Source organism: Cobetia sp. UIB-001 (assembly GCF_044789135.1).
Taxonomy (GTDB): Bacteria; Pseudomonadota; Gammaproteobacteria; order Pseudomonadales; family Halomonadaceae; genus Cobetia; species Cobetia amphilecti.
Genome location: NZ_CP058244.1, coordinates 344,720 through 400,591 on the forward strand (window position 1 = coordinate 344,720; position 55,872 = coordinate 400,591).

At 64.2% G+C, this 55,872-nt stretch carries 55 protein-coding genes (2 of these 55 only partly in view); 37 read left to right on the plus strand and 18 right to left on the minus strand.

The window, feature by feature from the left end; all coding sequences use genetic code 11:
• From rnr to HA399_RS01615, 10 genes are all read left to right on the plus strand, one after another.
• On the plus strand, positions 1-1,936 hold the 3' portion of the coding sequence (gene rnr / locus HA399_RS01570) for a ribonuclease R (RefSeq protein WP_404325806.1). It extends 770 nt beyond the left edge of the window; 1,936 of the gene's 2,706 nt are visible here — the last part of the coding sequence; the start codon falls outside the window, past its left edge; its stop codon occupies positions 1,934-1,936.
• Between the two features lie 164 nt (positions 1,937-2,100).
• A complete protein-coding gene (gene rlmB / locus HA399_RS01575) occupies positions 2,101-3,012 on the plus strand; it encodes a 23S rRNA (guanosine(2251)-2'-O)-methyltransferase RlmB (protein ID WP_353888910.1) in 912 nt (303 codons plus the stop codon).
• Between the two features lie 305 nt (positions 3,013-3,317).
• Positions 3,318-3,698 carry a 30S ribosomal protein S6 gene (gene rpsF / locus HA399_RS01580; RefSeq protein ID WP_043334756.1) on the plus strand — a complete coding sequence of 127 codons (381 nt, stop codon included), beginning with the start codon at positions 3,318-3,320 and terminating at the stop codon, positions 3,696-3,698.
• Positions 3,699-3,724: 26 nt separating this feature from the next.
• The gene (gene rpsR, locus HA399_RS01585) at positions 3,725-3,952 is read left to right on the plus strand and encodes a 30S ribosomal protein S18 (protein ID WP_024952281.1); all 228 of its coding nucleotides are present in this window, start codon (positions 3,725-3,727) and stop codon (positions 3,950-3,952) included.
• Positions 3,953-3,964: 12 nt separating this feature from the next.
• Positions 3,965-4,819: a hypothetical protein gene (locus HA399_RS01590; RefSeq protein ID WP_404326875.1), complete on the plus strand. Its 855-nt coding sequence runs from the start codon at positions 3,965-3,967 to the stop codon at positions 4,817-4,819.
• 12 nt (positions 4,820-4,831) lie between these two features.
• Entirely contained in the window at positions 4,832-5,278 is a 447-nt protein-coding gene (gene rplI, locus HA399_RS01595) for a 50S ribosomal protein L9 (RefSeq protein WP_043334754.1), read from the plus strand.
• Between the two features lie 286 nt (positions 5,279-5,564).
• Positions 5,565-6,953: a replicative DNA helicase gene (gene dnaB, locus HA399_RS01600; RefSeq protein ID WP_165873876.1), complete on the plus strand. Its 1,389-nt coding sequence runs from the start codon at positions 5,565-5,567 to the stop codon at positions 6,951-6,953.
• Between the two features lie 86 nt (positions 6,954-7,039).
• A complete protein-coding gene (locus HA399_RS01605; protein WP_043334752.1) occupies positions 7,040-7,327 on the plus strand; it encodes a hypothetical protein in 288 nt (95 codons plus the stop codon).
• A 196-nt stretch (positions 7,328-7,523) separates the two neighbouring features.
• Complete coding sequence (locus HA399_RS01610) at positions 7,524-9,410, plus strand: bifunctional diguanylate cyclase/phosphodiesterase (RefSeq protein ID WP_404325808.1); 1,887 nt, start codon at positions 7,524-7,526, stop codon at positions 9,408-9,410.
• Between the two features lie 215 nt (positions 9,411-9,625).
• A complete protein-coding gene (locus HA399_RS01615; protein WP_225347494.1) occupies positions 9,626-9,982 on the plus strand; it encodes a DUF6482 family protein in 357 nt (118 codons plus the stop codon).
• A gap of 16 nt (positions 9,983-9,998) precedes the next feature.
• On the opposite strand, the gene HA399_RS01620 is transcribed toward HA399_RS01615, so the two are convergent.
• Positions 9,999-10,385, minus strand: coding sequence for a DUF393 domain-containing protein (locus HA399_RS01620; protein WP_279839200.1), 387 nt, complete (start codon positions 10,383-10,385; stop codon positions 9,999-10,001).
• Complete coding sequence (locus HA399_RS01625; protein WP_404325811.1) at positions 10,382-12,058, minus strand: cryptochrome/photolyase family protein; 1,677 nt, start codon at positions 12,056-12,058, stop codon at positions 10,382-10,384. Before HA399_RS01625 ends, HA399_RS01620 begins: the two co-directional genes overlap by 4 nt.
• Positions 12,059-12,253: 195 nt before the next feature.
• Here HA399_RS01625 and hemH point away from each other — a divergent pair, with 195 nt between their 5' ends.
• A complete protein-coding gene (hemH, locus tag HA399_RS01630; protein ID WP_054555275.1) occupies positions 12,254-13,243 on the plus strand; it encodes a ferrochelatase in 990 nt (329 codons plus the stop codon).
• 187 nt (positions 13,244-13,430) lie between these two features.
• Here hemH and HA399_RS01635 read toward each other — a convergent pair whose 3' ends face one another.
• The 6 genes from HA399_RS01635 to HA399_RS01660 are packed head-to-tail and all read right to left on the minus strand — an operon-like array spanning position 13,431 to position 19,300.
• A complete protein-coding gene (locus tag HA399_RS01635; RefSeq protein ID WP_054555276.1) occupies positions 13,431-13,832 on the minus strand; it encodes a Na+/H+ antiporter subunit G in 402 nt (133 codons plus the stop codon).
• Positions 13,833-13,850: 18 nt separating this feature from the next.
• A complete protein-coding gene (locus HA399_RS01640; protein WP_043334744.1) occupies positions 13,851-14,120 on the minus strand; it encodes a K+/H+ antiporter subunit F in 270 nt (89 codons plus the stop codon).
• Positions 14,114-14,614: a Na+/H+ antiporter subunit E gene (locus HA399_RS01645; RefSeq protein WP_404325813.1), complete on the minus strand. Its 501-nt coding sequence runs from the start codon at positions 14,612-14,614 to the stop codon at positions 14,114-14,116. Before HA399_RS01645 ends, HA399_RS01640 begins: the two co-directional genes overlap by 7 nt.
• Positions 14,611-16,152, minus strand: a complete 1,542-nt coding sequence (locus HA399_RS01650; protein ID WP_404325814.1) for a monovalent cation/H+ antiporter subunit D — start codon at positions 16,150-16,152, stop codon at positions 14,611-14,613. The genes HA399_RS01645 and HA399_RS01650 overlap by 4 nt, the downstream gene beginning before the upstream one ends.
• Positions 16,152-16,508: a Na+/H+ antiporter subunit C gene (locus tag HA399_RS01655; protein WP_404325816.1), complete on the minus strand. Its 357-nt coding sequence runs from the start codon at positions 16,506-16,508 to the stop codon at positions 16,152-16,154. Before HA399_RS01655 ends, HA399_RS01650 begins: the two co-directional genes overlap by 1 nt.
• Positions 16,508-19,300 carry a monovalent cation/H+ antiporter subunit A gene (locus tag HA399_RS01660; RefSeq protein WP_043334738.1) on the minus strand — a complete coding sequence of 931 codons (2,793 nt, stop codon included), beginning with the start codon at positions 19,298-19,300 and terminating at the stop codon, positions 16,508-16,510. The genes HA399_RS01655 and HA399_RS01660 overlap by 1 nt, the downstream gene beginning before the upstream one ends.
• A 715-nt stretch (positions 19,301-20,015) precedes the next feature.
• Here HA399_RS01660 and HA399_RS01665 point away from each other — a divergent pair.
• Complete coding sequence (locus HA399_RS01665) at positions 20,016-21,704, plus strand: deoxyribodipyrimidine photo-lyase (RefSeq protein WP_404325817.1); 1,689 nt, start codon at positions 20,016-20,018, stop codon at positions 21,702-21,704.
• A gap of 109 nt (positions 21,705-21,813) precedes the next feature.
• Here HA399_RS01665 and HA399_RS01670 read toward each other — a convergent pair whose 3' ends face one another.
• Positions 21,814-22,539: a 16S rRNA (uracil(1498)-N(3))-methyltransferase gene (locus HA399_RS01670; protein WP_404325819.1), complete on the minus strand. Its 726-nt coding sequence runs from the start codon at positions 22,537-22,539 to the stop codon at positions 21,814-21,816.
• A 197-nt stretch (positions 22,540-22,736) separates the two neighbouring features.
• Here HA399_RS01670 and phaR point away from each other — a divergent pair, with 197 nt between their 5' ends.
• The 4 genes from phaR to HA399_RS01690 all read left to right on the plus strand — a co-directional run bounded on the left by phaR (position 22,737) and on the right by HA399_RS01690 (position 26,300).
• Positions 22,737-23,255, plus strand: a complete 519-nt coding sequence (gene phaR / locus HA399_RS01675) for a polyhydroxyalkanoate synthesis repressor PhaR (protein ID WP_043334733.1) — start codon at positions 22,737-22,739, stop codon at positions 23,253-23,255.
• Between the two features lie 165 nt (positions 23,256-23,420).
• The gene (gene purD / locus HA399_RS01680) at positions 23,421-24,713 is read left to right on the plus strand and encodes a phosphoribosylamine--glycine ligase (RefSeq protein ID WP_043334731.1); all 1,293 of its coding nucleotides are present in this window, start codon (positions 23,421-23,423) and stop codon (positions 24,711-24,713) included.
• A 259-nt stretch (positions 24,714-24,972) separates the two neighbouring features.
• Entirely contained in the window at positions 24,973-25,428 is a 456-nt protein-coding gene (locus HA399_RS01685; protein ID WP_052384717.1) for a thioesterase family protein, read from the plus strand.
• Positions 25,428-26,300: a phosphoribulokinase gene (locus HA399_RS01690; RefSeq protein WP_043334728.1), complete on the plus strand. Its 873-nt coding sequence runs from the start codon at positions 25,428-25,430 to the stop codon at positions 26,298-26,300. Before HA399_RS01685 ends, HA399_RS01690 begins: the two co-directional genes overlap by 1 nt.
• A gap of 34 nt (positions 26,301-26,334) precedes the next feature.
• Here HA399_RS01690 and HA399_RS01695 read toward each other — a convergent pair whose 3' ends face one another.
• The gene (locus HA399_RS01695; RefSeq protein WP_404325821.1) at positions 26,335-27,165 is read right to left on the minus strand and encodes an RIO1 family regulatory kinase/ATPase; all 831 of its coding nucleotides are present in this window, start codon (positions 27,163-27,165) and stop codon (positions 26,335-26,337) included.
• A gap of 221 nt (positions 27,166-27,386) precedes the next feature.
• Between HA399_RS01695 and HA399_RS01700 the strand changes: the two genes are divergently transcribed.
• Positions 27,387-27,728, plus strand: coding sequence for a histidine triad nucleotide-binding protein (locus HA399_RS01700; protein ID WP_043334727.1), 342 nt, complete (start codon positions 27,387-27,389; stop codon positions 27,726-27,728).
• Between the two features lie 260 nt (positions 27,729-27,988).
• The gene (gene coq7, locus HA399_RS01705; RefSeq protein ID WP_404326877.1) at positions 27,989-28,636 is read left to right on the plus strand and encodes a 2-polyprenyl-3-methyl-6-methoxy-1,4-benzoquinone monooxygenase; all 648 of its coding nucleotides are present in this window, start codon (positions 27,989-27,991) and stop codon (positions 28,634-28,636) included.
• Between the two features lie 180 nt (positions 28,637-28,816).
• On the opposite strand, the gene HA399_RS01710 is transcribed toward coq7, so the two are convergent.
• Positions 28,817-29,170 (minus strand): hypothetical protein, encoded by a 354-nt coding sequence (locus HA399_RS01710; RefSeq protein WP_052384715.1) that lies wholly within the window; start codon positions 29,168-29,170, stop codon positions 28,817-28,819.
• 336 nt (positions 29,171-29,506) lie between these two features.
• Positions 29,507-30,343: a hypothetical protein gene (locus tag HA399_RS01715; RefSeq protein WP_404325822.1), complete on the minus strand. Its 837-nt coding sequence runs from the start codon at positions 30,341-30,343 to the stop codon at positions 29,507-29,509.
• Between the two features lie 258 nt (positions 30,344-30,601).
• On the opposite strand from HA399_RS01715, the gene HA399_RS01720 reads away from it, so the two are divergent.
• The 6 genes from HA399_RS01720 to HA399_RS01745 all read left to right on the plus strand — a co-directional run bounded on the left by HA399_RS01720 (position 30,602) and on the right by HA399_RS01745 (position 35,379).
• Complete coding sequence (locus tag HA399_RS01720) at positions 30,602-31,099, plus strand: PepSY domain-containing protein (protein WP_404325824.1); 498 nt, start codon at positions 30,602-30,604, stop codon at positions 31,097-31,099.
• A gap of 152 nt (positions 31,100-31,251) precedes the next feature.
• Positions 31,252-31,950, plus strand: coding sequence for a winged helix-turn-helix domain-containing protein (locus tag HA399_RS01725; RefSeq protein WP_404325825.1), 699 nt, complete (start codon positions 31,252-31,254; stop codon positions 31,948-31,950).
• The gene (locus tag HA399_RS01730) at positions 31,947-33,311 is read left to right on the plus strand and encodes a HAMP domain-containing sensor histidine kinase (RefSeq protein ID WP_043334721.1); all 1,365 of its coding nucleotides are present in this window, start codon (positions 31,947-31,949) and stop codon (positions 33,309-33,311) included. The genes HA399_RS01725 and HA399_RS01730 overlap by 4 nt, the downstream gene beginning before the upstream one ends.
• A gap of 342 nt (positions 33,312-33,653) precedes the next feature.
• The gene (locus HA399_RS01735) at positions 33,654-34,319 is read left to right on the plus strand and encodes an ankyrin repeat domain-containing protein (RefSeq protein WP_107335604.1); all 666 of its coding nucleotides are present in this window, start codon (positions 33,654-33,656) and stop codon (positions 34,317-34,319) included.
• Between the two features lie 26 nt (positions 34,320-34,345).
• Positions 34,346-34,843: a hypothetical protein gene (locus HA399_RS01740; protein ID WP_404325828.1), complete on the plus strand. Its 498-nt coding sequence runs from the start codon at positions 34,346-34,348 to the stop codon at positions 34,841-34,843.
• Positions 34,840-35,379: a TIGR02281 family clan AA aspartic protease gene (locus HA399_RS01745; protein WP_404325829.1), complete on the plus strand. Its 540-nt coding sequence runs from the start codon at positions 34,840-34,842 to the stop codon at positions 35,377-35,379. The genes HA399_RS01740 and HA399_RS01745 overlap by 4 nt, the downstream gene beginning before the upstream one ends.
• 165 nt (positions 35,380-35,544) lie before the next feature.
• Here the strand turns inward: HA399_RS01745 and gnd are convergent, their stop codons facing one another.
• From gnd to HA399_RS01760, 3 genes are all read right to left on the minus strand, one after another.
• Positions 35,545-36,528 (minus strand): phosphogluconate dehydrogenase (NAD(+)-dependent, decarboxylating), encoded by a 984-nt coding sequence (gene gnd, locus HA399_RS01750; RefSeq protein WP_043334711.1) that lies wholly within the window; start codon positions 36,526-36,528, stop codon positions 35,545-35,547.
• A 168-nt stretch (positions 36,529-36,696) separates the two neighbouring features.
• A complete protein-coding gene (locus HA399_RS01755) occupies positions 36,697-37,950 on the minus strand; it encodes a ribonucleotide-diphosphate reductase subunit beta (RefSeq protein WP_043334709.1) in 1,254 nt (417 codons plus the stop codon).
• Positions 37,951-38,227: 277 nt separating this feature from the next.
• Positions 38,228-41,128, minus strand: coding sequence for a ribonucleoside-diphosphate reductase subunit alpha (locus HA399_RS01760; protein ID WP_043334707.1), 2,901 nt, complete (start codon positions 41,126-41,128; stop codon positions 38,228-38,230).
• A gap of 605 nt (positions 41,129-41,733) precedes the next feature.
• On the opposite strand from HA399_RS01760, the gene HA399_RS01765 reads away from it, so the two are divergent.
• The 4 genes from HA399_RS01765 (at position 41,734) to HA399_RS01780 (ending at position 44,998) form a co-directional block, all read left to right on the plus strand.
• Positions 41,734-42,438, plus strand: a complete 705-nt coding sequence (locus HA399_RS01765) for a response regulator (protein ID WP_394805763.1) — start codon at positions 41,734-41,736, stop codon at positions 42,436-42,438.
• Between the two features lie 3 nt (positions 42,439-42,441).
• Positions 42,442-44,103 carry an ATP-binding protein gene (locus HA399_RS01770; RefSeq protein WP_324691306.1) on the plus strand — a complete coding sequence of 554 codons (1,662 nt, stop codon included), beginning with the start codon at positions 42,442-42,444 and terminating at the stop codon, positions 44,101-44,103.
• Between the two features lie 24 nt (positions 44,104-44,127).
• Positions 44,128-44,577 (plus strand): lipocalin-like domain-containing protein, encoded by a 450-nt coding sequence (locus HA399_RS01775; protein ID WP_404325831.1) that lies wholly within the window; start codon positions 44,128-44,130, stop codon positions 44,575-44,577.
• Positions 44,578-44,791: 214 nt separating this feature from the next.
• Positions 44,792-44,998, plus strand: coding sequence for a cold-shock protein (locus HA399_RS01780; protein WP_043333698.1), 207 nt, complete (start codon positions 44,792-44,794; stop codon positions 44,996-44,998).
• 238 nt (positions 44,999-45,236) lie between these two features.
• On the opposite strand, the gene HA399_RS01785 is transcribed toward HA399_RS01780, so the two are convergent.
• Complete coding sequence (locus HA399_RS01785) at positions 45,237-46,148, minus strand: LysR family transcriptional regulator (protein WP_279834288.1); 912 nt, start codon at positions 46,146-46,148, stop codon at positions 45,237-45,239.
• 629 nt (positions 46,149-46,777) lie between these two features.
• Here HA399_RS01785 and HA399_RS01790 point away from each other — a divergent pair.
• Both HA399_RS01790 and HA399_RS01795 read left to right on the plus strand, forming a co-directional pair.
• Positions 46,778-47,758 (plus strand): MliC family protein, encoded by a 981-nt coding sequence (locus tag HA399_RS01790; protein WP_404325832.1) that lies wholly within the window; start codon positions 46,778-46,780, stop codon positions 47,756-47,758.
• 153 nt (positions 47,759-47,911) lie between these two features.
• Positions 47,912-48,541, plus strand: a complete 630-nt coding sequence (locus HA399_RS01795; RefSeq protein ID WP_043333701.1) for an FMN-dependent NADH-azoreductase — start codon at positions 47,912-47,914, stop codon at positions 48,539-48,541.
• A 110-nt stretch (positions 48,542-48,651) separates the two neighbouring features.
• Here HA399_RS01795 and HA399_RS01800 read toward each other — a convergent pair whose 3' ends face one another.
• Together HA399_RS01800 and HA399_RS01805 are read right to left on the minus strand one after the other, a co-directional pair.
• On the minus strand, positions 48,652-49,278 hold the full coding sequence (locus HA399_RS01800) for an IMPACT family protein (protein ID WP_404325833.1): 627 nt from the start codon (positions 49,276-49,278) through the stop codon (positions 48,652-48,654).
• 26 nt (positions 49,279-49,304) lie between these two features.
• Positions 49,305-49,781 carry a LexA family transcriptional regulator gene (locus tag HA399_RS01805; protein WP_043333703.1) on the minus strand — a complete coding sequence of 159 codons (477 nt, stop codon included), beginning with the start codon at positions 49,779-49,781 and terminating at the stop codon, positions 49,305-49,307.
• Between the two features lie 472 nt (positions 49,782-50,253).
• On the opposite strand from HA399_RS01805, the gene ccmA reads away from it, so the two are divergent.
• The 7 genes from ccmA to HA399_RS01840 form a co-directional block, all read left to right on the plus strand.
• The gene (ccmA, locus tag HA399_RS01810; RefSeq protein ID WP_404325835.1) at positions 50,254-51,009 is read left to right on the plus strand and encodes a cytochrome c biogenesis heme-transporting ATPase CcmA; all 756 of its coding nucleotides are present in this window, start codon (positions 50,254-50,256) and stop codon (positions 51,007-51,009) included.
• Positions 51,006-51,728 (plus strand): heme exporter protein CcmB, encoded by a 723-nt coding sequence (ccmB, locus tag HA399_RS01815; protein ID WP_404325837.1) that lies wholly within the window; start codon positions 51,006-51,008, stop codon positions 51,726-51,728. Before ccmA ends, ccmB begins: the two co-directional genes overlap by 4 nt.
• A 165-nt stretch (positions 51,729-51,893) precedes the next feature.
• Positions 51,894-52,661, plus strand: coding sequence for a heme ABC transporter permease (locus HA399_RS01820; protein ID WP_404326878.1), 768 nt, complete (start codon positions 51,894-51,896; stop codon positions 52,659-52,661).
• Positions 52,658-52,936, plus strand: coding sequence for a heme exporter protein CcmD (gene ccmD / locus HA399_RS01825; protein WP_404325838.1), 279 nt, complete (start codon positions 52,658-52,660; stop codon positions 52,934-52,936). The genes HA399_RS01820 and ccmD overlap by 4 nt, the downstream gene beginning before the upstream one ends.
• Before the next feature lie 81 nt (positions 52,937-53,017).
• Positions 53,018-53,548 (plus strand): cytochrome c maturation protein CcmE, encoded by a 531-nt coding sequence (gene ccmE / locus HA399_RS01830; protein WP_404325839.1) that lies wholly within the window; start codon positions 53,018-53,020, stop codon positions 53,546-53,548.
• A complete protein-coding gene (locus HA399_RS01835; RefSeq protein WP_404326880.1) occupies positions 53,548-55,548 on the plus strand; it encodes a heme lyase CcmF/NrfE family subunit in 2,001 nt (666 codons plus the stop codon). Before ccmE ends, HA399_RS01835 begins: the two co-directional genes overlap by 1 nt.
• On the plus strand, positions 55,545-55,872 hold the 5' portion of the coding sequence (locus tag HA399_RS01840; RefSeq protein WP_404325842.1) for a DsbE family thiol:disulfide interchange protein. The gene runs 251 nt beyond the window's last position; 328 of the gene's 579 nt are visible here — the first part of the coding sequence; it begins with the start codon at positions 55,545-55,547; its stop codon lies off the right edge, out of view. Before HA399_RS01835 ends, HA399_RS01840 begins: the two co-directional genes overlap by 4 nt.

Consider the following 55,872-nt stretch of genomic DNA (forward strand, 5'->3'; position numbering starts at 1 on the left):
CGAGGTGCTGGAAGAAGACAAGAAGGGCCGCATCGACCTGCGCGAGACGCCGCTGGTCACCATCGATGGCGAAGACGCGAAGGACTTCGATGACGCCGTCTGTGCCTGGCAGGACGACAATGGCAACTGGAAGCTGCTGGTCGCCATCGCCGACGTCTCCCACTACGTGCGTGGCGGCAGCCCGCTGGATCAGGAAGGCTATGTGCGCGGCAACTCGGTGTATTTCCCGGGTCAGGTCGTGCCGATGCTGCCGGAGCTGCTCTCCAACGGTCTGTGCTCGCTCAACCCGCATGTCGATCGTCTGACGCTGGTCTGTGAGCTGACCATCTCTGCCAGCAGTGGCGAGATGCTCGACTATCGCTTCTTCGAAGCCGTGATTCGCTCGCATGCTCGCCTGACCTACGAGAAGGTCGGCACCATGCTGACCGACCCGGAAAGTGAGGAAGGTCAGGCACTGTGCCAGCAGTACAATGAACTGCTGCCGTCGCTGCACAACCTGCACGCGCTGTACGGCGTGCTGCGCAAGGCGCGTGACAAGCGCGGTGCCATCGATTTCGAGACCACCGAAACGCAGATCCTGTTCAACGATGAGCGCAAGATCGAGCAGATCGTGCCGCGTACCCGCAACGACGCGCACAAGCTGATCGAGGAATGCATGCTGGCGGCCAACGTCGCGACGGCACGCTTCCTGGATGAGCACGATCTCCCGGCCCTCTATCGTGTCCACAAGCAGCCGGCACCGGAGCGCCTGAACAACCTGCGCGCCTTCCTGGGCGAGCTGGGTCTGACGCTGGAAGGTGGCGACGAGCCGGCACCCAAGGACTTCCAGGCATTGCGTGCCTCGATCGCCGAGCGCCCGGACCTCGACATCATCCAGACCGTGATGCTGCGCAGCATGACCCAGGCGGTCTACTCGCCGCAGAACGAAGGTCACTTCGGTCTGGCCTACGATGCCTACGCGCACTTCACCTCGCCGATCCGTCGTTATCCGGATCTGCTGGTGCACCGTGCGATTCGCTCCGTCATCCGTGGCCCGCGCAAGACCGACACCGTGCTGCGCGCCGAAGATGCCGTGACCGAACGCCCGACCAAGTGGTGCCCGTACACCTTCGAGCAGATGCTCGAGCTGGGTGAGCACTGCTCGATGACCGAGCGCCGCGCCGATGAGGCGACGCGTGATGTCAGCGACTGGCTCAAGTGCGAGTTCATGAAGGACAAGGTCGGGGAAGTGCTGGAAGGCACCGTCGCGGCGGTCACCCAGTTCGGCCTGTTCGTGCGTCTGGATGCCTACTACGTCGAAGGCCTGCTGCACATCTCCTCGCTGCCGTCCGACTACTATCACTACGAGGCCGAGAAGCATCGCCTCAAGGGTGAGCGTGCCGGCGTCAGCTATGGTCTTGGCGATGGCGTCACCGTCCAGGTGGCCCGTGTCGACATGGATGAGCGCAAGATCGACTTCATGCTCAGCGACCCGACGCCGCGTCCCAAGCGCAAGCCGCGCAAGGCGCGCAGCAGCGAGGGCGACAAGCCGGCAGCCGGCAAGAGCGGTTCCGCTGCCAGCAAGGAAGCCGCCGCCAAGGGGCGTCCCGGCAAGCGTGAGCGCGAACGCCTCAAGTCCCTGACCGAGGAAGTCAGTCAGGAAGGCAATGGCAACGCGGCTGCGGCCGAAAAGCCGGCAGGTGAGCGTCCGCCGCGCAAGCCGCGCGGTGAGCGCAGTGATCGCTCGGGCCGTGGAGAGCGCAAGGCCGCCGCTGGCAATGAGCAGCAGCCCACCGCAGAGGCGCCCGCTGCGGCGCGTCCAGCCGTGCCGAGTGGCCCGGAAGCCGCCGACAGCCCGTTCGCGCCGGTCGCGCCGATGGGTGCCGCAGGCAAGGACGACCCGTCGCGCAAGCGGGGTTCGCGCTCGCGCGGGCGTCGCGGTAACGGCCGTAGCTGATTTCGGCTCTGCTCCTCGCGCGTCACTGCATCAGCCCCGGCTCCGGTCGGGGCTGATGCGTTGGGCAGTCGTCAGGCTGCACGATTTCAAGGCTGTCGCGTCGGCGGCAGCTCAGTTTCCGTCAATGTGACAGGGCCCGTCGGGTCATCAGTCAGGAAGGCACAATGAGTCAGGACAAGGGGCGCAAGCCCGGCCGCGGCAAGCCCGCCGGCGAGCGTGCTAGCCACGCCAGAAGTGAGCAATCCCGAGGCGAGCGCAGCGGCGCTCAGCGTCATGAGCGTGGCGGGGCACGCAAGGGTGGCGCTCGCGCCGCCGCGCCGAAGATTCCCGGTGGCCTGGAAGCCGTCTATGGCGTGCACGCCGTTGAAGCCTTGCTGGCACGTGACCGCGCACCCAGCGAGCTGTGGGTGCAGGCGGGCGAGGCCGAGCTGCGCCTGAGCGAGATCATCGAGCAGGCGCGTGCCGCCGGCTCGCGCGTCACCCTCAAGGGGCGCGAGGAGCTGGATGCACTGGCCGTCGGCGGTGGCGCCCATCAGGGGCTGGTCGCGCTGTGCGCGCCGCTGGCCACCGAGAACGAGACCGGCCTCAAGCTGCGTCTCGATGGCTGGTCCCACGCAGAAGCTCCGCTGTTTCTGGTGCTGGACTCCGTCACGGATCCGCACAACCTCGGTGCCTGCCTGCGCAGTGCCGATGCCGCGGGCGCCCATGGTGTCATCGTGCCCAAGGACAAGTCGGCCTCACTGAACGCGACCGTGCGCAAGGTGGCCTGTGGGGCAGCGGAAGTGGTGCCGGTCTATCAGGTCACCAACCTGGTCCGCACGCTGGACGCCATGAAGGAAGCCGGTGTCTGGGTGCTGGGCACGGCGGGCGAAGCCGAATCCATGGCCTTCGAAGCCGATTTCACCGGCCCGGTCGCCATCGTGATGGGTGCCGAGGGCAAGGGCATGCGTCGCCTGACCCGCGAGCATTGCGACAGCCTGATCAAGCTGCCGATGGCGGGTAGCGTCTCCAGCCTCAATGTCTCGGTTGCCGCGGGCATCTGCCTGTTCGAGGCCGTGCGTCAGCGCCGCGGCTGAGGCAATTGTCGGCAGGGGATAGTCGGGAAGGGTAGAGGCAAGAGAGTGGCAAGAGAGACGGCCGGTGGAACGGGGCTGGCTGTCTTTCATGGGCCGCTTGCCAAGCCCTTGACTCCTCTCTACAATACTGCGGTTCTGTGAAGTGCAGTCTGCAGTGAATGCGCGGCATGGGGGCACCTGTCCTCGCCCGCGCGCGTCTTTCGTGGCCTTCGGGTCTGAATGGCACAACCGTAGTAATCACTCCACTCCTTGCTTCCCGGCCCGAGACGCGCCGTGGGGGCTGTCAAACCGAAAGGAGCCAAGCCATGCGTCACTACGAGATCGTGTTCATGGTCCACCCGGACCAGAGCGAACAGGTTCCGGCCATGATCGAGCGTTACACCTCCATCGTGACCGAAGCCGGCGGTACTGTGCATCGTCTGGAAGATTGGGGTCGCCGTCACCTGGCCTACCCGATCAACAAGATCCACAAGGCCCACTACGTGCTGATGAACGTCGAAACTACCGGTGAGGTGGTCGAAGAACTCGAAACCATCTTCCGTTTCAACGACGCCGTCATCCGTAACCTGGTTGTGCGTTCAAAGGAAGCGGCCATCGAGCCGTCTCCGATGATGAAGCCGGCTGAAGAGAAGCGTCCGCGTCGCGAAGACAAGCGTGACGAATCCGAAGCTCAAGACGCTAACTGATACCGCACCCCCAGGAGGTCATTGCAATGGCACGTTTTTTCCGTCGTCGCAAGTTCTGCCGCTTCACCGCTGAAGGCGTGAAGCAGATCGACTACAAGGACATCGAAGTCCTGAAGTCTTACATCACCGAGACCGGCAAGATCGTCCCGAGCCGTATCACTGGCACCAAGGCACGCTACCAGCGTCAGCTGGCGACTGCCATCAAGCGTGCTCGCTACCTGGCTCTGCTGCCGTACAGCGACAGCCACCAGTAAGGCGACACCATGATGCTGGCACTGGCACGCTGGGCCATGCGCGGCCCCCTGCAATGCATCGCGATTGCATTGCTGACGGGAATCGTGCCCTGGTTCTTCTGGTTCAGTGCCGCCATCAGTGCGCTGGTCACGCTTCGGCGTGGCCTTGCGCCTGCCGCACCCGTAGTCATCGCCGCCGCCGTTCCGGCCGGTTGGTGGTGGGTACAAGGCGATCCGGTGCCTCTGGCAACCGTATTGCTGGTCACCCTGATGGCAACCCTGTTGCGCGCTCGCGTGCGATGGGGTGAGGCGCTGATAGGCGCCAGCCTGACGGCGGCACTGATGGTGCAGTCCGGGATATTCCTGCCACCAGGCGGAGCCGGTCCACTGCTTGAGAGCATTCGCAAGAATGCCCCTGAGCTTGACGCACGCTTGAACGACTTTGCCGCTCAAGGTGTGCCGACTGAACAGCTCGCAGGGCTGGTCATCGGTGGTATTACCGGGTTGGTGGTCCTGCTGGCCGCCACGGGCTGTCTGGCCCTGGCGCGCAGTTGGCAGTCCGGGCTCTACAATCCGGGTGGGTTTCGCAGCGAATTCCATGCCTTTCGGCTGAGTTTGCCCGAAATCCTGATACTGGCAGCCTGCGGGATCATTGGCGTACTGCTCAATGTCCCTGCAGTGCTCCTGCTGATCTGGATACCGCTGCTGGTGGCGGGCATAGCCCTGGTACATGGTTACATCGGGTTAAAGGGGATGAGCGGGTTATGGCTCGTCGGCGTCTATTTCATGATGCTGACCACCTGGCCCACGATTCTGATTTTGCTGCTGTTGGCGCTTGTGGACGCCTTTGCGGATTTTCGCGCACGTCTCGCCGGCAGTCATCGATAAGAGGTTTACGAGATGCAAGTCATTCTGCTCGACAAGATTGGCAAGCTGGGCAACCTGGGTGACCAGGTTTCCGTCAAGGCTGGCTTCGGTCGCAACTACCTGCTGCCGTACGGCCTGGCAGTTCCGGCCACTGCTGAAAACCAGGCAGCTTTCGAAGCTCAGCGCGCTGAGCTGGAAGCACAGGTTGCAGAGCGCAAGACCGAAGCTGAAGCGCGTGCCGCTCAGCTGAACGAAATCGAACTGTCCCTGGTCGCCAAAGCTGGCGAAGAAGGCAAGCTGTTCGGTTCCATCGGTCCGCGTGATCTGGCCGAAGCTATCGCCCAGTCTGGCATCGACATCGCCAAGAGCGAAGTCCGCATGCCGGAAGGCCCGCTGCGCAACACTGGCGAATACGACATCGTGCTGCAGCTGCACGCTGAAGTGACTGCCACTGTCCGTGTGGTCGTGGTCGGCGAGTAATCGCTGATTTGCAGTGGCTGGCCGGTGATCCGGTGTAGCGACTGCTGCGGTACCCAAGCCGCCTTTGCATCCTCGATGCGAAGGCGGTTTTTTCATGGGCGCGATTTGTCGTCGGCGTGGCATTTGCCTGGTCGCCGGCGAGGCGATGACGCACAAAATCCGGTAGAATGCCTGCCCCCGTCAGGAAGAGTCTTCGGCGTGGGCGCGGCGGTTGGCAGGCTTGCGTCAATGCGTGAAACTAGAAGCCCCCGCGGGCATGTCAGTCATCAGCAGGAGTCAGCCAGGCATGAGCGAGATTCAGGATCAGGATCGCGAGACGGCAGCGCTCAAGGTGCCGCCCAATTCGCTGGAGGCCGAGCAGTCGGTGCTTGGCGGCTTGATGCTGGACAACAGCGCCTGGGATACCGTCTCCGAGCGGCTGGTGGCCGACGACTTCTATCGCTATGAGCATCGTCTCATCTACAACGCCATGTCTCAGCTGGTCGGCGGCAGCCGCCCGCTGGATGTGGTGACGCTGTCCGAGCTGCTGGAAAGTCGTGACCAGCTCGAGTCTGTCGGCGGGCTGGCGACCCTCGCCGAGCTTGCGCGCAATACGCCCTCGGCCAGCAACATCAAGGCCTATGCCGACATCGTTCGCGAGCGCGCCACGCTGCGCAAGCTCATCCAGGCGGCCAACCAGATCGCCGAGAGCTCCTTCAGCCCGCAGGGCCGTGATGCCGATGAGCTGGTCAACGAGGCCGAGCGCCTGGTGTTCCAGATCAGCGAGTCGCGGCCCAAGAGCGGCGGCCCCAAGGGCATGAGTCAGCTGCTGACCGGCGCGGTGGACCGCATCGATGAGCTGTTCAACCTCAAGGGCCAGATGACGGGCCTGTCGACCGGCTTCCGTGATCTCGATGACATGACCTCCGGCCTGCAGCCGTCTGATCTGGTGATCATTGCCGGGCGTCCCTCGATGGGCAAGACCACCTTCGCCATGAACCTGGTCGAGCATGCCGTGGTCTCCGGGGACAAGCCGGTCGCCGTGTTCTCGATGGAGATGCCCGCCGAATCGCTGATGTTGCGCATGATCTCCTCGCTGGGCCGCATCGACCAGACCAAGGTGCGTACCGGCCAGCTGGAAGACGAGGACTGGCCGCGTCTGACCTCGGCGGTCAACCTGCTCAAGGACAAGCAGCTGTTCGTCGATGACACCGCGGCGCTGTCGCCCAACGAGATGCGCTCGCGCTGTCGACGCATGGCGCGTGAGCACGGCGGCATCGGCCTGATCATGATCGATTACCTTCAGCTGATGCAGGTGCCGGGACTTTCCGAGAACCGTACCGCCGAGATCTCCGAGATCTCGCGCTCGCTGAAGGGCCTGGCCAAGGAATTCGCCTGCCCGGTCGTGGCGCTCTCGCAGCTGAACCGCTCGCTTGAGCAGCGCCCCAACAAGCGTCCGGTGATGTCGGACCTGCGTGAATCCGGCGCCATCGAGCAGGATGCCGATGTCATCGCCTTCGTCTACCGTGATGAGGTCTACAACAAGGACAATCCCGACAACAAGGGACTGGCCGAGCTGATCATCGGCAAGCAGCGTAACGGCCCCATCGGTACCGTTCACATGGCCTTCATCGGCAAGTACACCCGTTTCGAGGATCTGGCGCCCGACAGTTATGGCCAGGCCTTCGCTGAATAACGTGATGCGTACGCGCGTCAATCATGTACCCGGGCGGCGGCATCGCCGTTGCCTCGCAAGACCCGCACTGACGGGGAGGAGATAGCATGGCAGGTGGATTTGGGCGCGGACGCGCACGTACCCCCAAGCTGCAGGGCCGAGGCACGCTGGAGAGCCTGGAGCGTGAAGGGCCCTTCAAGGAATGGCTGGGCATGCCGGACCTCTACCGCTTCACGCTGGTCGTGGAAGGTGAGAGCTACAGCTACCAGACCGAAGACAGTGAAGTGCCGGTGGTAGCCGGCGACATGGTCGTCTTCCGCTACAAGGAGACCAAGGCGGGCAAGTGGATCGACCGCAACTCCCTCGGCAAGGCCATCGACCCCAACTCGCTGTAAGCGTCACTCCGGCGCATGAGGATCACGCCATGCCGGCTGCCAGGTCGGCATGGCGTGATCCTGTTTTGATCGAGATAGTCGACACATCGACTTAGTCGATCTGGCGTCTGGCATTCCCTCTGCCGGATGAGGCGCCTCATGCGCCGCGTGGCACCTTTGTCATCCCTCTGTCATATCAGCATGTTCAGATTCTGACATGCTCCCATCCCCGTCCCTGCAAGCCGCTCATGGCCAGCCTGTCGTCGAATCCCGTCATGCACTGGAGGCATTGCTGCGTCTGCGCCAGGTGAGCATGCATTTCCAGCCCATCGTGTCGTCCAACGGCCGTGAGGTCTTCGCCTATGAGGCGCTGGCGCGCGGGAGTGCCGCAGGGCCGCTGGCCTCACCGCTGACGATGTTCTCGGCGGCGCGGGAGCACGGCCGACTGGTGGAGCTCGACAGCCTGTGTCGCGAGCGTGCGCTCGAGCAGTGGTCGACGCTGGGCCTGACGGAGCGGCTGTTCATCAACGTGTCTCCCGATGTGCTGCTGGATGGCGCCCACTCGCCCGGCCTGACGCGTCGCCTGCTGCGGCGCTTCGGCCTGCGTCCGCATCAGGTGGTGATCGAGCTGACCGAGCAGACGCCGGGGCTGGATTCGGCGCTGATGCGGGAAGCCGTCAGTCATTATCAATCGATGGGCTTCGCCATCGCGCTGGATGATCTCGGGGAGGGCTATGCCAGCCTCAAGCTGTGGTCGTCGGTGCAGCCGGATTTCGTCAAGATCGACCGTCACTTCATCAGTGGCATCCATGCCGACCCGCTCAAGCGGCGCTTCGTGCGCTCGATCATCGATATCGCCCACGGCAGTGGCAGTCAGGTGATCGCCGAGGGCATTGAACATGAGGCGGAAATGGAGTGTGTGCGCCAGCTGGGGGCCGACTACCTGCAAGGCTGGTTGTTCGCGCCGGCCGAGGCCGACCCGCTTGGCCAACGCGCTGCACTCGACCGGCATCTGCGCCAGCTGAGTCGCAGGCTGCAACAGCGCCCACCGCCTGGCCGCAGCATCGGCAGTCTGGCGCGCGCCGTGACGCCGGTGCAGCAGGATGTCACCGTCAATGAGGTCGCCCAGCGTCTGCATGCCGAGCAGGAGGTGATGTCGCTGGCCGTGGTGGACGAGCAACAACGACCGGTGGGCCTGATCATCCGCCATCGCCTGCTGGGGCTGCTGAGCCAGCGCTTCGGGCCGGAACTGCATGCGCGTCGTATGATCCATGAGGTCATGCAGAGCAGTCCGCTGCGCGTCGAGGCGGATGAGACGCTGGAGCGCGTCTCGGCCAAGGTGACCGGCCGCGAAGGCAGCGATCGCGATGAGGACTTCATCATCACGCGGGGCGGGCGCTATCAGGGGCTGGGGCGCACCCTGGATCTGCTGCGCATCATCACGGAGCTGCAGGTCGCGAGCGCCGAGGAGGCCAACCCACTGACGCGCCTGCCGGGCAACGGGCCGATCGAGCGTCAGTTGCTCGAGTGCGTGGCTGGCGAGGTCGCGGGCATGGGTGAGGGGGTGGGCGAGGACTTGCGAGAGGACTTGCGAGAGAACAGCAGCGCGCGCAGTGCCGAGTGGGCCGCGATCTATCTGGATCTCGACAACTTCAAGCCCTTCAATGACCGCTTCGGCCACGCGCAGGGCGACCGCATGTTGCTGGCGCTGGCGACGGTATTGCGCGATGCGCTGCAGGAGGATGACTTTCTCGGCCATGTCGGCGGCGATGATTTCGTGATGACGCTGTGCATGACCGAATCTCACCGGGCACTGCGCCTGACAGCGCTCGAGCAACGTCTGGCTGGCCTGCAGTCGGCATTCCTGCATGCGGTCGCCAGCCTGTATCCGGCCGATGTGCTGGCAGCGGGAGGCTTTCAGGGCCACGACCGCTTCGGCACCACGCGCTTCTTCCCGCTGACGCGACTGTCACTGGTGGCGCTGCATGGCCTTGCCGGGTGCGAGATGACCAGGATCGCCGCACGCTGGAGCGAGCTCAAGAGCGAGGCCAAGGCGCGGGACTCCGGGCGAGTCATCGAGGCGTGTGCCTCACCAGTGCAGTGATCTCTGCCTGCGAGTCACTCAATCGTCATCCGCCTGCCCCATGACTGTCATCGCTGGCCATCAGTCTGGCGTGAAGCCTTGAAGTTCATCCTGAAGTGTCGGGCTGCTGGGATGACTGAGTCGCCCAGCCCCTGTTTTCACGGGCTATCCTTGTACCACGTCGTCGTCTTACGGCCTTACCATGCGCAGTCCCCTGGATGCGCAGGAGTCTTTACATGTCCAGAACCGCCAGCATCTTCACGCCGTCCGCCATCTTTACCAGCAATCTGCAATCCTTGATGGCCGAATACCCTGCACTGGAGGCACGCGTGATCAGTCATGCCGCCAGCCGTTTCTATCAGGTCCAGCTGGTGCTGGAAGCCGCCGGCGAGGAAGAGGAGGAGCGCAGTGAGCTACTGATGAAGCGCGGCAAGCCGATGCTGTTCCGCTCGCTGGAGGATGTCTACAGCGAGCTCAAGCGGGGCGGGATGTCACGGGCGTGGCTGGTCTCGCAGGTCGCCAATGACGAGATGATCGGCCGCCCGCCGCAGTACCACCAGCCCTTGAGCTCGCGTATCCCGTTGAGCTTCTGAGTCCGCACCTTCTTGCTCAGGTGTGCTTTTGAGGCACCCAGCGGCCAATGCGCTCGCGATGGCGGGCGAAGAAGCGGTAACTCATGTCCATCAGCGGGCGCAGGCCCGGCAGCAGCGACAGGCGCACCAGACGCCGATAGCCGAGTACCGCATAGAGTGCTCGGCTGGCATCCATGCCGACATACCACTCCCCGCGTGCGTCCTGCACATGCAGGCGTCCCATCATCGTCTCGAAGCTCAAGCCCAGCGCCTGAGGCGAGAAATCTGATGCACGGATATCCACCGTTCTGACCCGCTCCCGCCCGGGATGCCTGGCCAGCCAGGCGACCTCGCGCTGGCACAGGGGGCACTTGCCATCGTGGTAGAGCGTGACCGGTGCGCTGGCTTGCCAGATGCGACTCATGAGGATTCCTTGTCGGTCGTGAGACTGGAGGGTGCGGCGTAATAACCGGCGCGATGGGCATCACTGCCATAGTCCGCGGCGCCGTCGAGGCGAGCCAGAAAGGCGTCAGCCTGTTGCAGCAGGGCTTCGCGCTTGTCGTCCTTCATGCGTCGCCAGCTGCCGTAGACCAGTGACATGCGCGGATTGCGTGACAACGCCTCGCGATGGCGCTCGATGAAGTGCCAGTAGAGACTGTTGAACGGGCAGGCATGCGGGCCGGTGACCTTCTTCGGCGAGTGCTGGCACCTGTTGCAGTGATTGGACATGCGATCGATGTACTTGCCCGAGGCACAGTAAGGCTTGGAGCCCATCAGGCCGCCATCGGCATGCAGCACCATGCCCAGCGTATTGGGCAGCTCGACCCATTCACAGGCGTCCACATAGACCGCCAGATACCAGTCGCATAGCGCCTCGGGCTTCACGCCGCACAGCAGCGCGAAGTTGCCCGTGACCATCAGGCGACGAATATGGTGGGCGTAGGCATGCTCGCGGGTGCTGGCGATGGCCTGATCCAGACAGCGCATGCCGCTGTCCCCCGTCCAGAAGAATTCCGGCAGGTTGCGGCTGGCTTCCAGCCGGTTCTCGCGCTTGTAGCCGGGCATGCGCGTCCAGTAGATGCCGCGCACATATTCGCGCCAGCCGAGTATCTGGCGAATGAACCCCTCCGCCGAATTGATCGGCACCTCGCCGCGCCGCCAGGCGGCGTCCACCGCGCTGCAGACCTCCTGCGGGCTCAAAAGGCCAATATTGAGCGCGGCGGACAGGCGTGAATGGAACAGAAAGGGATCGCTGTCCTCGATGGCATCCTGATAGCGGCCGAAGTCTGCCAGGCAGTGATCGAGAAAATGCGTGAGGTCACAGCGAGCCTGGGCACGGGTGACGGCCCAGTTGAAGTTCTCGAGGCAGCCGAAGTGGTGCTCCTTGTCACTGGCCTGCTCCCCGAAGCGCGCCGCGACCAGCGTCAGCACCTCGCGGGTGGTCGCATCCTCGTGATGGGCATGCACCGGCGGCGGTGGGGCGTGGAAGTCGTCTGGAATCGGTTCGCGGTTGTCGTGGTCGTGGTTGAACTTGCCGCCGGCGGGTTCGCTGCCTTCCATCAGCAGGTCCGTGTCACGGCGTTGCTCGCGATAGAAGTATTCCATGCGCAGTTGCTTGCGGCCCTCGGCCCAGCCGGCGAAGGCTGCCGGCGTGGTGAAGAAGCGTGTGTCCTCGAGGACTTCCCAACGCACGCTGCCGGCATTGCGTCGCGCCAGAAAGTCGTCCAGCAGCCGCCACTCGCCGGGGCGGGTCACCAGCACACCATCACACTGATACAGGGCGACCAGACGCTCTGCCTCGCTGGCAAGGCGCTGGAGGTTGTCCGGGTCCTCCAGTCGGCTTTCATGTACCTGCCAGCCACACTCCCTGAGTTCCTGGGCGTGGTGGCGCATTGCGGCCAGCATCATCGCGATCTTGTGCGGGTGATGCGGCACGTAGCGGCCTTCCTCCTCGACCTCGCAGAAGGCGATCACGCTGTCGGCGGGTGCCTGCTTGAGGCTTGCCAGCTCATGGCTGAGCTGGTCGCCGAGAATCAGCACCAATGGCCGCGCGAAGTCATGACGAGTGGCAAGTTGCAGAGTGGAGGGTTCGGGCACGAGGACTCCGGAGGGGTTGTGACAATAATTGTCTTAAAGCTATACAAATCGTGATGATAGTATAACTTCATCCCTCACGCACAGGGCGAGCTGGTAATATGGCTGCGCTGTCGGTGAAGTTGGCTGCGCTGCGGTGAAAGTGGCTGCGCTGCCGCTTCACCTCTCTTCTTGCCCCTAGTCAGGAGTCCATCATCCATGAGTACCCCGCGTTTTGGCGTCATGCTGGTCAATCTCGGCACCCCCGATGCCCCGACCCCCAAGGCGGTGCGCCGTTACCTCGCGGAGTTTCTTGGTGATGTGCGCGTGATCGACCTGCCGCGTCTGCTCTGGCTGCCGATTCTGCATGGCCTGGTGTTGACGACGCGTCCCAAGAAGGTGGCCGAGGCCTACGCCTCGGTGTGGACGGAAGACGGCTCGCCGCTGATGGCGATCGGCAAGCGCCAGCGCGCCGCGCTGGAAGCACGCCTGGCCGAGTCACTGGGCGAGGACATTCCCGTCGAACTGGCGATGACCTACGGCAAGCCGACCATGGAAGAGGTGGGGCGCAAGCTCGCCAGCCGCGGTGCCGACCGCATGCTGATTCTGCCGCTCTATCCACAGTTCTCGCGCACGACCACTGCCGCGGTCTTCGATCGCCTGGCGCGCGCACTCAAGCCGTGCCCGCATCTGCCGGAGCTGCGTTTCGTGCGCGACTATCATGACCACCCGGATTACATCGCGGCGCTGGCCACCAGCGTGCGTGAGCATTGGGAGAAGGAAGGTCGGCGCGGCAAGCGCCTGCTGATGAGCTATCACGGCATTCCCAAGCGCTATGCGACGGCAGGCGACCCTTACCCGACGCAATGCGAGCGCACCAGCCAGTTGCTGGCCGAGGCGCTGGGGCTTGGTGACGATGAGTGGGCGATGACCTATCAGTCACGCTTTGGCAAGGCCGAGTGGCTCAAGCCGTACACCGATGAAACGCTGAAGGCGTGGGGCGGTGAAGGGCTGGAAAGCGTCGATGTCATCTCGCCGGCCTTCGCGGCTGACTGTCTCGAGACGCTGGAAGAGCTGGAGGAAGAGAACCGCGGCTACTTCACCGAATCGGGTGGTGGCGACTTCCGCTACATCCCGGCGCTCAATGACCGCAGTGATCATATCGATCTGCTCGAGGCGCTGTGTCGCCAGCATACTCAGGGCTGGTAACGAGCAAGCCCGTCATACTGCCATTGCCCGAGAAATGAAAACGCCCCACCAGTCATCACTGGTGGGGCGTTTTCATGTTGCTGGCCTGCTGTTCGTGAATCCGCTCCTGCGAATCAGCGCTCGTGAATCCGCTCTCGTGGCTTGGCCCCGCTTGATGAGGACCTGCCTGGCGAGAGCCGAGTGACGATCACGGCAGGCGGGATTCGCTGGCCTCGGCGTTGACCTCGTCCGGCTCCTCGGCGACTTCGAGTCGCTCCGGCACGTTGCGAGTGCGGCTGTCCGCCACCAGCTTCTGGTGCAGCGCCGCCTTGGACAGCAGGTGAGCGGTCACGGGGGCGGTGATGAACAGGAAGATGGACACCAGCATTTCCTGAAAGCTGAAGTGGCCGGTGGTGGCGCGGAAATAGATCATCGACGCCATCAGCACGCAGCCGACCCCCAGCGTGGTGGTCTTGCTGGGGCCGTGCAGGCGCATGTAGAAGTCCTTGAGGTGCGTCAGTCCCAGAGAGCCGATGAAGGCAAACAGGCCGCCGGCAACCAGGAAGAAGGCGATCACGCCTTCGAGGACAGGATAGAACCAGGTGGGCATGGGGAGTCTCCGCTCAGGTCATTCGATGATGTCGCCGCGCAGCAGGTACTTGCAGACTGCCACGGTGCTGACGAAACCGAGCATGGCGATCAACAGCGCCGCCTCGAAGTAGGACTTGCTGTTGAGCTGGATGCCGAACAGCACGATCAGGGCGATGGAGTTCACGTACATGGTGTCCACCGCCAGAATGCGGTCCGGCAGGTCCGGCCCGATGGCGAGCCGGAAGACGTTGAGCACCAGCGAGGCGGCGAACAGCGCGATGCTGATCCACAGGGCGATGTCTAGCATTCGAAGATCTCCTTGAGCGGACGCTCGTAGCGCTGGCGGATCTCGTCGATCAACTCCTGCTCATCCTCGACATCCAGCGCGTGGATGATCAGATGGCGGCCATCCAGCGTCAGATAGGCCGAGACCGTGCCCGGCGTCAGCGTGATGGTGCTCGACAGCAGGGTGATCGGGAACTTCTCCTCAAGCTCCAGCGGATAGCGCACGAAGGCCGGGCGGAACTTGGCGCGCGGATTGAGGATCAGGTAGGACACCTGCAGGTTGGCGATGATGATGTCCATGATCACACGCAGGAAATAGCTGATCAGCCGCCAGGGCTTCTGGAGGTCGGGCTGCGGCTCCCAGAAGCGGTAGGTCAGGATGGGTATCGCGATGGCCAGCACTGCCCCGAGCAGGATCTGACCGGGCGCGACGCTGTTCTGCAGCATCAGCCAGACGATCAACAGCAGCACCGACAGCATCGGCGTGGGCAAGAAACGGGAACGAGGCTTGATCATGAGACATCTCCCTTCAGCGGCGGTGCGGTTTCCGGTGCCGCGTCCTTGCCGAGCAAGGATTCAAGATAGGGGGCCGGGTTGGACAGCTGCTCGGCGGTGGCCTTGGTCCAGTTCGCCAGCGGCCCCGCGAAGATGACCAGCATCAGTGCGGCCGAGATCAGCCCGCCAGTGGCGATGCCACGGGCTACGCCGACGCGCTCGCCGCTTGGCTCGGCCTTGCTGGTGCGCCAGAACACGCTGGAACCGGCGCGTGAGCAGGCGACCAGCGAGCACAGACCGGCCAGCAGCAGCAGCGGCCACAGCCAGATCTGCTGCTCCGGCGTCGCCGAGGCGAGAATCAGCGCCTTGCCGATGGCGCCCGAGAACGGTGGCAGCCCGGCGGCGGCGGCGGTGCCGATCAGGAAGAGGCCGCCCAGCAGGCCAGCCTGCAGCAGCGGGCGCGAGCGCACGATGCGTGCCCCGGCCTTGCCGCGCTGACCGGCGACCACGTCGACCAGCAGGAAGAGCCCGCCGGTGACCAGCGTCGAGTGGATCAGGTAGAACAGCAGCGCGCTGTCTGCCTCGATCGTGTTCATGCCCAGCGCCGTCAGCAGCGTGCCCACCGACACCATCACCAGATAGGCCACCAGGGTGCGCAGATCACGCGCCGAGAGCACGCCCAGCATCGCCACCACCAGGGTGGCGAGTCCCGCCCACCACAGCCAGTCACGACCGAGGTCCGCCAGTGCGCCAGCGTTGTCGGTGAAGATCAGCGAGTAGACGCGCAGGATGGAGTAGATGCCGACCTTGGTCATGATCGCGAACAGCGCCGCCACCGGTGCCGAAGCCGCGGCATAGGCGCGTGGCAGCCAGAAGTACAGCGGCAGCATCGCCGCCTTGAGGCCGAACACCACCAGCAACAGCAGGCCACCGGCTTCCATCAGGCCGGCACGGCCCGGGTCCAGCGTGGTGACGATGACCGCCATGTCGGCCATGTTCAGGGTGCCGGTCACGCCGTACAGGATACCCAGCGCGATCAGGAAGAACGCCGAGCCCATCAGGTTCAGCACCACATAGTGCAGCGCCGACAGCGTGCGTGCCTTGCTGCCGCCATGCAGCAGCAGGGCGTAGGAGGCGATCAACAGCACCTCGAAGAACACGAACAGGTTGAACAGGTCGCCGGTCAGGAAGGCGCCGTTGATGCCCATCAGTTGCAGCAGGAACAGACCATGGAAGTTGGAGCCGGTCTCATCGATGCCCGCCGTGGCGTACAGACAGGCCAGCAGTCCCAGCAGCGAGCTGAGCAGCACCATGGTCGCCGACAGGCGGTCCAGCACCAGCACGATCCCGAACGGCGGCTGCCAGTCGCCCAGCGCGTAGTAGCGGATGGTGCCATCACCGGCCTGCACCACCAGCGCGATGGCGATGGCCACCATCAATGCCTGGGCCACCAGGCTGACCGTGCGGCGCAGGGTCGGTGAGGTGGCACGACTCAGCAGCAGGCCCGCCCCTACCAGCAGCGGCAGGACAATCGGAAGGACAATCAGGTGTTGCAGCATCACTTGGTGTCCTCTTTCTCTTTCGAATCATCCAGGCGATTGCCGTTGACGTGGTCACTGCCCAGGTCGCCGCGCGCGCGCATCGCCAGAATGACCACGAAGGCCGTCATGGCGAAGCCGATCACGATGGCGGTCAGCACCAGCGCCTGGGGCAGCGGGTCAGCCGCTGGTGAGCCGGCACCGACCACGGCTGAATTGCCGTGCATCGCAAGGCCACCCATGGAGAACAGGAACAGGTTGACGGCGTAGGACAGCAGCGTCAGGCCGACCACGACGGGGAAGGTGCGGCCGCGCAGGGTGAGGTAGACACCGCAGGCGGCCAGCAGGCCGGTGGTAGTGGCGTAGAGAGCTTCCATCACATCTTCTCCTTGGTCGGGCGATGCGGAGTCGTCAGCTTGCCCAGATTGGCGAGAATCATCAGGGTCGCGCCGACCACGGTCAGGTAGACGCCGAGGTCGAACAGCAGCGCGGTGGCCAGCTCGATTTCCCCGATGACGGGCAGGGTGAAGTGGCCGAAGGAGGATGTCAGGAACGGATAGCCGAACACCCAGCTGCCGGCGCCGGTCAGGCCGGCGATCAACACCCCGGCCGCCGCGACGGGCTGATAGGGGAAGCGCAGCCAGCGCTGCGTCCAGTCCACGCCACGCGCGATGTAGAGCAGGATGATGGCCACTGCCGTCACCAGACCGGCGATGAAGCCGCCGCCCGGCGCATTGTGGCCCCGCAGGAAGATGTAGACCGAGACCAGCAGAGCCAGCGGCAGCAGCGTCTGGGAGACGGTGGCCAGGATCATCGGATGGCGATCCGGCGACCAGCCACGGCCATCCAGGTCACTGGACGGCATGAACAGACGCAGACGGTTGAGCAGCTTGAAGATCGCCAGACCCGCGATACCGAGAACGGTGATCTCACCCAGCGTATCGAAGCCACGGAAGTCGACCAGAATCACGTTGACCACGTTATGGCCACCGCCACCGGAGACCGCATTGGCCATGAAGAAGTCGGAGATCGACTCCACCGGGCGGGTCAGGATGGCGAAGTTGAGGCTCGCCACCACCACGCCGAAGGCACTGGCCAGCAGCACGTCGCGCATGATGCGGCGTGCGCTGGATTCCTTGGGCGTGCGCTGGGGCAGGAAGAACAGCGCCAGCATCAGCAGGATCATCGTCACCACCTCGACCGCCAGCTGGGTCAGTGCCAGGTCCGGTGCGGCGAAGCGCGCGAAGGCCAGCGAGGTCATCAGGCCGACCACGGACAGCATCAGCAGCGAGATCAGGCGCTTGCGGTGGGTGATCGCGGTGCCGAGGCCGGCCAGGCCGGTGATCACGGCGCCGGTCAGCAGCATGCCATCGAAGGGCTGTTGCTCAAGCTCCCCGCCCAGTTGCGGCACGGCCAGCAGGCCGATGCCGACGAACAGCAGCGCGGTCAGCAGCAGCCACAGCATGTAGCGCTGTAGCGAGCCATTCTCGAAGCTGTCCATGCTGCGCTCGGAAAGCTTGACGAGGCGCTGCACGTTGGCCTCGAACACCAGCAGGGCATTGCGGGCGCGGAACTGGCGCTGGAAGGAATAGAGGTGGTGGCGCAGGGCATAGACGGCGACGCCGCCCGCCAGCGCGATACCGCTCATCAGCAGCGGCAGATTGAAGCCGTGCCAGATGGCGAGACTGAAGTCCGGTACCGGCCCGGCCAGTACGCTGGCGGAGGCACTGACCAGCAGGTCCTTGATCACGAGTGACGGCAGGATACCGACCAGCAGACAGATCAGCACCAGCACCTCGATGGGCAGTTTCATGTAGCGCGGCGGCTCATGCGGGGTCTTGGGCAGATCCTTCGGCTCGCCATTGAAGAAGACGTCGTGGATGAAGCGCAGCGAGTAGGCTACCGACAGGATGCCACCGAGGGTCGCCAGCGCCGGAATCAGCCACGACAGGCCGCCCAGCAGCTGGGCATCGAGGCTCTCGGCGAAGAACATCTCCTTGGACAGGAAGCCGTTGAGCAGCGGCACACCGGCCATCGAGGCCGAGGCGACCATCGCCAGCACCGTGGTATGCGGCATGTAGCGATACAGGCCGTTGAGCTTGCGGATGTCACGCGTGCCGCACTCGTGATCGACGATGCCGGCGGCCATGAACAGTGAGGCCTTGAAGGTGGCGTGATTGATGATGTGCAGCAGACCCGCGACGGCGGCCATCTGGCTGTTGAAGCCGAACAGCAGCGTGATCAGGCCCAGGTGACTGATGGTCGAGAAGGCCAGTACGCCCTTGAGGTCCTGCTTCATCAGCGCGAACCAGGCGCCATACAGCAGGGTGGCCAGACCGGTCAGGCTGACGATGTAGAACCACAGGTCTGTCCCCGCGAGCACCGGGTGCATGCGCGCCAACAGGAAGACACCGGCCTTGACCATGGTGGCGGAGTGCAGGAAGGCGGACACCGGCGTCGGTGCCGACATCGCATGGGGCAGCCAGAACTGGAACGGGAACTGGGCCGACTTGGTGAAGGCGCCCAGCAGCACCAGCACCAGCGCGACCGGATAGAGCTCGTGGGAGCGGATCTGGTCCGCTGCGGCCAGTACGTCATCGAACTGGTAGCTGCCGACGATATGTCCGATGACCAGGATACCGGCCAGCAGTGCCAGGCCCCCGGCACCGGTGACGGTCAGGGCCATGCGGGCACCCTTGCGCGCCTCGCTCAGCTGGTACCAGTAACCGATCAGCAGGAAGGAGCTCAGACTGGTCAGCTCCCAGAACACCCACATCAGCAGCAGGTTGTCTGCCATCACGATGCCGAGCATCGCGGTCATGAACAGCATCAGGAAGCTGTAGAGGCGTGCCAGTGAATCCTCGCCCGACAGGTAATAGCGGGAATAGAGGATGATCAGCAGGCCAATGCCGAGAATCAGCAGCACGAACAGCCCCGACAGACCATCGAAGCGCAGCGACAGGTTGAGTCCCAGCTCCGCGATCCAGGGCAGATGGAACTGGGGCACCATGCCCGAGAAGACGTCTCCGAGGTGGAAGACGGCGATACCGAGTGCTAGGGCAGGTGCCACCGCGGTCAGCCAGGCAAGGCGTGCACGGGGCAGGTTTCTGGCCATCAAGGGCACCAGGGCACCGAGTAACGGCAATAGCACGATCAACAGCAGGGTCATGGAAGACTCGCTCCAGTCGTTGTTGTAGTACGTAGTCCGTCATTCGTGGGCAGCGCAGACACAGGCTCAGGGCCGGACTGCCAGCTTCGAGATCGGGAGGCGGAGTTTCGGCCACTGGGTGCCGACAGAATAGGCGAGCGCACTGCAGGTTGCCGTGATGAAGTGCCGGACACACGAGACTCTGTCAGGAAGACGTTCTCATGGGGCCATGCGAGACACGTCATGCGTCACGCGGCAGCAAGGGTTGGCAGTGGCTGGCTCAGGCTGCACGGAGGATCTGGCGCGGGTTCAGCGCGTCAATCGCTCCGGGCATGACGTTACCGTCGCAAGGGGCGGATCCGTCAGGAAGGGGAGTCGCACGGCACGGGGTGCCAGCATCCAGGATGGGATGAGGTCCGCAGCGCGTCCCCGGCTGCCCGCAACGGGCAGACGGCGAATATGCCGGGTTGGTGCGGTCATGTCATGTCTTGCGAGCATGGCCGTATTCCTCCTGAAGCCCCTGGATGACAAGTGTGTGTTCGAGTGGAGACACTTGCGCGATCTTGTTGAAAACATTGATGGAACGTGACCTAACCTCTCGAATGTATCACGCACTTGCACCCCTCGCCAGCGCATGCCCGACCCGCCGGAACGCGACATGTACCGTGTGAAGTGTTGTACAAGATGTTTGTTTTCTTGTACAAATGTTGCACGCCATATGTTCCACGGAGTCATCATGCACGAGGTCGCCAGCATGAATTCGGGCAACGCACCGGAAACCTCTCTGGTGTGGTTGCGTCACGACCTGCGGCTGGAAGACAACCCGCTGTTCGCGCTGCCCCTGTCACGTCGCCCGCATCAGATGCTGGTGATGTATGTCTTCGACCGTCGCTGGCTGACACCGAGCGACGGCTTGCCACGCCTGGGGCCAGCGCGTCTGCGCCTGTTGTGGCAGAGCCTGATGAATCTGCGTGGCATGCTGCTGCGCCGCGGCAGTGACCTGCTGGTGCGCGTCGGGGACCCCGTCGAGGAAGTGCTGACGCAGGTCGCCCAGCATGATGTCCAGTGCCTGGAAGTCAGCCTCGCCGCCGCGCCGGAAGACAGCCGCGCCCTGCAGCAGCTCTCACGGCGCCTGCCGGCCTCGACCCGGCTCCACTGTCATCCCGCTGACCAGATCGCCTTCGACAGCCAGCTGCTGGATGGCCCGCTGCTTGATCGCCTGCTGCCGGGCAGATTCCCCCGCGAAGAGACGGCGCGCCTGCGCGTGGCGCATGCAGCGTCCCGCGAAGTTGACGAGCGTGCGGCTCCCTCCAGTGAACTCACTCTGCATGACACGGCCTCTGCTGACACAGGCGCATCAGACGATCAGGACGCCCTGGCGACCTGCGCCGCGCTTGCCTCGCAGGTGCTGCACGCCAGTGGTGGCGATGACTCTGGCGTGGCCGACCTGATGCTGCCGCCTTGTGCTGTGCTGACGCCGACGCCGACGCCGACGCCCGGTGCCATGCAGGCACGCCCTCAACGCGAGGCTCTGTCTCAGCGCGAGGCTTTGCCGACAGGGCTGAACGATGAGCAGTGGCGCGCACTGTGCGAGGCGCAGTCGCCCTTGCAGGGGCTGCCCTATTCCCTGCCGCCGTGGCCCGATTCTGCCTCGCGTGGCTTTCCGCCGCTGGATGCCATCTGTGGTTCGGCGCAAGCCTGGCAACCCGCGACTGCCAAGCTTGCGGAGCTGCAGGGCGGCGAGGAGCCAGCCCGCGCATACCTGTCGACCTTGCTGTGGGGCAAGGCCTGGGCGAAGGGAGATGCCGACAAGGGCGATGACGACTCGATAGAAGGGGCGTCCTATCAGCGATCGCACTCTGTCGATGGCGAAGGTGCTGGTGTGCCGGCGGGGCTGGCGCCCCAGCGGGAGGCGGGCAAGACGCTTGACGCTATGCAATCGATGGCGCGCCCGGCGGATGCATGGCCACTGGCAGCATGGCTGGCGCTGGGTTGCATCAGTCCGCGCCGCATCCTGCAGGTGCTGGATGCCCGTCGCCGCGAGGCGGGTGATGAGGCGATCAATCAGCAGCTGCTGGCCATCGTGCTGCAGCGCGAGTGCTGGCAGCGCATGCTGTGTGACAAGGATGGGGAGGCTCGCGCGGCCTGGTATGGCGCAGCGTTGCGGGAAGACGCCGCAAATGACGCCGCCTTTGCGCGCTGGAGCGAAGGGCGATCCGGTGATGCCCGGGCCGACAAGGCCATGCAGGTGCTGGTACGTGAAGGCTGGTTGCCGTGGTCCGAGCGCAAGTATCTGGCCGGTGCCTGGCTGGAGGGCGGCGGCGACTGGCGGTTGGGGGCGCGCTGGTTCGAGCGTTGTCTGCTCGATTACGACGCCGCCATCCATTGGGGTGAATGGCGGCATCTGGCGGGCTTCGATGTGTGATCAGGCGGTGTCGATATCGCGCGAGTCGTCCGAGAAGATCCAGGCCCTGGTGGCACCTCCACTTCAACCTGCTGCTTTTATGACCTGCTCTTGTATGACCTGACGCTCTTCAGCCCAGACGGGCCAATAGCGCCGTGACGGCCGTCTCGACGCGCAGGATGCGCTCGCCCAGATGCACCCCTTCAAATCCTGTCGCCATGAATTTCTCGACCTCATAGTCCACGAAGCCGCCTTCCGGGCCGATGGCCAGCATCACCGGCTCGTGGACGGCGCGTGGGCATTCATTCGGCATGCCCGGATGGGCGATGATGCCATGCGGAGGCGTGCCTGATGCTGGTGTCATCAGTGCCGGCAGGCGGTCTTCCACGAAGGGTTTGAACAGTTTCTCGTGGGTCACCGTCGGCATGATGGTGTCACGCGCCTGCTCCAGTCCCAGCACCAGATGCTGGCGAATCTTGTCTTCCTTGAGCTCCGGCGACTGCCAATAACTCTTCTCGACCCGCCGCGTATGCAGCAGGGTGATGTGCTTCACACCCAATGCCGTGACGTGTTCCAGCGAGCGTGCCAGCATGCGCGGGCGCGGCAGCGCCAGCAGCAGATGCACGTCGAGTGGCGCCGGCGGCTGACGGTCCAGCGTCAGGCTGAATTCGGCGCTGTCCGCCTCCAGTCGCTCCAGGCGGCCACGGCCGATCAGGCCACCCTCCACCCCCAGCGTCATCTCGTCGCCGACGCTGGCACGATGCACCTCACGCAGATGGCGCAGGCGGCGCGGGTCCGTGACACGTGCATGGTCCTGAGCGGTCAGGTCGTCAGCGCCGAGCAAAATCAGATTCATGGCAATACCGGGGCAGTGGAGGGCGGGATGCATCGCTTACAGACAGCGGCAAGCGGGCGTTATTCTAGCATGTCGTGCATGCTGACCCGACGGGGACAGCGTTGGCATGGCGTCAATGGCTGACGCGTGGAGACGCCTTTTCTTGCAGTCCCCCCCCTTGAGTGCACAATGAAGAAAAATCGACAGGAGCCTGACACGTGCGAGTGATCCGCAAATATGCCAATCGGCGCCTATACGACACCGAGCAGAGCCGCTACGTGACCCTGGAAGACCTGCGCAGCCTGGTGCTGGCGGAAGAGGTCTTCAAGGTCGAGGACGCCAAGAGCGGTGAGGACCTCACGCGCACCATCCTGCTGACCATCATCATCGAGCAGGAGCAGGGCGAGGGCGAGGCCGAGGTCTTCTCCAACGAGCTGCTGGAGCAGTTCATCCGCATCTACGCGATGGCCAAGCCGCTGCCGCTGGCCGGTTATCTGGAGCAGGGCACGCGTCTGATGATGGAGCAGCAGCAGCGCATGCAGGAGCAGTGGTCCCAGGCCATGCGTCACTCGCCGATGGAAATGATGCGCGAGGTCGCCGAAGAGAACCTGCGCTTCTGGCAGCAGGCCATGGGCGCTGGCATGGGCGCTGGCAAGAATGCCTCACGCTCACAGCCGAGCGATGCGGATGCGGCGCCTGATGAGTCGGACACGCCGCCGGACGATGAGCGGCGCTGAGTGTGGCACCGTGTCAGATCCAGCTTTCACATAAATTCATCGTGATGTGAAAAGGGGCGCCCCGAGCAGGGCGCCTTTCTGCCATAATGCGCAGCCTGATATTTCCTCGGTAGCTCGCGCCATGCGGGTAGCCCTGATCCTCACTGGCTCATGAAGGTTGAAAAGATGAAGGTCCTGATCATCGGCGGCGGTGGCCGCGAACATGCGCTGGCCTGGAAGGCCGCCCAGTCATCCCGTGTCGAGGAGGTCTTCGTGGCGCCCGGCAATGCGGGTACGGCGCGCGAGTCCAAGCTGACCAATCTGGCGATTGCCGCTGACGATCTCGATGCGCTGGTCGCCTTCGCGCGTGACAACGCCATCGAGCTGACCATCGTCGGCCCGGAAGCGCCGCTGGTGATCGGCGTGGTCGATCGCTTCCGTGAAGCGGGGCTCAAGTGCTTCGGCCCGACGGCCGGTGCCGCCCAGCTGGAAGGCTCCAAGGCCTTCACCAAGGACTTCCTGGCGCGTCATGCCATCCCGACCGGCGACTACGCGACCTTCGCGGAGGTCGATGCGGCGCTTGAGTACCTGGCGGCCCATCCGGCGCCCATCGTCATCAAGGCCGATGGCCTGGCGGCAGGCAAGGGTGTCGTGGTCGCGATGAGCGACGAGGAAGCCCGCGCCGCGGTGCGTGACATGCTCGAGGACAACGCCTTCGGCGATGCCGGCGCACGCGTGGTGATCGAAGAATTCCTCGACGGCGAGGAAGCCAGCTTCATCGTGATGGTCGACGGCGAGAACGTGCTGCCGATGGCCACCAGTCAGGATCACAAGCGCGTCGGCGAAGGCGATACCGGCCCCAACACCGGCGGCATGGGGGCCTACTCTCCGGCGCCGGTGGTGACGGCTGACGTTCACCAGCGCGTGATGGACGAGATCATCCTGCCCACCGTGCGTGGCATGGCGGCCGAAGGCCATCCCTATACCGGCTTCCTGTATGCCGGTCTGATGATCGATGCCCAGGGCGCGCCGAAGATCATCGAATACAACTGCCGCTTCGGTGACCCGGAAACCCAGCCGATCATGGTGCGTCTGAAGTCCGATCTGGTCGCGCTGTGTCTGGCCGCCGAAGACGGGCGTCTCGACACCCAGACCTGCGAGTGGGATTCCCGCGCGGCGGTCGGCGTGGTGCTGGCAGCTGGCGGCTACCCGGCCAGCTACCGCAAGGGCGATGTCATCAGCGGCTTCGACGCAGCCGAAGCGACCGGCTGCAAGGTCTTCCATGCCGGCACCGCCGAGCAGGACGGCCAGGTCGTCACCAGCGGTGGTCGCGTGCTGTGCGTCACCGCACTGGGCGACAGCGTCGCGGCGGCCACCGAGCGTGCCTATGAAGGCGTCGATGCCATCAGCTGGCAGGACATGCTGGTGCGTCGCGACATCGCCTGGCGCGCCATCGCTCGCGAGCGCGGCGATAGCTGAAAGCGCTGAGTCGCACGGGCCATCGTCCCGCGACATGCCTGCTTCACGACAAGACCCGGCCTCAGGCCGGGTCTTGTCGTTGGGGTGTCTCTCGACGCCCTGAGCGCCTACGACCATCGTGTCGGGGGCTGGTCATGTCGGTGTCGGGCATGCGATAACCCTAGTCATCCTATATTCCTTCTTGAGGCAGACCGGCGTCGAAAGTTGGCGTCGCCGTCCGCCCTGAACCCTTTTCCTGTCTCGCCGACAAGGAGTCTGCATGGACCGTATCCGGCTTGAATTCCCGGTTTCCCGCCTGGTACATCGCCACCCGATGACGATTCGGGTCAGCGACATCAACTATGGCCAGCACCTGGGCCACGACAGCGTAGTCAGCCTGGCGCACGAGGCGCGGGGTCAGGCCTGGCAGGCGCTGGGCTTCCCCGAGTGGAACATCGATGGGCTGATGAGCATCGTCGCGGATCTCGCCGTGCAGTATCAGGGCGAGGGCCGGCTGGGCGACGCGCTCGTGGTGGAAACGGCCATCGACAGCGTGTCCGGCAAGGGGCTTGGCGTCCATCACCGCCTGCTGCGTGTCAGCGATGACGCGGTACTGGCGACGCTGCGCGTCGGGCTGGTGTTCGCTGGCGAGCAGGGGCTGGCGGAGCCGAGCGCGCGCGCCAGTGCCGCCATCGAGCAGGCCGTCTCAGCCATGTCGTCCCGGGTAGCCAACTGATGTCGCGGGAATATCCGATCATCGCCGTGACGGGGTCTTCCGGCGCGGGCACCACCACCGTCATGCGCACCTTCGAGCGCATGTTCTCGCGTGAGGCGATTCATGCCGCCTACGTGGATGGGGATGCCTTTCACCGTTATACCCGTGACGAGCTGGTGCGCATGTTTCAGGAGGCGCCGGAGCGCAAGCGCGAGCTGTCTCACTTCGCGGTCGAGGCCAACCAGCTGGATCGTCTGGAAGCGCTGTTCGTCGAATATGGCGAGCAGGGCTCCGGCACGCATCGTCATTACATCCATGCCGAAGACAAGCGCATGATCGAGGCCGGCTACAAGGTCGGCACCTTCACCGAATGGCAGTCGCTGCCGGACTGTACGGACCTGCTGTTCTACGAGGGGCTGCATGGCGGGCTGGTGACACCGGAGCATGACATCGCGCGTCATGTCGATCTGCTGATCGGGGTGGCGCCGACCATGAATCTGGAGTGGATCCAGAAGATCGATCGCGACACTAAGCTGCGCGGGCACTCCCAGGAAGCGGTGGTGGACACCATCCTGAGCCGCATGGATGACTACGTGCGCTACATCCAGCCGCAGTTCTCACGCACGCACATCAACTTCCAGCGCGTGCCGACGGTGGATACCTCCAACCCCTTCGAGCCGCAGGATATCCCGACGGATGCCGAGTCGATGGTCGTGATCCATTTCCGCGATCCCGGCAGTGTCGACTTCCCGTTCCTGCTCGCGATGATCCAGGGCTCGTTCATGTCGCGCCCGCATACACTGGTGGTGCCCGGCGCGCTGATGGCACTGGCCATCGAGCTGATCATCACGCCGCTGGTCAAGAGCCTGCTGGCGCAGCGGCGGTTTCGCTAGCGGGAGACATGAAGGGCTCTGGGCTCGGGCTGGCTCAGTGCTTGCGGCCCTTGAGGCGTGGCAGGATGCCTTTCTTCCAGATACGCAGGGTGCGATTCAGGCGGCCACTGCGGATCAGCAGGCGTGCCTCGCGGGTGCTCAACGGCAGGCCGAGGGTGCGTTGCTTGAGCTTCAGCGAGTGACGCAGGTCGAAGCGGCGCATCATGCGCGCAAGAGTGGCTGTGCCCGGCAGGCGCGGCAGGCGGACGGCAGAGGTGAAGTCGATCAGGACCGGCACGCCATCGCGCAGCACGACGTTGGAGCCACGGATGTCGTTGTGGGCCATCTGACGCTGATGGAGTTGCTGCACGACGAGAATCAGCTGCTGACTGAGGCGGGCATCCGTCACGTCATCCAGGGCGGCGTCACTCAGCAACGGCCCGGGGATGTACTCCATCGCCAGCGACAGCGGTGACAGGCGCGCCACGGCGCGGGGGGCGTGTGTCCAGTCGCCCAGACGCTCGAGCATCTTCAGCTCGTGGCGTACCAGCCAGCGTGCCACCAATGCCGCCGGCGTGCCGGCATAGCGGCGGTAATCCTTGCAGACCACCGGCTGGCCATTGAGGTGTGTGATATAGACCTCGGCCTTGAGAAAGCCCTTGGCACGCTGCAGGAACTCGCCCGGGGCCTGCTCGCCGTCAACACGCGCGACCCTGGGCGCGGCACGCAGTGCAGCGCGCGCCTTCTCGGCGCGCGTAGGCTCGGCGCGATCAACGGCGGGGGCGCCGACAGTGGCCGGTCGTGTCTCGCCATGAGCGCCAAGGCCGGCCTCCAGTTCGTGGTTGGCCTTGCGCAGGGAGGAATCTTGGCGAGTGAACACGGGCATGACGGGCGGCTTCTCGTTAGCGGGGTAACAATGATTATCCTACTGTTTTCCCCATTCGCCCACTGGCAGCGGTGAATCAGTCTGTTTCCCTAAAGGCGACATTGCCCTGTCCGCCAACTGGCCCGCGTTTTCCTGCGTCTGCCCTTGGCCTGTTGCCCGGCTGGCGCTACGCTGGCAGGCCACGCTGCCATGGGCAGCCCCACTTCAAGGGAGAAGGTGTCATGGACTGTCTGTTCTGCAAGATCATCAACCGCGAGATTCCCGCCGATATCGTCTATGAGGATGATGAGGTGCTGGCCTTCAATGACATCAATCCGCAGGCACCGACCCATGTGTTGATCATCCCCAAGCAGCACATCGCCACGCTCAACGATATCGAGGAGCATCAGCTGGCCACGGTAGGGCGCCTGCAGTACACCGCCGCCAGACTGGCGAAGGACTACGGTTTTGCCGAGGGCGGTTATCGCGTGGTGATGAACTGCAATGAAGATGGCGGCCAGACGGTCTATCATATTCATATGCACCTGATGGGTGGTCGCCGCTTCACATGGCCGGCTGGCTGAGCCGGCATAGAGCAGGCGCCTGTACCGGCGGTTCGCGGGCAGGTAGCGGCTAGCGATAACAAGCGCGCGGCACACAGGCGCATACCGGCAATGTCGTGAAAACGGCATTGCCGGTTTTTCATTGGGGAAGCCACGGCGCAAGGGAGCTGGTCAGGCCTCGCCCGGCGACACTCTGCCCCTTACCGTCGCGGGCTGGCTTGCGTAAGATGGCCTCATTGCTCACGCCGTGCAGGAGTCTTCCCATGCCGCATTCCAATGCCATTTCGGCGCAACGTCATCACAGCCGCGCCGATCAGTTGATCCATCAGTTCGACACCGTACTGCGTACCCTGGTGCCACATGCCGCCCAGCCGTCGCGTCCCTCTCCGGCGGGCGACATCCATGACGAAGCGCTCAGCGATGAAGAGCGCCAGCATGCCGCTGGCCTGATGCGCATCAATCACACTGGCGAGGTGTGTGCCCAGGCGCTCTATCAGGGCCAGGGGTTCACGGCGCGTCTGCCCGAGACGCGCACGCAGATGGAGCTGGCCGCCCAGGAAGAGATCGATCACCTGGCCTGGTGCGATGCACGACTCGTCGAGCTGGATGCCAACACCAGCCTGCTCAATCCGCTGTTCTACATGACGAGCTTCGCGCTCGGGGCAGCAGCGGGTGCCATCAATGACAAGGTCAGCCTCGGGTTCGTGGCCGCGACCGAAGAGCTGGTCGGCGAGCACCTGTCGAAGCACCAGCAGACGCTGCCCGAGGGTGATCAGCGTTCACGTGCCGTCCTGCGCCAGATGGAAATCGACGAAGCCCATCATGAGCAGTGGGCGCTGGAAGCCGGTGGTCATCGCTTCCCTGGGCCGCTGAAGAGCGCGATGCGCCTGATGTCCAAGGTGATGACGGCCAGCGTCTATCGGGTGTGATGGTCAGGCGCCGGAGCCTGCCTTGGCAGCTTCAGGACGCAGCAACGCAAAAGGCCGCCCCATGGGGCGGCCTTTTGCGTTTTTGGCGAACGTCGTGATGATCAATTCGAGACGATCATTGCGAATCGGCCAGTGCGAGTCGGCCAATGCGAGACGTTCAGCTGTCTCTGGCGTCAGGGCTTATTCCTTGACCTGATACTCACCGTCCAGCGTCTCGGTGCTGCTGCCGTCTTCACGCGTGGCATCACGCGAGTAGTTCTGGCGGCCACTGGCCTTGTCCTGGGCCTCCTGCATGCGCTGCTGCATCTCGCTCATGCGCTTTTTCATGCGACGGCGGATGAAGGGCAGCATGATGATGCCGAGTACCATCATCACCAGCGCCGCGAACAGGCTGAAGATCATGACCACGCCACCGATCAGCCAGGCGGCGACCAGCTTGAGGCCGGACAGGCCATTGGAGGGGCGTTGGTTGCCTGCATTGGCCTGCCATTGGCGAGCCTGGTTCCACAGAGTGTTGTGCTGTTGGCCTTGCATGTGTCTTCTCCACGATAGAGCCGGGCCGTCAGGCCGGGCGAGGATGACCCGATAGGTGAAAGTGGGTGGTCGGGGATATCGGGTCAGGAAACAGGGGTATTGCTCTCCCGGCGCAACTGGCATTCGTGCTCTGGGCCGGGGGATGGGTAAGTGGGGCTCGATGCGACGCACTTTTGCATGAGGCGCTTGATGGCATCGGGCGGCCGGTTGACTCGTTCAGCATCGAAGTTGGCATCGTTGCCGTCAAGCGGCTTCGGCGTTGATCCAGCGCTGGATGTCGGGTTCAGTCCCTGAACCACTTCAAGGCACGGCGGCTGGTCAAGCGGGTCGATCAGTTCACGGCCGGTAATCCGGATTCATGGACACGCTGGCGGCGAGGTTGAAAGCGTTGCCCGGCAGCGGCATGTTCAATGTCATCCGTTGCGGCCTGCCTTGCGCATCGCGCCCGTGAATCTGGATGGCGTGCGCAGCGACTTCGACGCTCTGTACATTCTTGATGCCGTCGACAGCGGCAAAATTCAAGGTCTGGCGCATGCTGTCGCCATCGATGGCCTTGTCGCCGGGCGCGGAATCACTCTGGCGCAGCGCTTCGCTGATGAATTCTCCATCGGCGAGATTGATGGCCAGTTCCATCTGCCACCCATTATGCCCCCAGCCCGTGAACTGAACATGATCGTCGCGGATATCCATCGTACTGAATTCCATCATGCCCTTGCGACTGGCGTGGATCATCATCTGCGTGAGCAGCTCTGGCGCGAGCCCCTGGGTAGACGCGGCGTCAGAGATATCTGTCGCAGGCTTTCCGGCTGTGCGGGTGGCGGCCGTGTCCGGCGCGCTATCCTCCGCGTCATTTCCGAGCGTGGCGTGCGCCTTGCCGTCATCTGAGTGCTCGTTGGTCGAGGTCCCATTTGAGGAGAGCCCTGCGGTCGAGAGTTCTGCCGCCGACAGCTGATGGCGCACCGGCAGGTCCTCGATGCCATTGGCATAGGCGGGAGCCGAGCCCAGCATCAGGCCGAGTGCGCTGACGCCCAGGCCGTGTCGCCAGTGCTGGACTGCGCGGCTGGCGAGCCAGAAGCGCGACGGGGCGGCGCCTGCGGCCGAGGACGGAGGCTGCCGGGATGCGGAGTCTGATTCACGAGCGGGAGCAATACGGGACGCGGCTGATGGGGACATGACACCCTCCTCAAGGATGGCTGGGCATGGCGCTCACTGTGGGCCAGGCGACCTTGCGCGACGCTGAGACGTGAATTCATCTGAGGTTCATTGCCTCCTGTCAGTCTCTGCATCACAGGGTCAGTGGTTGCTCTCGCGTTGGTCCGCGTTGTTCCAACGCAGGTTTGATTGCACATTCCGTTGCTAGATTGAGCGCCACGCGCAAGCGCCCGCCTTGGGCGCACACCAGCCCCGCCGTCATTCACGAGGTTCCTCTTCATGCAGACTCCCCACAAGGCTCAGCCAGACGCCCGTGCAGCGCGTGGCAGTCAATGGCGGCAACGCTATGTCTGGCTGTGCCTCGGGCTCGGGAGCCTGCTGGTCGGAGCACTGGCGCTGCCGCCGCATGCGCTGTGTGACAGCGAGCGCTGGCGTAGCCTGCACGATGAAGTCGCCGCCGGACGTGTCATCTCGTTGTCCGAGCTGCTCGATAGCCTCGAGCGCGACTGGCTGGGTCAGGTAGTCGAGGTGGAACTCGAAGAGACGCATGGCGAGCTGATCTACGAGGTCGAGATGCTCGGGCCGCAGGGCCAGATGGCCAGATTCACCGTGCGTGCCTCGGATGGCAGCCTGCGTGAGGTGCGCGGCGTCAATCTGGATGCCATGCGTCGCGCTGGCAGCGGTTCCTTGTCCGAGCCCCTGACCAGGCCCTTGCCCGAGACGGACGACATGTCGCTCGTGACTGACGGCGCCAATGCCGAGGTCGAGAGTCAGTAGGACGAGGCAGGCAGTGGCCAGGCCAGGCAGTGCCAGCGCAGGCTGTGACAAGGGCGCTGAGGGTGCCTGGCGGCCCTGAGGAACGGTATGCTAGTGCCATTGTCCATTGCGCCACCGGTAGAACGCCGCTTGCGTCAGGAGCCCGAGAATCGATGAAGATATTGCTGGTTGAAGATGACATGCCGTTGGCCGAAGCGCTGATGGCGCGCCTGGGGGAAGCCGATGTACTGGTCGAGCTTGCCACCACCGGGGGAGACGCCGACTTTTTGATCCAGACCGAGAGCTACGATGCCGTAGTGCTGGATCTCGGCCTGCCGGACGGTGATGGCACGCGCTGGCTGGCCCAGTGGCGGGAAGCCGGCATCGAGGTGCCGGTGCTGGTGCTCACCGCGCGCGAGCGCTGGTCTGACAAGGCCGCCGGCTTCTCTGCCGGCGCCGATGATTACGTCACCAAGCCCTTCGAGACCGCCGAGGTCATCTTCCGTCTGCGCGCCCTGGTACGTCGCTCACGCGGCCATGCCCACCCCGTGCTCAAGCTGGGCGATCTGGCCTGTGACACCCACGGCGGTACCGTCAGCCTGGCGGGGCGCCCCGTGTCGCTGACCGCCCAGGAAACGCGCCTGCTGATGCACCTGATGCACGCCGTGCCCGGTGTGGTCAGCCGTTCTGAACTGGTCGAGCATGTCTATGACCGCGACCACGAACCCGATTCCAACGTCATCGACGTGCAGATCAGCCGTCTGCGCCGCAAGCTGGGTGCCGAGCGCATCGAGACGCTGCGCGGGCGTGGCTATCGCCTGCGTGATCCGGACGCCGAGACACGGACACCGGCGGATGGCAGCGACGCATGAAGCCACTGTCCGTCGGCCGCCGCTTGCTGGGTGGCTCGCTGGTCATTGCCTTGATTGTCATGCCGTTGACCGGGCTCGGTCTGGCCTGGAGCTTCCGTGACGCCGTGACTACCGCCTTCGACCAGCGCCTGCTGTCGCTGTCGAAGGTGCTGATCGCCGCCATCCAGTTCGACCGCGAGAAGGGCCGCCCCGGCCTGACACGCTCGCTGGGCGACCCACGCTTCGATCAGGCCTATTCGGGCTGGTACTGGCAGATTTCCGATCGCAACGGCAATGTGCTGACGTCGCGCTCGCTGTGGGACCAGCGACTGCCGCCGCTGGAAGACATGGACAAGGGCGTCATCATCAGCCGTGACCTCAAGGGCCCGCGCCATCAGGTGCTGCGCTCTCTCGAGCGCGATATCCGCCTGCCCGGCCGCAACCAGCCACTGCACGTGATGGTGGCGGCCAGTCGTAGCGAGGTCGACGCCGAGGTCGCGCGCTTCGAGTGGCTGCTGGCGGGTGCGCTGGTGGCCTTGGCATCGCTTTTGGTGTGCGGCTCTGCCGCGCAGATCAGCTGGGGGCTGGCGCCACTACGGCGCCTGCGGGCTCGCCTCAAGAAGGTCGCCGACGGTGAGGCGGAGCGGCTGGAAGAGACCCGTCTGCCGCCGGAGCTGACCGAGCTGACCCGCGCCATCAATGCCGTGCTCGAGCGTGATCAGCGCTTGATCGAGCGCGGTCGCGCGGCGGCCGGCAATCTGGCGCATGCCCTCAAGACGCCGGTCAGCGTGCTCAAGGCGCAGTCCGAGCGCTTCGACGGCGAGGACCGTGCGCGGATCGACGCCGAGCTCAAACGCATCGATGAAGCCGTACGCCACCACCTGGCGCGTGCCAGTGCCGCCGGTGGCGCGCATCTCAGCGGGCGCATCAGCCTGCGTGAGGCGGCGGGGCCGGTCTTCGAGGGACTCGGGCGCTTGGCGAGCCGGCGTGGCATCACGCTCAGTCTGGCGCTGGAGGACGACGCCAGCGTGCGGGTCGACCCGCAGGATCTGCAGGAAATGGTCGGCAACCTGCTCGAGAACGCCTTGCAGTGGGCTCGTCAGCAGGTGCGCGTCAGCAGCGAGACCCGCGATGGCGGCGTGCTGTTGATCATCGAGGACGATGGCCCCGGCATGAATGAAGAAGAGGGCGCTGCCGCGCTGGGGCGTGGGGCGCGTCTTGATGAAGGGCGCTCCGGTTCCGGTCTGGGGCTGGCGATCGTCGATGATCTGATGGCGCTCTACGGGGGCGAGCTGGCACTGGAGCGCTCCAGTCTGGGCGGCCTGGCGGCACGCGTCTGGCTGCCGAGCTCCCCGCTGGTCGGGGCGCAGCCGAAGGAGTGACAGGGCGCCGCCTCGTTTATCGGCGGTCTTGTCTTGATAGCTCAGCGCTATCACAGCCATCCCGAGAGATGATTGGGCGCGGCCAGGACGACACCGTATTCTGACGGTGTCCGGCTGGCAGCCGGACGGGCTTCGTTTCTGAGTCTCGTCTGCCGCGCCCTGCGGTGATGACGAACTGGCGCTCCTTCGGGAGCGCATTTTTTTTGCCTGTCATTCGTCGCGCCATGCCTGATCGGCGATGCTCAAGGCGCCGATTGAACGCTGGCGGGGCTAACGGTCACGCTCAGGATCGCATAGGCTGTCAAAGAGTAAGCATCCGTTGCCGGGCGTCAGGAGGTGGTGATGAAGGACATGACAATGTGTGCTCAGCATGGCGATCTGGAGGGCCTGGCACAGGCATTGGCCGCTCCCGATGCGCACGAGCGAGTCAATGATGTGGATTATCGCGGGCGCTCGCCATTGCTGGTCGCGGTGCAGGCCAATCAGCCGGAGGCGGTGGAGGCTCTGCTGGCCGCCGGCGCCGACTGCGAGCAGACCGATGCCCTGCACGACACCCCCCTGCTGGCCGCGGCCGCACTCGGCTATGGCCACTGCCTGAGCCGGCTGCTGGCGCATGGCGCCTCGGCGACGGTGCTCAATCGCTTCTCTTCCACTGCGCTGATGTCGGCCAGTGAGCGTGGCCATGCCGATATCTGCCGTCAGCTGCTCGAGGAGACCGATGTCGACGTCAATCACCAGAATACGCTCGGCTGGACGGCGCTGATCGAGGCTGTGTTGCTGGGGGATGGCGGCGTTGACTATCAACGGGTCGTCGAGCAGCTGCTGGCCCACGGTGCCGACGTCAATCTGGCGGACGCCGAAGGTGTCACGCCGCTGGCGCATGCGCGCTGGCGCCAGTTCGAGGCGCTGAGCGAGAGGCTGGAAGCGGCCGGCGGACACGAGCAGGGCGTGGCCCATGACGTGAGCGACGACGTCCAGGCCCGTACTTCGACACCGCGTCGTGCATGATGGCACCGACCACAAGGAGGCATCGCATGGCGTTGACCTGGGGACTGATCATCATCGGTATCGCCTTGCTGCTGCTCGGCGGCTATCGCTGGCAGCAGGCGCAGTCCTTCGCCCGCAACAGCGCGCAGGTGATGGGCGAGGTCATCAACCACGATCGCACGCTGCACGTCGAAGGGCGTAGCCCGATCCATCTGCCCAAGGGCGGCAGGCTCAGCGAGGATGAGGCCCTGGCGATGGCGGGGCTGCCGCCGGGTGGGCGCTTCAATATCGAGTCGATCCAGTATGCGCCCGTGGTGCGCTATCAGGATCAGCGTGATGGCTGGCACGAGATCATCTCGCCGCTGGCGGTGCCCTCGCCGACACCCGCCGTGGGGGAGAGCGTGGCGCTGGTCTATCGCCTCGACGCCCCGCATGAGGCCAGCCTGCCGGGGGCGCGCGGCTGGCTGATCGGGGTGCCGTTGATTCTTGGCTTCGCACTGTGCGCCGTCGGCCTGCGTCTGCTGTTGCGGGGTGGTGGTGGATGAGTGATTCAGGGGGCGGCGCGACCCGCCGTTATGGTGTCGGCATGCTGGTGCTGTGCTGGGCGCTGATTCTCGCCATGCTGGTGTGGTGGTTTCAGGGCCAGCTTGATGAGCGCACCCGGCCCAATGCCTCGCTGGCTGGCCAGTCGCTGTCATCCGGCGAGCCACTGACCCTGTCGCGCAATCGCTCAGGGCACTTCGTGGCCCCTGGCACCATCAATGATCAACCGGTCACCTTCCTGCTCGATACCGGCGCCACCTATGTCTCGGTGTCGGAAGCGCTGGCCGAGCGCCTGCAGCTGCCACGCGGGCGGGATGCGCGCTTCACTACCGCCAATGGCGTCAGTCACGGCGCCCTGACCACACTGGATACCGTCAGCCTGGCGGGGCTCAGCCAGCGCGAGGTGCGCGGGGCCATCGTGCCGGGCATGCACGATGAGGTGGTGCTGCTGGGTATGAGTTTCCTGGGGGAGTTCGATATCAACATGCGCGGTCAGCAGATGACGCTGACGCCGGTGGATGGCGCTGGCGGCGGCTGATAATGCCAGTGGCTGACACCAAGGGCTGACACCAAGGGCTGACAGGGCTGGCAAGAAGGGCAGCTGACACTCCACCGCTCTGCCAGCAGGCCCCGCAAACGACAACGCCCCGCTCATGATCTCCATGAGCGGGGCGTTTCACGTCTGGCGTGTCAGAGCAGGTGCTCAGTCTTTCCTGGGCGGCTCGACATGGCCACCGAAGCCGAAGCGCATCGCCGACAGCAGGCGGTTGGCGTAGGTGTTTTCCTTGCGCGAGCTGAAGCGCGAGAACAGCGCATTGGCCAGCACCGGCACCGCGACACCCTGTTCGACGGCGGCATCGACGGTCCAGCGGCCTTCGCCACTGTCGGAGACGGCACCGCTGTAGTGATCCAGACGCTCATCACCGGCCAGTGCCTGGGCGGTCAGGTCGAGCAGCCAGGAAGACACCACGCTGCCACGACGCCACACCTCGGCGATATCGGCCAGATTGAGGTCGAAGCGCTGATCTTCCGGCAGGGCGTCGGAGCCCTTGCTCTGCATCAGCTCGAAGCCCTCGGCGTAGGCCTGCATCAGGCCGTACTCGATGCCGTTGTGGACCATCTTCACGTAGTGACCGGCACCGACCGGACCGGCGTGGATGTAGCCGCGCTCGGCGCGCTCATCCGGGGCGTTGCGGCCCTTGGTGCGCTCGAGATCGCCATAGCCCGGGGCGAGGGTATCGAACAGCGGCTCGAGATGCTCGAACACGGCCTTCTCGGCACCGATCATCATGCAGTAGCCGCGCTCCAGGCCCCACACGCCGCCGGAAGTGCCCACATCGACGTAGTTCAGGCCCTTCAGCTTGAGGGCCGTGGCACGGCGGATATCGTCCTTGTAGAAGGTGTTGCCGCCATCGATGATGGTGTCGCCGGCTTCCATCAGCTCGGCCAGCGTGGCGATGGTCTGCTCGGTGATCTCGCCAGCCGGCAGCATGACCCAGACGGCGCGCGGCGCCTCGAGCTGCTGAACCAGTTCCACGAGGCTATCGACGTGCGTCGCACCGTCGGCGACCAGTGACTGGGCGATTGCCGCGTCACGATCATGGGCGACCACTTCGTGGCCATTGCGCATCAAGCGACGAGCGATATTGCCGCCCATGCGGCCGAGTCCGATGATACCGAGTTGCATGTTCGTTCCTTTCACGTGAAGCCGGGGAGAGTCGGGACGGCGCGAAGCCTACCCTGTGCGGGCGCTGGACGCAAAAACGGGCCATATCAATGACATGGCCCGTTGGGGTGCTCAGCAGAGGCAGGCGTCAGTCGCGTGCCTGTCTCTGGGAGAGGGAGTGATCATCGATCAATCCCAGCTCAGGGCACCGCCGACCTGATATTCGGTGACGCGCGTCTCGAAGAAGTTCTTCTCCTTGCGCAGGTCGATGATCTCGGACATCCACGGGAACGGGTTCTTGGCGCCCGGGAACTGCTCCTTGAGGCCCAGCTGCGCGAGGCGACGGTTGCAGATGAAGTGGAGGTATTCCTCCATGATGGCCGCGTTCATGCCCAGCACGCCGCGCGGCATGGTGTCACGCGCGTATTCGATCTCGAGCTGGGTGCCTTCCAGAATCATCTGGGTGACTTCGTCCTGGAATTCGGCGGTCCACAGATGCGGATTCTCGACCTTGATCTGGTTGATCACGTCGATGCCGAAGTTCAGGTGCATGGACTCGTCACGCAGGATGTACTGGAACTGCTCTGCGACGCCGGTCATCTTGTTGCGACGACCCATGGACAGGATCTGGGAGAAGCCGCAATAGAAGAAGATGCCTTCGGTGACGGCGTAGAAGCCGATCAGGTTGCGCAGGAATTCCTGGTCCGCTTCCGGTGTACCGGTGTGGAAGTCGGCACGCGCCAGCGCCTGGGTGTGCTTGAGGCTCCAGGCGGACTTGCGCGCCACGGAGTCCACTTCACGGTACATGTTGAAGACTTCGCCTTCGTCCATGCCCAGTGACTCGATGCAGTACTGGTAGGCGTGGGTGTGGATCGCCTCTTCGAAGGCCTGACGCAGCAGGTACTGGCGGCACTCCGGGTTGGTGATGTTCTTGTAGACGGCCAGCACCAGGTTGTTGGCGACCAGCGAGTCGGCAGTGGAGAAGTAACCCAGCGAGCGCATCACGATCAGGCGCTCGTCTTCGGTCAGGCCGTCCTGGCTCTTCCACAGCGCGATGTCCGCGTTCATGTTCACTTCCTGCGGCATCCAGTGGTTCGCGGAGCCGTCGAGGTACTTCTGCCATGCCCAGTCGTACTTGAAGGGCACCAGCTGGTTGACGTCGGCGCGCGCATTGATCATGCGCTTCTCGTCGACCTGAATGCGCTGGGCACCCATTTCCAGTTCTTCCAGACCCTTGGCCACGTCGAGATCGTCCAGCGCCTGCTGGGCGCGGGCGATGCGCTCGGCATCGCTGATCGCGTAGCCTTCGCTGTTCTCGCTCGCGACGACAGCGTCAGCCGCTGGGGCAGCGGCGGGAGCTTCGGCCTGCGGCGCCGGTTTGGCCGTCGCCGGCTTCTCGGCAGCGGGGGCTTCGTCTTCGTGGAAATCGTCCCAGTTCAACATGTTGCGTTCCTCGTATTCGGTGGTGGTCACGCGGGCAGTCAGCGTGACGAAAAGGCAGGGGCGGTGCGTTCTACGACGCGAGCGCCATCGAGTGGCGTGGCTCCCACAGGGAGTCAGGCCCGGGCTTGTTTCGAGGGAATGTCAGGAGGCAGTGATTGTTGGTGGCGGCACAAGACCGAGCGGGGCTCGGTCTTGTGGATTTGCCGCAATCCGCCTGCAAGGTGTGTCCTGGCAGGCGGTGAGTCAGCGTCAGCGGACTCGGGTCTGGCGCAATCGCTTACTGACAGGCCTCACAGCCCAACTCATCGATGTTGCTGGCGGAGGGGGCGCGCTGGCCGCTCTTGCCCTGCAGGAAGTCTTCGATGCCGCGCGGTTCCGGCTTGGCTTCCGGTGCCGGGGTCGGCGCGGGAGCCGGTGCCGGAGTCGGTGCATTGCCGACGGCGTTGTGCTTGCTGCGATCGACGGTGGATTTCTCCACGGCGGTCGCACCCAGAGCACGGAGGTAATAGGTGGTCTTGAGGCCACGGAACCATGCCATGCGGTAGGTCACGTCCAGCTTCTTGCCGGACACGCCCTGGATGTACAGGTTCAGGGACTGGGCCTGATCGATCCACTTCTGACGACGCGAGGCGGCTTCGACGATCCACTTCGGCTCGACTTCGAAGGCGTTGGCGTACAGCGCCTTGAGGTCTTCCGGGATGCGCTCGATCGGCTGCACGCTGCCATCGTAGTACTTGAGGTCGTTGATCATGACCTCGTCCCACAGGCCGCGCGCCTTGAGGTCGTTGACCATGTAGGCGTTGACCACGGTGAACTCGCCAGACAGGTTCGATTTGACGAACAGGTTCTGGTAGGTCGGTTCGATGGACTGCGAGACGCCACAGATGTTGGAGATCGTCGCGGTCGGCGCGATCGCCATCACGTTGGAGTTGCGCATGCCCTGGGTGCGGACCTTCTCGCGGATGTAGTCCCAGTCCTGAGTCTGGCTTTCGTCCATCTCGATGTAGTCGGCGCCACGCTCGGTCTTGAGCTTCTCGATGGAATCGATCGGCAGGATGCCCTGACTCCACAGCGAACCGTCGAAGCTCTCGTAACGACCACGCTCGGCGGCCAGATCACTGGAAGCTTCGATGGCGTGATAGCTGACGAGTTCCATGGATTCGTCGGCGAAGGTCACGGCTTCTTCGGAGGCATAGGCGATGGACTGCGCGTAGAGCGCATCCTGGAAGCCCATGATACCGAGGCCGACCGGGCGGTGACGCATGTTGGAGCGACGCGCCTGCGGTACGGCGTAGTAGTTGATGTCGATGACGTTATCGAGCATGCGCACGGCGGTACGCACCGACTTCTTGAGCTTGTCGCCATCGAGCTTGCCGTCGATGACGTGCTGCGCCAAGTTGATCGAGCCCAGGTTGCAGACCGCGATCTCGTCCTCGGAGGTGTTGAGGGTGATCTCGGTGCACAGGTTGGACGAGTGCACGACACCGGCGTGCTGCTGCGGGCTGCGCAGGTTGCACGGGTCCTTGAAGGTGATCCACGGGTGGCCGGTCTCGAACAGCATGGAGAGCATCTTGCGCCACAGATCACGCGCCTTGACGCGCTTGAACAGCTTCAGCTGGCCCTGACGGGTCATCTCCTCGTACTGCTCGTAACGCGCCTGGAAGGCCGCGCCGTACAGGTCGTGGAGGTCCGGGCAGTCGGACGGCGAGAACAGGGTCCACTCGGTGTCATCGAAGACACGCTTCATGAACAGGTCCGGCACCCAGTTGGCGGTGTTCATGTCGTGGGTACGACGACGGTCATCACCGGTGTTCTTGCGCAGGTCGAGGAATTCCTCGACGTCCATGTGCCAGGTTTCCAGATAGGCACAGACGGCGCCCTTGCGCTTGCCACCCTGATTGACGGCAACGGCGGTGTCGTTGACGACCTTCAGGAAGGGCACGACGCCCTGGGACTTGCCGTTGGTGCCCTTGATGTAGGAGCCCAGCGCACGCACCGGCGTCCAGTCATTGCCGAGACCACCCGCCCACTTGGAGAGCATGGCGTTGTCGCGGATGGCGCCGTAGATGCCGTCGAGGGCGTCCGGCACGGTAGTCAGGTAGCAGCTGGACAGCTGGCTGCGACGGGTACCGGCGTTGAACAGCGTCGGCGTGGAAGCCATGTAGTCGAAGCTGGACAGCAGCTCGTAGAACTCGATGGCACGGCCTTCGCGGTCTTCCTCGTTCAGGGACAGGCCCATGGCGACACGCATGAACATGACCTGCGGCAGCTCATAGCGCACGTCGTTCTGGTGCAGGAAGTAGCGGTCGTACAGGGTCTGCAGGCCGAGATAGGTGAACTGGTTGTCACGCGTGTGATCGATGGCCGCGCCGAGACGCTCCAGATCGAAGGTGGCCAGTTGCTCGTCCAGCTGCTCGAAGGCGATGCCGCTCTCGATGTAGGCCTTGAAGGCGACCGGGTAGTGGTCCTTCATCTCGCCGAAGGTGGCCTCGTCAGCGACCTTGAGGAAGCTCAGGGCTTCGCGGCGCAGATTGTCCTGCAGCAGGCGAGCGGTGACGTAGGTGTAGTTCGGGTCCTTCTCGACCAGCGTACGCGCGGTCATCATCAGCGCGGTGGACACGCCATCGACCGGCACGCCGTCGTACAGATTCTTCAGGGAGTCATCGACGATCTTCTGGGCATCGACGTTGGAAAGCTCGGCGCAGGCATCGAAGACGAGGGTCTCGATACGGCCCAGATCCAGCGGACGCACGCTGCCGTCGAGGTGCGTGACGTTGATGGTCGGGTGCGGCTTGGCGATGCCGTCGCTCTGGGCGCTGCGGGCACGAGCGTGCTCATCGCGGTACAGCACATAGGCACGGGCGACCTTGTGCTCGCCGGAACGCATCAGCGCCAGCTCGACCTGATCCTGGATGTCTTCGATGTGCAGGGTGCCACCGTCAGGCATGCGACGCTGGAAGGCGTCGGTGATCTGGCTGGTCAGCTGCTGAACCAGGTCGCGGATGCGCGAGCTGGACTCGACCTGATCGCCTTCCACGGCGATGAACGCCTTGGAGAGAGCGACGGAGATCTTGCTGGCGTCGAAGGCCGCAACATCGCCATTGCGCTTGATGACGCGCAGGCGCTGGGGGGCAGTCACGTCGACTGTCGCCTGATCGGTGCTGAAAGTGGAATCCATGACGCCTTCCTGAATCGTCTGAAGGTGAATCGTTGCCCGTTAGGGCTCGAGGGCAATTCGTATCGGGGCGCAGGCTGGAAATTCCTGCCTGCGCCCGGGGATATTCTGTCGTCGTCAGCCTTGTCGTCGAGAAACTCGATCAGGCTCCGGCGGGGCAATCGGCGCCCGGGCTGAGCCTGATAGCGTTCATGAGACACGGTCCCAGCAGCCTTGCGTGACTGCCTTCCCATACGCTGATTCATGCTTTCGGGGCTTGACAATCGTCGCCATGATCTATGGGTGTCGACGTCGCCAAAACCCTACATATGGGGTGTGAGCTGATTTTGGACACAAGATAGTGTTGTTTGGTGGGGCGTGCAAGTGGATAACTTGTGGGTAAGGTGTGGTTGAAAATCCGGCCTTGTCGCTGGGGGATGTCAAGAGTTCAGGTGTTAAATTTTCTGCACTCCGTCAATGCAGATGGTGCCTGCGCTGCTGGCGCGTAAACGCCCAAATTGGCGTATCATTCGTGACAAATCACCCTGAAAAGGTTACGACGTGGCACAGGAAAGTAACTGCTTGTGAGCTGCTGGCCACGTTGACCCAACGATGCGGATGGAATGCCCTTGGATACCAATGCGCAAGAACATGTATTGATTGTTGAGGATGACGAGCGTCTGGCGACACTGACGCGCGAATACCTCGAAGCCAACAACTTCCGCGTGAGCGTCGAGAATGACGGCGCGCGGGCGGTGGACCTGATCATCAGTCTGCGCCCCGACATCGTGATTCTGGACCTGATGCTGCCGGGCGAGGATGGTCTGTCCATCTGTCGTCGCGTGCGGCCTCAGTTCGCCGGGCCGATCCTGATGCTGACGGCGCGTACCGATGACATGGATCAGGTGCTGGGTCTGGAGATGGGCGCCGACGACTACGTGCCCAAGCCGGTGCAGCCGCGTGTATTGCTGGCACGCATGCGGGCCTTGCTGCGTCGCGCCGATGGCCCCGAAGTGGCCGCCGGAGAGACACGCCTGGTGTTCAATGATCTCGAGATCGACAACGCCACTCGTGAGGCGTGGTTGGCGCGCGAGCGCATCGAACTGACCAGTGCCGAGTTCGACCTGCTGTGGCTGCTGTCCTCGAATGCGGGACGCGTGCTGACGCGTGAGGAAATCTTCTCTGCGCTGCGCGGCATCAAGTATGACGGCCAGGACCGCTCCATCGACGTGCGTGTCTCGCGCATCCGCCCCAAGATTGGCGATGACCCCAATCATCCTGAGCGGATCAAGACGGTGCGCAGCAAGGGATACCTGTTCGTCAAGGACCTCTAGACGATGCGCCGGGCTCTCTCCGACAGCATCTTCCTGCGTGTCTATGTCGCCTTGCTGGTGGCATTGGTGCTCACGCTGGGCATCGCGCTGGGCGGTTTTCAGCTGACCAACATGGTCCGGCTGGAGGCCTACCAGACGCGTCTGGGCGCGGCGCCGATGCGCCTGCTGGTGAGCCAGATCGCGGCCACGCCGGAGGTTGAGCGCGGGGCCTTCCTCAATCGGACCGCCCGGCTGCTGGATGGGCGGTTGTTGCTGGCGCCGGCGGCGGTCTTTGACCTCAGCTGGTGGGAGCAGCGCCGCCTTGAAGCCGGGCGGCCGCTGGTGCGGCCCCATGATGATGCCGGCTGGCAGCTGCTGATGGCGGTGCCGGGCGAAGAGAGAGTGCTGGAATTCCGGCTGCTGCATCTCGCGGAGCGGCAGTTGCGCGGGTTGATGGTGTCGCTGCATGACACCCTGCAACCCATGAATGCCGAGCAGCGCAGCGACTTGCTGGCCCAGCTGCAGCAGGCCTCCGGTCTGTCCTTCGCGCTGCTGCCGGACATTCCGCAGAATCTCGATGCGCAGCAGGCCAGTCGCCTGGAGGCCGGTCGGGTGGTGCTCAACGTGGCCAGTCACGGTCAGGCGATGGCGCTCTATACTCGTCTGGGGGACCGCGCCATGCTCAAGGTCGGGCCCATCCGCGGCTTCGAGACGACACCGCCGGCCTTGATCATCGCCATGATACTGGCGGTCATCAGTCTGCTGGGCGGCGTCATCTATCTGGTGGTGCGTTCACTGGAGGCGCGCCTGACGCGCCTGGAAAAGGCCGCGACCCGCATCGCGGGCGGCTATCTCGATACGCGGGTGCGCATCGAGTCCAATGACTTTCTCGGGCGTCTCGGCATGGCCTTCAATGGCATGGCCGAGCGGGTGCAGGGATTGCTGGGCGCGCAGCAGGACATGATTCGGGCGGTCTCGCATGAATTGCGCACGCCGGTGGCGCGTATCCGCTTCGCGCTGCAGATGATCGAGGACATGGTTGATGATGATTTCGTCCAGCGTCAGATAAAGGGCGCAGACGGCGACATCGAGGAGCTCGACAAGCTGATCGACGAGATCCTGACCTACGCACGCCTCAACAATGCCGCCGGTATCCAGCTGGACCTCGGCATGGTGGATTGCCGCGAGATCGCGGAGCAGGTCTGCGAGACGCTGGCGCCGCTGCATCCTGAATTGCTGCTGAGCATCGAAGGCGAGGCGCTGGAAGTCGAGGCCGAGGCACGCTATCTGCAGCGGGCGCTGCAGAATCTGGTCTCCAATGCCTGCCGACACGCGGATTCCCGTGTACTGGTGCGCATCACCAGTGACCCGCAGGTGGTCAGGCTCGATGTCGAGGACGATGGCCCCGGCATCAACGAGGAAGATCGCAAGAAGGTCTTCAAGCCCTTCGCGCGCCTGGATGATTCGCGTACGCGTGCCTCCGGCGGCTACGGGCTGGGGCTCTCCATCGTGCAGAAGATCCTGCATTCCCACGGCGGCAGCGTGGTTGTGGACAAGGGCAGGTCGCTCAAGGGCGCGCGCTTCAGCCTGTTGCTGCCACTGACCTCCAGTCAGCTGGAACGCAAGGCGCCTGTGCCCTTGCCGCCGGTCAAGCCGCCGTCACTCCAGGACGAGCACGCCACCTGATCACGACCGTTTGAGGAATCGGCCATGCGACAATCTCCCTTGTCACTGCATCCTGACTTGATCGGCGCGTGGCGGCTCGAGCGCTTCTGGTATGCCTGGCCGGATGGACGCGAGCTGGAGCCGCTGGGCGAGTGCAAGGGCCATCTGCATTACATGGCCAATGGCTATATGAGCGTGCAGCTGGTGTCCTGTGAGCGTCAGCCTCTGGGAATGGCGCCGACGGATGATCAGCTGGTCGCCGCCTTTCGTGAGGGCTTTGCCTACTGTGGGCGCTGGCAGTGGGACAGTGAGCGGGAGGAGGTCTGCCATCATCTGTCGCTGGCCACGATCGCCGATTGGGATGAAGTCACCCTTGTTCGGCGCGTCACGCTCGAGGGAGACCGCCTGCTGCTGGGGACCGATGCGCCGAATCTGCAGCTGCCGGAAGGGGGATTTCTGACCTGGCTGGAGTGGCATCGCTTGGCGACTGTGTGAAGTGATTGTCGAAAAGGCTTGACGTGATCATGGGTTAGCGTGCAATGTAGCCCCTGTTGGATAGCAAGACGCACCACTCAGTCGCCTGTGCTGCTCGGTAAATCGCCTTGAGCGCCCCGAGAAGCCTCGCTGATTTGATGCATGGTTTTGCTTTGCCCACGCTCTTCGGGTAATGCCCGTTATTTCAAACATGCTAATCAGAGAGGAATTTCTCATGGCTACAGGTACAGTTAAGTGGTTCAACGACGCTAAAGGTTTTGGTTTCATCGCTCCGGCTGACGGTGGTGACGATCTGTTCGTTCACTTCTCCGAAGTCCAAGCTGATGGCTTCAAGACCCTGCAGGACGGCCAGCAGGTCTCCTTCGACGTGACCCAGGGCCAGAAAGGCCTGCAGGCAGCCAACGTCAAGGCTATCGACTGATCATCACTCATTGCGGAATGCTTTCCGCTTGAGATGATAGATGTCAAGAACCGCCCCAGCTCATGCTGGGGCGGTTCTGTTTGTGCTGAAGAAAAGTCTTGCGCGCAAGCCGTAGTGGTATGGCGCGAACAAGCAGTGATCAGCAGATACACGAAAGCCCCACCAATCGATGCCTTGCGGCCTGTCGAGTGGTGGGGCTTTCGTGTATCCATTCCTCGTAAGCGCTGAGGCCCGGGTATCAGGCAGGCTTCACGCCACTCAGCACCTCGAATGATGTCTCACGGGCGGTACGCAGGAAGTCGTCCATCCACGGCGTGCCGAGCAGATCTTCTCTGACGGCGGCGTAGAGTGTCGCCCAGACACCGTCGCCCAGCGACAGGCCGCGAACGTAATCGCGCGACAGATACTCGGCCAGCGCCCAGTTGGGGAGCGCCGTGACGCCGCGGCCGCTGGCGACCAGCTGCATCATCATCACCGTCATCTCGGCGCTGCGGATCTCACGTGGGCTCACGTTGGCGGGTTCGAGGAACTGGGTGAAGACGTCCAGGCGATCATGCTCGACCGGATAGATGATCAAGGTCTCGTCGCACAGGTCCTGCGGCTCCACATGGCCCTTGATGGCCAATGCATGCTGGCGTGCCACGGCCAGCATGACCTCATAGCGGAACAGCGGAATGTACTGGATACCGGTCATCTCCACCGGGTTGGCGGTGATGACCAGGTCCAGCTGCTCGCGGCCCAATGCCTGCAGGGGAGCGAAGCTGTGGCCCGAGGGGATATCGACTTCAATCTCCGGCCAGTGATCGCGGAAGCGATCCACCGTCGGCATCAGCCACTGAAAACAGCTATGGCACTCGATGGCCATGTGCAGCCGGCCCTGCTCGCTACCCGCCATGCGAGCAATGTCTCGCTCAGCCATGCGGAACTGCGGCAGTACCTGCTCTGCCAGCGACAACAGGCGCTGTCCGGCGCGGGTGAACTCCACGGGGCGCGTCTTGCGGATGAACAGCGGCGCGCCCAGTCGCTCCTCGAGGTCCTTCAGCTGATGGGACAGGGCGGACTGGGTAAGGTGGACACGCTCCGCGGCTTCGACCAGCGAGCCAGCATCACGCAGGGCCAGCAGGGTACGCAGATGGCGCAATTCAAGCATGATGAATGGTGCTCATGTTGAGAGGTTGAGAGAGAAAGGTGCGTTGTGAACGGCAAGTTGAGACAGGCCAGTTGAGACAGGCAAGCCGAGAACGTTAAGTCGAGAACGATAAGTTGAAAGTCCTGGCGCAAGCCGCGCGCGGGTCAATCACTCCCGCGTGACTGGATCAGTGGGAGAGTGGCAGCGGGATTTTCTCCCCGCCAAGCCACCATCGTGACGCGCGGCTGCCCGAGGGCGCTCATGACACTGTCTCATATTCATGGCGATTCGCGTATCACTCGGGGCGGCGGAACACGAAGGGCGCCGGAGTCAGGCGCCAGGAGGGTGTCATGCAAGGCCGGCAGGGCACGCGCCTTGTACCCTCAGTGCATTCCCATCCCCACAAGTCTCACTGCGCTTGATAGACTTTGGCAGGGTGCGCCAGGAAGGCCGCCGTCTCCGCCTTGAAGTCCAGCCATGCCGCAGTGTCTCATCATCAGAGTCCTGCGCTGCATCTTGTCGTCCGACATGCCCAGGGAGGGTTCATCATGTCACGTCATTGCTGTCGTCTTTTCGCCATTTCCCGTGTGTTGCCCCATAGGTGGGCCGCGAGTCTCACGCCAGGGATGATCGCTGTCGGTCGAGCGGGCTTGCGCCTGTCGCCTCTGGCGGTGCCCATGCTGCTGGCCGGATGTACCTCCCTGCCGTGGAGTCAGGACGCCGCGTCAGGGACGGATGCTGGCCAGCCGCCGCTCAAGGTGCCGGCCCCCGCACAGGACCCGGGCCCCGTGGTGCATGAGGTGGCGAAGAAACCTGCGCCGCCCAGTGCGGAATCGCTGGGTAAGGCCGCTGCGGTGACCTTGCCCTCCAGCTTTCTGCCACCGCCCCGGGCGAGTGAGTATCAGGTGTGGCGCTGTACTCCGGCGCAGGATCTGCTGATGGCCTTCAGCGAAGGCGACGCCGAGGCATCGCATGACTGGTTGCGCCTGTGGTCGCGTCGGCATGCCTATACCCTGGAGCGGGTCGTCAGTGCCTCGGGCGAGCGCTATCAGGCCAATGCCGGTGCATCGCCGGCCAAGCAGGCGTCTGGTGATGTGAAGGCGTTGCCCGGTGAAGAGGGACTGGAGGTGTGGTTCAAGGGTTCCGAGGCGATGTTGCAGAATGCCCGTGGCAATCTGGAATGTGTGCAGGATGATCGGCGCGTGATTCATCCGACGACGCAGAAGCCGCTGTTGGTGGCGCAGGGCAATGAGCCCGGCTGGCAGGTCAGTCTCGACAGCCAGCACAACCTGCTGACGTTGACGGCCATGCAGGGCTTGTTCGAGTCGCCGCACGAGGCGCAGGCATCCGAGCGCTCTGCAGAAGCTGAGGCTGACGCTCGCTCGTCAGGTGTCCAGGTGGTGAAGCTGCCTTATCGGGTCGCCCGCGAGGCAAACGATAGTCGTGTGCTCAAGGCGCAACTCCCGGCTGACGGCAAGCAGGGCGAGCCATTGCAGCTGGTGGTCGCGCCGGGCGCCTGCTTCGATTCCATGCAGGGTGCGCCCTATCCGCTGACGGCGACCTTGACGATTGCGGGACAGGAATTGAAGGGCTGTGGCGAGGCGTTCCGCTATCAGTCGGCGGTCGAATGAGGGTGACGACTGGCTAAGTGTTCGTTTTTTTCGAATGATGTAGGCGATTTAAGTCGCTTTTCGTGTGGAATGGTTCATTTATCATGCTGTGCATGCGGATCGGGTCGAACACCGTCGACAGGATCGCGCCTCACTTTCATGGAGACCCTCCACATGTCAAAAGCTTCGCTCAATGTCCTGCTGGTGTCTGCTTCCCTGTTCGCCGACAAGGGCAATTCACGTGCGCTGGCCTCATCCTTCGTCAGTGCGCTCGAGGCCTCCGGGCAGCCATTTCAGCTGACGCATCATGATCTGGTCGAGCGTGACCTGCCGCATCTCGATGGCGCGGAAATGCAGGCCTGGATGACGCCGGCGGATGAGCGTAGCGCCGAGCAACGCAAGCTTGCCGCACTGTCCGATGGTTTTCTGGCCGAGCTGAGAGCGGCAGACCTGCTGGTCGTTGCGGCACCGCTCTACAATCTGGGCCTGCCGACGCAGATGAAGGCGTGGTTCGATCGTGTGCTGCGTGCCGGCGAGACCTTCCGTTATACCGAGAAAGGGCCGGTGGGCCTGCTGGAAGGCAAGCAGGCGCTGGTACTGGCGGCGCGTGGCGGCATGTACGCGGGCACTGAAATGGATTCCCAGACACCGCACCTGAAATCCATGCTCGGACTGATGGGCATCACGGATCAGCACTTCGTGTATGCCGAAGGCCTCAGCATGGGCGATGAGCCCAGGGCCGCCTCACTGGCCGAGGCCAAGGCAGCCATCGCCAATCAGGTGGAAGCCCTGCAGTTCCGCTGAGAGAAGTGAAAACACGAACGCCATCGCCGCCCGGACAAGGGGTGGCGATGGCGTTCGTGTTTGTGGAGAACCAAAGGGAATCGCTGGCGCCGGTCAGTCGCTGGCGTCGATCAGTCGCGGGAGTTGAGCACTTCCAGCGCTCCCTTGAGGCGCGCATGCAATTCTTCCAGCGGCGGCTGGGCGCCACCTTGCGGCCAGCCCGCCGTCAACACCACGCCATCGGCACCATAGTCGCCGGCATCCACCGGCACATCGTAGCCGCTCAACCAGTGGCGAACATCGGCTTCATGGGCGAAGCCGACCTTCAGGCGCCTGGGCGTGCGCGGCGTGAAGGTCGTGGTGGGCAGGTGCTCGAGCGCCTCGAGCACCGCGCGGCTGTATGCGCGCGCCAGGCCGCCGGTGCCCAGCTTGATGCCGCCGAAGTAGCGGATCACCACGCAGGCCACCTGGCCGACGCCACTGCCTTCGAGCACCTGATACATCGGCCTGCCAGCAGTGCCGCCCGGCTCGCCATCATCGGAGAAACCGATGGCGTTCTGCTCATTGGGTGCCCCGGCGATGAACGCCGTGCAGTGATGGCGTGCGTTGGGGTGGGCGAGATGCGCCTGAGCCAGCAGCCGCGTCATGCCTTCTGGCGTCGGGGCATGGGCCAGCCAGGCGATGAAGCGGCTCTTCTCGATCTCGATGCTGTGTTCATGGTGCGCCTCGGGCGCCAGTGCCGGTATCAGATAGGTCATGGCACCATCTTACCAAAGCGTCGCCCTCAGTGAGTGACGGCATTGCCGCGCACCACGCCCATCACCATGCCCAGCACTTCGATATCGGCATTCTTGAGATAGATGGGGGCCATGCTGTCGTTGGCCGGTTGCAGGCGCACGCCGGTCTTCTCGATATACAGCTTCTTCAGCGTCACTTCCTGCTGATTGATCATCACCACGGCGGTCTCGCCGTTCTCGGCGCTTTCGCTGCGTTCGATGATGATGATGTCGCCATCATGGATATTGCAGTTGATCATCGAATGGCCGCGCACGCGCAGGGCGTAGGTATTGCGGCGCACCATGCGCGTCGGCACGGCAACCGTACCGCAGTCGGCGATGGCTTCGATGGGCATGCCGGCGGTGATGTTGCCGAGCAGCGGGATATCCATCATGTCGCTGGCGGTGATTTCCTGCCAGGCCTGGTCATTGAGCGGCAGGTTGTGAAGACGCTGAAGGTAGTGCGGAGCGTGAAGACGTGACATGAGCTATCCCCTGATGCCGTGCGGTCGGCGCGGATGGTGCGTCGGCCTGCGGTGCAGCGTGGAGGGTCGTCAGGCTGAGTTCATCTGTCGCCTGCTAGGCTCCGCGAACATGCTGACAACGCGTTGAGCCGACCCGATCAGTCTGTGCCTGCACTCGGCAGGCGTGTGATGAAGGTACTGTATGTATACTGTTTTTGTATACAGTGTCTGCATCATAGCAAGCTCTCGCGAAGTGGCAAGAGGTGAGCGGATCGACCAGCGCCAATCCAGCGAAAGTGTGTCGTATGAATGTGCACCACATGTCGCTGATATATTTCTCGAGTGCTTGACTGCCCGTCATGGCGGGGCTGCGAGGCCAGGTGATCGGCTGCTCGGTGGTCAGTGTCGACCTCAGCTCGTAGAATGGCTCGCAGTGACCCTTGGGTCTGCCTTTGATGTCGCACTTCGCGACGGCTCAGCCGCGAGAATCCGGATGCCCAGCCAGCCTGCCAGCGATGAAGTCTGTAGCGCGCCGCCTCTGTTGGCGGTCGTGGCGCTCGGCTGTGAGCGTGATGAGCGCTGGCTGTTCGAGGGGCTGGATCTTTCGCTGCATGCGGGAGAGATCCTGCAGGTCGAGGGCCCCAATGGCAGTGGCAAGACGACCCTGCTCAAGATTCTGTCCGGTCAGTTCCATGACTACGAGGGCGAGGTGCTGTGGCGCGGCCAGCCCACCTCGCGGGTGCGTGACGACTTTCTGGGTTCACTGCTCTATCTGGGTCACCAGCCCGGCATCAAGGGCACCCTGACCGCATTGGAAAACCTTGCCTGGTATCAGGCGCTTGGCGGTCAACCGCAGGCGAAGGCAGAGGCCCGCCGCGAGCTCGCCTGGGCAGCGCTGGACGCCGTGGGGCTGGCCGGTTTCGAGGATGTGCCTGCCCAGCAGCTGTCCGCCGGTCAGCAGCGACGTATCGCGCTGGCGCGGCTGCATCTGACGCCACGCCGGCTGTGGGTGCTCGATGAGCCCTTCACCGCCATCGATCGCGACGGCGTTCAGGTGCTGGAGGCATTGCTGCTGGCTCACGCCCAGCGTGGGGGCAGTGTGGTGATGACGACCCATCATCGCTTCTCGCAGGCCTCGCGCTTGCGCCGCCTGTGCCTGGGCGCGAAGGAAGGGGAGAAGGCCGAACAGGGTTCAGAGCAGAGCATGGGCGGGAAAGACACAGCCTCGATACAAGGCGCCTCGGCATGAACCATGAGCTGCTGACGGCACTGCCCGAGGCCCCGCCCACCAGCTCGCTGGCCGGTGCCTTCAAGGCGACCCTCGCGCGCGACCTGCGTCAGGCGCTGCGCCGGCGCAGTGAGCTGATCAATCCTCTGGTGTTCTTCGCCCTGGTGATCACGCTGTTTCCGCTGGGCATCTCTCCGGACAAGGCGCTGCTGGCGACGCTGGCACCGGGTCTGCTGTGGGTGGCGGCATTGCTGGCGACGCTGCTGTCACTGGACGGTCTGTTCCGGCAGGATCTGGAGGACGGCAGCCTCGAGCAACTGTTGCTGACGCCGCAGCCATTGCCGTTGCTGGTGCTGGCCAAGGTGGCGGGCCACTGGCTGCTGACCGGCCTGCCGCTGGCGCTGATGGCACCCTTGCTGGGCGTGATGCTGGGGCTGTCGAGCGGCGCCTTTGGCGTGTTGATCGCCTCGCTGGCGCTGGGCAGCATGAGTCTGTCATTGATCGGCGCGATCGGTGCGGCACTCACGGTGGGGCTGCGTCGCGGCGGAGTACTGCTCTCGCTGATCATTCTGCCGCTGTACATTCCGGTGCTGATCTTCGGCGCCGGCGCCGTACAGAGCGCCGTCAACGGCATGCCCAGTCTGGCTCATCTGGCCATTCTGGGCGCGATGCTGGCGCTGGCCCTGCTGCTGGCGCCACTCGCCATCGCCGCCGGACTCAGACTGAGCATCAATGGCTAGCCCGATCAAGAACTGCATGACGCTGCCCGAGCATTCTCGGGCATTCGCAAGGCTCTTCATTGCCCCTGACAAGAGGCCCGTGTGACCGCCGACTCCGACTCTCCTCAAGCGCCTGCCCGCAAGATTCGCCCCCGCAAGGGCGGGCTATGGCCGTGGCTGCATCGCATGGGCGCACCGGCGACCTTCTTCGCGGCCAGCCAGCGCTGGCTGCCATGGCTCTGGGCCCTGGCCATCATCGCGCTGGTGGCCGGCAGTGTCTGGGGGCTGGTCTTCGCGCCCGCCGACTACCAGCAGGGCAACAGCTTCCGCATCATCTATGTGCATGTGCCGGCGGCGATTCTCGCCCAGTCGTGCTTCATGCTGCTGGCGGTGTGCGCGCTCATCTTCCTGGTGTGGAAGATCAAGCTGGCGGACATGGTCGCCACGGCCGCCGCGCCCGTCGGTGCGCTGATGACGGCGCTGGCACTGTTTTCCGGCTCGGTGTGGGGCATCCCCACCTGGGGCACCTGGTGGATCTGGGATGCCCGGCTGACTTCGATGCTGATCCAGCTGTTCCTGTATCTGGGCGTGATCGTGCTGCGTGGCTCCTTCGCCAGCCGTGACAGCGGTTCGCGCGCGGCCTCGATCCTGGCGCTGGTCGGCATGGTCAACATCCCGATCATCAAGTATTCGGTGGACTGGTGGAGCACACTGCATCAACCGGCCACCTTCACGCTCAGCGAAGCGCCGCCGATGCCGGCCAGCATGTGGATCCCCTTGCTGATGATGGTGATCGGCTTCTACGCCCTGTTCGGCGCGCTGGTGCTGATGCGCACGCGGCTCGAGGTGCTGAGGCGCGAGAGTCGCAAGCAGTGGGTGCGTGATCTGCTGACTCCGTCTTCGCATGCGCGCCCCGATGCTGCGGTAGTCGCGACAGAAGGGGACAAGCCATGAACCTGCCGGGCATCGCCTTCTCAAGTGTCAGCGAGTTCTTCGCCATGGGCGGCCATGCGCTGTATGTGTGGTCGGCCTGGGGGCTGACGGCGGCGTGTCTTGTGGGGCTGGTGATCGCCACGCGGCTGTCGCGTCGCGCGCTGGAGGCGGATATCCGTCGCCGCCTGCGCCGTGACGCTTCTCGTCATTCTTCGCACCCTGCTTCGCACCCTGCTTCACACCGCGCTTCGCATCGTTCGTCACATCAGGCTTCGCGCCACAGCTCTCGTGATTGAATCTGTTTTCTCCCTCCCGCGGCGGTTGTCCCGCCGGCCGCGAGAGGCTTGACCGTCCCTTGCCCTGATCGAGCCCTGACCATGACTCCCAAACGCAAGCAGCGCCTGTATATCGTCACGGCCATCGTGCTGCTGGCCGCCCTCGCGGTGGGCCTGACCCTCTATGCCCTGCGCGCCAACATCAACGCCTTCTATACCCCGACGCAGATCGCCAGTGGCGAAGCGCCCCAGGGGCGGCAGATCCGTGCGGGCGGCATGGTGCGTGATGGCAGTGTCAGGCGCGACAACGAGACGCTGGATGCCATCTTCACCGTCACGGATTTCGATCACGACGTGACGGTGCATTATCAGGGCATCCTGCCGGACCTGTTCCGTGAAGGGCAGGGCGTGGTGGTGATGGGCGCCTTCGATGGTGAGCATCTCGAGGCCAGCGAGGTGCTGGCCAAGCATGACGAGAAGTACATGCCGCCGGAGGTGTCGGAGGCACTCAAGGCCTCCGGACGAGATGTGTCTGGTAACAGGACGGGCATCGAGACGGGCAATACGGCTGACATCAAGGCCAGCGACAGCAGCGCAGCCAAGGCCGCGCTCGATCCGCAGGAGACCCCGTGATGGTGACGCAACTGTTGCCGGAAATCGGCCACTTCGCGCTGATTCTGGGTGCCTGTCTGGCCTGTGTGCAGGCGGTCGTACCGCTGGCGGGGGCCAGTACGCGCCGTCCGCTGTGGATGAGCTTCGCCCAGCCGATGGCCTGGGGGCAGTTCCTGTTCGTGCTGATCGCCTATGCCTGCCTGACCGCGAGCTTCCTGCTGGATGATTTCAGCGTCGCCTACATCGCCAACAACTCCAACAGCCAGCTGCCGTGGTACTTCAAGTTCAGCGCCGTGTGGGGCAGCCATGAGGGCTCGGTGCTGCTGTGGAGCCTGATACTGGCCGGCTGGGGCTTTGCCGTCTCGCTGGGCGCGCGCCATCTGCCGCGCGACATGCTGGCACGGGTGCTGGGCATCATGGGGCTGATCTCCACCGGCTTCATGGCCTTCGTGCTGCTGACCTCCAATCCCTTCGCGCGCCTGCTGCCGGACATGCCGGCTGACGGCACGGACCTCAATCCGCTGCTGCAGGACATCGGGCTGATCATCCATCCGCCGATGCTCTACATGGGCTACGTGGGCTTCTCGGTGGCGTTCGCGTTCGCGATGGCGGCACTGATGGGCGGGCGTCTCGATGCGGCCTGGGCACGCTGGGCGCGCCCCTGGACCAACATCGCCTGGGCCTTCCTTACCGTCGGCATCGCGCTGGGCAGCTGGTGGGCCTACTACGAGCTCGGCTGGGGCGGCTGGTGGTTCTGGGACCCGGTCGAGAACGCCTCCTTGATGCCGTGGCTGGCCGGTACCGCCCTGATCCACTCGCTGGCGGTCACCGAGAAGCGCGGCGCCTTCAAGAGCTGGACGGTGCTGCTGTCGATCTTTGCCTTCTCGCTGTCACTGCTGGGCACCTTCCTGGTGCGCTCCGGCGTGCTGACCTCGGTGCACGCCTTCGCCAGTGACCCCGATCGCGGGCTGTTCATTCTGGTACTGCTCGGCATTACCGTCGGTGGCTCGCTGCTGCTGTTCGCGCTGCGTGCACCGCGCGTGCGTTCGACGCTGGGCTTTCACTGGCTGTCGCGGGATGCCTTCCTGCTGGTCAACAATCTCGTGCTGCTAGTGATGATGATCACCGTGCTGCTGGGTACCCTCTATCCGCTGGTGCTGGACTCGCTGGGGCTGGGCAAGATCTCGGTGGGCCCGCCGTACTTCAATGCGCTGTTCGTACCGCTGACCACGCTGCTGTGTGCCTTCATGGGCCTCGGCCCGGCCTCGCGCTGGAAGCAGATGCCGGGCCGCGAGCTGGCGCGTCGTCTGGCGCTGGCCGGCAGCGCGGCCCTCGTCATCGGGGGCCTGCTGCCGCTGACGCTGGATATCGAGTGGAGCTTCTCGGTGGCGCTCGGGCTGGTCATCGCGCTGTGGGTGGTGCTGCCGTTGCTGCACGACCTGTGGGACAAGAGTGCCTCGAAGGCGGGTCGCTGGGCGGGGCTCAAGCGCCTCACACCCAGCTACTGGGGCATGCAGCTGGCGCATCTGGGGCTGGCGGTGACCATCGTCGGCGTGACGCTGGTCTCCAATACCGAGGTCGCCGAGAACGTGCGCTTGGTGCAGGGCAAGGAAGTCAGCGTGGGCGGCTATCAGTTCCGCATGACCGAACTTGGCGAATATCGCGGCCCCAACTACCTGTCGGACCGCGCCACGGTGGAAGTCAGCCGAGATGGTGACCCCGTGACGACACTGCATCCCGAGAAGCGTCTGTTCCTGGCCAGCGGCATGCCGATGACCGAGACCGCGCTTGATGCCGGCTTCACGCGTGACCTCTACGTCGCCATGGGCGAGAAGCTGGATGACGACAGTTGGGCGGTACGCATCCAGGTCAAACCCTTCGTGCGCTGGCTGTGGCTGGGCGCCCTGCTGATGGGGGCGGGCGGTGTGATCGCCGTGCTGGATCGCCGTTATCGCCGGCGTGTCGAGGCCAGCACGGCGTCTGACACCCGCTCCCTCGCCACGCAGGAGGCTCGCCCATGAATGTTCGTCGTCTGGTGCTGTTCGTGCCGCTGGTGGTCGTGGTGGGGCTGGGCGCCTTCCTCTACCAGCGCCTCGATGATGACCCCTATGCACGGGACTCCGCGCTGCTGTCGCGGCCCTTCCCCGAATTCTCGCTCAGCACCTTGAGTGATCCGCAGGCGCGCCTCGATGCCTCGCTGCTCAAGGGGCAGGTCAGCCTCGTCAATGTCTGGGGCGAGTGGTGCCCGACCTGCAAGCACGAGATGCCGCAGCTGCTGGATCTCGCCAGCCGCGGCGTGCACATGGTCGGCGTCGACTACAAGGACACCCGCGCCAAGGGCCGCC

Excerpts from the sequence above, each read along its gene's own strand:
- ccmB (WP_404325837.1), top strand. The coding sequence starts at position 51,006 with ATGAACCATGAGCTGCTGACGGCACTGCCCGAGGCCCCGCCCACCAGC.
- HA399_RS01755 (WP_043334709.1), bottom strand. The coding sequence starts at position 37,950 with ATGTTGAACTGGGACGATTTCCACGAAGACGAAGCCCCCGCTGCCGAG.
- HA399_RS01835 (WP_404326880.1), top strand. The coding sequence starts at position 53,548 with ATGGTGACGCAACTGTTGCCGGAAATCGGCCACTTCGCGCTGATTCTG.
- HA399_RS01665 (WP_404325817.1), top strand. The coding sequence starts at position 20,016 with ATGCACGAGGTCGCCAGCATGAATTCGGGCAACGCACCGGAAACCTCT.
- HA399_RS01820 (WP_404326878.1), top strand. The coding sequence starts at position 51,894 with ATGGGCGCACCGGCGACCTTCTTCGCGGCCAGCCAGCGCTGGCTGCCA.
- HA399_RS01770 (WP_324691306.1), top strand. The coding sequence starts at position 42,442 with ATGCGCCGGGCTCTCTCCGACAGCATCTTCCTGCGTGTCTATGTCGCC.
- HA399_RS01655 (WP_404325816.1), bottom strand. The coding sequence starts at position 16,508 with ATGGAAGCTCTCTACGCCACTACCACCGGCCTGCTGGCCGCCTGCGGT.
- HA399_RS01615 (WP_225347494.1), top strand. The coding sequence starts at position 9,626 with ATGTCCAGAACCGCCAGCATCTTCACGCCGTCCGCCATCTTTACCAGC.
- HA399_RS01720 (WP_404325824.1), top strand. The coding sequence starts at position 30,602 with ATGCAGACTCCCCACAAGGCTCAGCCAGACGCCCGTGCAGCGCGTGGC.
- HA399_RS01645 (WP_404325813.1), bottom strand. The coding sequence starts at position 14,614 with ATGATCAAGCCTCGTTCCCGTTTCTTGCCCACGCCGATGCTGTCGGTG.
- HA399_RS01745 (WP_404325829.1), top strand. The coding sequence starts at position 34,840 with ATGAGTGATTCAGGGGGCGGCGCGACCCGCCGTTATGGTGTCGGCATG.
- HA399_RS01785 (WP_279834288.1), bottom strand. The coding sequence starts at position 46,148 with ATGCTTGAATTGCGCCATCTGCGTACCCTGCTGGCCCTGCGTGATGCT.
- rlmB (WP_353888910.1), top strand. The coding sequence starts at position 2,101 with ATGAGTCAGGACAAGGGGCGCAAGCCCGGCCGCGGCAAGCCCGCCGGC.
- HA399_RS01635 (WP_054555276.1), bottom strand. The coding sequence starts at position 13,832 with ATGCCCACCTGGTTCTATCCTGTCCTCGAAGGCGTGATCGCCTTCTTC.
- HA399_RS01590 (WP_404326875.1), top strand. The coding sequence starts at position 3,965 with ATGCTGGCACTGGCACGCTGGGCCATGCGCGGCCCCCTGCAATGCATC.
- HA399_RS01650 (WP_404325814.1), bottom strand. The coding sequence starts at position 16,152 with ATGCTGCAACACCTGATTGTCCTTCCGATTGTCCTGCCGCTGCTGGTA.
- ccmE (WP_404325839.1), top strand. The coding sequence starts at position 53,018 with ATGACTCCCAAACGCAAGCAGCGCCTGTATATCGTCACGGCCATCGTG.
- ccmD (WP_404325838.1), top strand. The coding sequence starts at position 52,658 with ATGAACCTGCCGGGCATCGCCTTCTCAAGTGTCAGCGAGTTCTTCGCC.
- HA399_RS01775 (WP_404325831.1), top strand. The coding sequence starts at position 44,128 with ATGCGACAATCTCCCTTGTCACTGCATCCTGACTTGATCGGCGCGTGG.
- HA399_RS01715 (WP_404325822.1), bottom strand. The coding sequence starts at position 30,343 with ATGTCCCCATCAGCCGCGTCCCGTATTGCTCCCGCTCGTGAATCAGAC.
- dnaB (WP_165873876.1), top strand. The coding sequence starts at position 5,565 with ATGAGCGAGATTCAGGATCAGGATCGCGAGACGGCAGCGCTCAAGGTG.
- gnd (WP_043334711.1), bottom strand. The coding sequence starts at position 36,528 with ATGCAACTCGGTATCATCGGACTCGGCCGCATGGGCGGCAATATCGCT.
- HA399_RS01800 (WP_404325833.1), bottom strand. The coding sequence starts at position 49,278 with ATGACCTATCTGATACCGGCACTGGCGCCCGAGGCGCACCATGAACAC.
- HA399_RS01710 (WP_052384715.1), bottom strand. The coding sequence starts at position 29,170 with ATGCAAGGCCAACAGCACAACACTCTGTGGAACCAGGCTCGCCAATGG.
- HA399_RS01780 (WP_043333698.1), top strand. The coding sequence starts at position 44,792 with ATGGCTACAGGTACAGTTAAGTGGTTCAACGACGCTAAAGGTTTTGGT.
- HA399_RS01685 (WP_052384717.1), top strand. The coding sequence starts at position 24,973 with ATGGACCGTATCCGGCTTGAATTCCCGGTTTCCCGCCTGGTACATCGC.
- HA399_RS01730 (WP_043334721.1), top strand. The coding sequence starts at position 31,947 with ATGAAGCCACTGTCCGTCGGCCGCCGCTTGCTGGGTGGCTCGCTGGTC.
- HA399_RS01620 (WP_279839200.1), bottom strand. The coding sequence starts at position 10,385 with ATGAGTCGCATCTGGCAAGCCAGCGCACCGGTCACGCTCTACCACGAT.
- rpsR (WP_024952281.1), top strand. The coding sequence starts at position 3,725 with ATGGCACGTTTTTTCCGTCGTCGCAAGTTCTGCCGCTTCACCGCTGAA.
- HA399_RS01690 (WP_043334728.1), top strand. The coding sequence starts at position 25,428 with ATGTCGCGGGAATATCCGATCATCGCCGTGACGGGGTCTTCCGGCGCG.
- rpsF (WP_043334756.1), top strand. The coding sequence starts at position 3,318 with ATGCGTCACTACGAGATCGTGTTCATGGTCCACCCGGACCAGAGCGAA.
- HA399_RS01725 (WP_404325825.1), top strand. The coding sequence starts at position 31,252 with ATGAAGATATTGCTGGTTGAAGATGACATGCCGTTGGCCGAAGCGCTG.
- HA399_RS01610 (WP_404325808.1), top strand. The coding sequence starts at position 7,524 with ATGCTCCCATCCCCGTCCCTGCAAGCCGCTCATGGCCAGCCTGTCGTC.
- HA399_RS01740 (WP_404325828.1), top strand. The coding sequence starts at position 34,346 with ATGGCGTTGACCTGGGGACTGATCATCATCGGTATCGCCTTGCTGCTG.
- HA399_RS01695 (WP_404325821.1), bottom strand. The coding sequence starts at position 27,165 with ATGCCCGTGTTCACTCGCCAAGATTCCTCCCTGCGCAAGGCCAACCAC.
- HA399_RS01700 (WP_043334727.1), top strand. The coding sequence starts at position 27,387 with ATGGACTGTCTGTTCTGCAAGATCATCAACCGCGAGATTCCCGCCGAT.
- HA399_RS01805 (WP_043333703.1), bottom strand. The coding sequence starts at position 49,781 with ATGTCACGTCTTCACGCTCCGCACTACCTTCAGCGTCTTCACAACCTG.
- HA399_RS01640 (WP_043334744.1), bottom strand. The coding sequence starts at position 14,120 with ATGCTAGACATCGCCCTGTGGATCAGCATCGCGCTGTTCGCCGCCTCG.
- HA399_RS01660 (WP_043334738.1), bottom strand. The coding sequence starts at position 19,300 with ATGACCCTGCTGTTGATCGTGCTATTGCCGTTACTCGGTGCCCTGGTG.
- HA399_RS01735 (WP_107335604.1), top strand. The coding sequence starts at position 33,654 with ATGAAGGACATGACAATGTGTGCTCAGCATGGCGATCTGGAGGGCCTG.
- ccmA (WP_404325835.1), top strand. The coding sequence starts at position 50,254 with ATGCCCAGCCAGCCTGCCAGCGATGAAGTCTGTAGCGCGCCGCCTCTG.
- HA399_RS01605 (WP_043334752.1), top strand. The coding sequence starts at position 7,040 with ATGGCAGGTGGATTTGGGCGCGGACGCGCACGTACCCCCAAGCTGCAG.
- HA399_RS01670 (WP_404325819.1), bottom strand. The coding sequence starts at position 22,539 with ATGAATCTGATTTTGCTCGGCGCTGACGACCTGACCGCTCAGGACCAT.
- HA399_RS01795 (WP_043333701.1), top strand. The coding sequence starts at position 47,912 with ATGTCAAAAGCTTCGCTCAATGTCCTGCTGGTGTCTGCTTCCCTGTTC.
- hemH (WP_054555275.1), top strand. The coding sequence starts at position 12,254 with ATGAGTACCCCGCGTTTTGGCGTCATGCTGGTCAATCTCGGCACCCCC.
- HA399_RS01760 (WP_043334707.1), bottom strand. The coding sequence starts at position 41,128 with ATGGATTCCACTTTCAGCACCGATCAGGCGACAGTCGACGTGACTGCC.
- purD (WP_043334731.1), top strand. The coding sequence starts at position 23,421 with ATGAAGGTCCTGATCATCGGCGGCGGTGGCCGCGAACATGCGCTGGCC.
- rplI (WP_043334754.1), top strand. The coding sequence starts at position 4,832 with ATGCAAGTCATTCTGCTCGACAAGATTGGCAAGCTGGGCAACCTGGGT.